This is a genomic window from Microvirga sesbaniae (genome assembly GCF_025460805.1).
Taxonomy (GTDB): Bacteria; Pseudomonadota; Alphaproteobacteria; order Rhizobiales; family Beijerinckiaceae; genus Microvirga; species Microvirga sesbaniae.
Window position 1 is genome coordinate 1 of sequence record NZ_JAMXFJ010000025.1, and the last position, 56,638, is coordinate 56,638.

At 66.3% G+C, this 56,638-nt stretch carries 51 protein-coding genes and 1 tRNA gene (1 of these 52 cut by a window edge); 17 read left to right on the forward strand and 35 right to left on the reverse strand.

What is annotated here, in order from left to right:
- Positions 1–36: 36 nt before the first annotated feature.
- Together OCW50_RS24425 and OCW50_RS24430 are read left to right on the forward strand one after the other, a co-directional pair.
- Positions 37–113: transfer RNA gene (locus tag OCW50_RS24425), tRNA-Met, on the forward strand.
- 324 nt (positions 114–437) lie between these two features.
- Positions 438–1,193: a calcium-binding protein gene (locus OCW50_RS24430; protein WP_262299306.1), complete on the forward strand. Its 756-nt coding sequence runs from the start codon at positions 438–440 to the stop codon at positions 1,191–1,193.
- A 77-nt stretch (positions 1,194–1,270) separates the two neighbouring features.
- On the opposite strand, the gene OCW50_RS24435 is transcribed toward OCW50_RS24430, so the two are convergent.
- The 4 genes from OCW50_RS24435 to OCW50_RS24450 form a co-directional block, all read right to left on the reverse strand.
- Positions 1,271–1,921, reverse strand: a complete 651-nt coding sequence (locus OCW50_RS24435) for a hypothetical protein (RefSeq protein WP_262299307.1) — start codon at positions 1,919–1,921, stop codon at positions 1,271–1,273.
- Between the two features lie 235 nt (positions 1,922–2,156).
- On the reverse strand, positions 2,157–2,981 hold the full coding sequence (locus tag OCW50_RS24440) for a carbohydrate ABC transporter permease (RefSeq protein ID WP_262271191.1): 825 nt from the start codon (positions 2,979–2,981) through the stop codon (positions 2,157–2,159).
- A 2-nt stretch (positions 2,982–2,983) separates the two neighbouring features.
- Entirely contained in the window at positions 2,984–3,916 is a 933-nt protein-coding gene (locus tag OCW50_RS24445) for a carbohydrate ABC transporter permease (protein ID WP_262271186.1), read from the reverse strand.
- Between the two features lie 42 nt (positions 3,917–3,958).
- Positions 3,959–5,296, reverse strand: a complete 1,338-nt coding sequence (locus OCW50_RS24450) for an ABC transporter substrate-binding protein (RefSeq protein WP_262299308.1) — start codon at positions 5,294–5,296, stop codon at positions 3,959–3,961.
- A gap of 79 nt (positions 5,297–5,375) precedes the next feature.
- On the opposite strand from OCW50_RS24450, the gene OCW50_RS24455 reads away from it, so the two are divergent.
- From OCW50_RS24455 to OCW50_RS24465, 3 genes are read left to right on the forward strand one after another with little or no spacing between them, the layout of a single operon-like run.
- Positions 5,376–6,323 carry a dihydrodipicolinate synthase family protein gene (locus OCW50_RS24455; protein WP_262299309.1) on the forward strand — a complete coding sequence of 316 codons (948 nt, stop codon included), beginning with the start codon at positions 5,376–5,378 and terminating at the stop codon, positions 6,321–6,323.
- Positions 6,320–6,994: a GntR family transcriptional regulator gene (locus tag OCW50_RS24460; RefSeq protein ID WP_262271183.1), complete on the forward strand. Its 675-nt coding sequence runs from the start codon at positions 6,320–6,322 to the stop codon at positions 6,992–6,994. The genes OCW50_RS24455 and OCW50_RS24460 overlap by 4 nt, the downstream gene beginning before the upstream one ends.
- Before the next feature lie 3 nt (positions 6,995–6,997).
- Positions 6,998–7,918, forward strand: a complete 921-nt coding sequence (locus OCW50_RS24465) for a PfkB family carbohydrate kinase (RefSeq protein ID WP_262299310.1) — start codon at positions 6,998–7,000, stop codon at positions 7,916–7,918.
- On the opposite strand, the gene OCW50_RS24470 is transcribed toward OCW50_RS24465, so the two are convergent.
- The 5 genes from OCW50_RS24470 to OCW50_RS24490 form a co-directional block, all read right to left on the reverse strand.
- Positions 7,885–8,817 (reverse strand): NAD(P)-dependent oxidoreductase, encoded by a 933-nt coding sequence (locus OCW50_RS24470; protein ID WP_262299311.1) that lies wholly within the window; start codon positions 8,815–8,817, stop codon positions 7,885–7,887. The genes OCW50_RS24465 and OCW50_RS24470 overlap by 34 nt on opposite strands.
- A 56-nt stretch (positions 8,818–8,873) precedes the next feature.
- Complete coding sequence (locus tag OCW50_RS24475; protein ID WP_262271180.1) at positions 8,874–10,388, reverse strand: tripartite tricarboxylate transporter permease; 1,515 nt, start codon at positions 10,386–10,388, stop codon at positions 8,874–8,876.
- Between the two features lie 24 nt (positions 10,389–10,412).
- On the reverse strand, positions 10,413–10,892 hold the full coding sequence (locus tag OCW50_RS24480; protein ID WP_262271179.1) for a tripartite tricarboxylate transporter TctB family protein: 480 nt from the start codon (positions 10,890–10,892) through the stop codon (positions 10,413–10,415).
- Positions 10,893–10,973: 81 nt separating this feature from the next.
- Entirely contained in the window at positions 10,974–11,969 is a 996-nt protein-coding gene (locus tag OCW50_RS24485; RefSeq protein ID WP_262299312.1) for a Bug family tripartite tricarboxylate transporter substrate binding protein, read from the reverse strand.
- 58 nt (positions 11,970–12,027) lie between these two features.
- Positions 12,028–13,047 (reverse strand): 4-hydroxythreonine-4-phosphate dehydrogenase PdxA, encoded by a 1,020-nt coding sequence (locus tag OCW50_RS24490; protein WP_262299349.1) that lies wholly within the window; start codon positions 13,045–13,047, stop codon positions 12,028–12,030.
- A 217-nt stretch (positions 13,048–13,264) separates the two neighbouring features.
- Between OCW50_RS24490 and OCW50_RS24495 the strand changes: the two genes are divergently transcribed.
- From OCW50_RS24495 to OCW50_RS24520, 6 genes are all read left to right on the forward strand, one after another.
- Positions 13,265–13,954, forward strand: a complete 690-nt coding sequence (locus OCW50_RS24495) for a GntR family transcriptional regulator (RefSeq protein ID WP_262271177.1) — start codon at positions 13,265–13,267, stop codon at positions 13,952–13,954.
- A 43-nt stretch (positions 13,955–13,997) separates the two neighbouring features.
- The gene (gene otnC / locus OCW50_RS24500; RefSeq protein WP_262271176.1) at positions 13,998–14,717 is read left to right on the forward strand and encodes a 3-oxo-tetronate 4-phosphate decarboxylase; all 720 of its coding nucleotides are present in this window, start codon (positions 13,998–14,000) and stop codon (positions 14,715–14,717) included.
- Between the two features lie 4 nt (positions 14,718–14,721).
- Positions 14,722–15,534, forward strand: a complete 813-nt coding sequence (locus OCW50_RS24505; RefSeq protein ID WP_262299313.1) for a hydroxypyruvate isomerase family protein — start codon at positions 14,722–14,724, stop codon at positions 15,532–15,534.
- A complete protein-coding gene (gene otnK, locus OCW50_RS24510) occupies positions 15,531–16,793 on the forward strand; it encodes a 3-oxo-tetronate kinase (RefSeq protein WP_262299314.1) in 1,263 nt (420 codons plus the stop codon). Before OCW50_RS24505 ends, otnK begins: the two co-directional genes overlap by 4 nt.
- Positions 16,794–16,873: 80 nt before the next feature.
- On the forward strand, positions 16,874–18,268 hold the full coding sequence (locus OCW50_RS24515; protein ID WP_262299315.1) for an NAD(P)H-dependent oxidoreductase: 1,395 nt from the start codon (positions 16,874–16,876) through the stop codon (positions 18,266–18,268).
- A 78-nt stretch (positions 18,269–18,346) separates the two neighbouring features.
- A complete protein-coding gene (locus tag OCW50_RS24520) occupies positions 18,347–19,330 on the forward strand; it encodes a bile acid:sodium symporter family protein (RefSeq protein ID WP_262299316.1) in 984 nt (327 codons plus the stop codon).
- 24 nt (positions 19,331–19,354) lie between these two features.
- Here OCW50_RS24520 and OCW50_RS24525 read toward each other — a convergent pair whose 3' ends face one another.
- From OCW50_RS24525 to OCW50_RS24550, 6 genes are all read right to left on the reverse strand, one after another.
- Positions 19,355–20,215, reverse strand: a complete 861-nt coding sequence (locus OCW50_RS24525; RefSeq protein ID WP_262299317.1) for a PCC domain-containing protein — start codon at positions 20,213–20,215, stop codon at positions 19,355–19,357.
- Positions 20,216–20,236: 21 nt separating this feature from the next.
- Positions 20,237–21,040, reverse strand: a complete 804-nt coding sequence (locus OCW50_RS24530; RefSeq protein WP_262299318.1) for an SDR family NAD(P)-dependent oxidoreductase — start codon at positions 21,038–21,040, stop codon at positions 20,237–20,239.
- Between the two features lie 7 nt (positions 21,041–21,047).
- Complete coding sequence (locus tag OCW50_RS24535; RefSeq protein WP_262299319.1) at positions 21,048–21,842, reverse strand: SDR family NAD(P)-dependent oxidoreductase; 795 nt, start codon at positions 21,840–21,842, stop codon at positions 21,048–21,050.
- A gap of 42 nt (positions 21,843–21,884) precedes the next feature.
- The gene (locus OCW50_RS24540) at positions 21,885–23,522 is read right to left on the reverse strand and encodes an acyl-CoA synthetase (RefSeq protein WP_262299320.1); all 1,638 of its coding nucleotides are present in this window, start codon (positions 23,520–23,522) and stop codon (positions 21,885–21,887) included.
- 101 nt (positions 23,523–23,623) lie between these two features.
- On the reverse strand, positions 23,624–25,498 hold the full coding sequence (locus OCW50_RS24545; protein WP_262299321.1) for a TRAP transporter large permease: 1,875 nt from the start codon (positions 25,496–25,498) through the stop codon (positions 23,624–23,626).
- A 111-nt stretch (positions 25,499–25,609) separates the two neighbouring features.
- Positions 25,610–26,629, reverse strand: a complete 1,020-nt coding sequence (locus tag OCW50_RS24550) for a TRAP transporter substrate-binding protein (protein ID WP_262299322.1) — start codon at positions 26,627–26,629, stop codon at positions 25,610–25,612.
- Between the two features lie 198 nt (positions 26,630–26,827).
- Between OCW50_RS24550 and OCW50_RS24555 the strand changes: the two genes are divergently transcribed.
- Positions 26,828–27,694: an IclR family transcriptional regulator gene (locus tag OCW50_RS24555; RefSeq protein WP_373371502.1), complete on the forward strand. Its 867-nt coding sequence runs from the start codon at positions 26,828–26,830 to the stop codon at positions 27,692–27,694.
- Positions 27,695–28,097: 403 nt separating this feature from the next.
- On the opposite strand, the gene OCW50_RS24560 is transcribed toward OCW50_RS24555, so the two are convergent.
- The 10 genes from OCW50_RS24560 to OCW50_RS24605 form a co-directional block, all read right to left on the reverse strand.
- On the reverse strand, positions 28,098–30,872 hold the full coding sequence (locus OCW50_RS24560) for a PAS domain S-box protein (RefSeq protein ID WP_262299323.1): 2,775 nt from the start codon (positions 30,870–30,872) through the stop codon (positions 28,098–28,100).
- Positions 30,873–30,913: 41 nt separating this feature from the next.
- Positions 30,914–31,552 carry a chemotaxis protein CheX gene (locus OCW50_RS24565; protein ID WP_373371500.1) on the reverse strand — a complete coding sequence of 213 codons (639 nt, stop codon included), beginning with the start codon at positions 31,550–31,552 and terminating at the stop codon, positions 30,914–30,916.
- Positions 31,549–31,938, reverse strand: coding sequence for a response regulator transcription factor (locus OCW50_RS24570; RefSeq protein ID WP_262271163.1), 390 nt, complete (start codon positions 31,936–31,938; stop codon positions 31,549–31,551). Before OCW50_RS24570 ends, OCW50_RS24565 begins: the two co-directional genes overlap by 4 nt.
- Before the next feature lie 105 nt (positions 31,939–32,043).
- Positions 32,044–32,313, reverse strand: coding sequence for a hypothetical protein (locus tag OCW50_RS24575; RefSeq protein ID WP_262271162.1), 270 nt, complete (start codon positions 32,311–32,313; stop codon positions 32,044–32,046).
- Positions 32,310–34,301, reverse strand: a complete 1,992-nt coding sequence (locus tag OCW50_RS24580; protein ID WP_262299324.1) for a chemotaxis protein CheA — start codon at positions 34,299–34,301, stop codon at positions 32,310–32,312. The genes OCW50_RS24575 and OCW50_RS24580 overlap by 4 nt, the downstream gene beginning before the upstream one ends.
- A complete protein-coding gene (locus OCW50_RS24585) occupies positions 34,294–35,181 on the reverse strand; it encodes a CheR family methyltransferase (protein ID WP_262299325.1) in 888 nt (295 codons plus the stop codon). The genes OCW50_RS24580 and OCW50_RS24585 overlap by 8 nt, the downstream gene beginning before the upstream one ends.
- Entirely contained in the window at positions 35,178–36,281 is a 1,104-nt protein-coding gene (gene cheB, locus OCW50_RS24590; protein WP_262299326.1) for a chemotaxis-specific protein-glutamate methyltransferase CheB, read from the reverse strand. The genes OCW50_RS24585 and cheB overlap by 4 nt, the downstream gene beginning before the upstream one ends.
- On the reverse strand, positions 36,278–37,735 hold the full coding sequence (locus OCW50_RS24595; protein ID WP_262299327.1) for a chemotaxis protein CheW: 1,458 nt from the start codon (positions 37,733–37,735) through the stop codon (positions 36,278–36,280). The genes cheB and OCW50_RS24595 overlap by 4 nt, the downstream gene beginning before the upstream one ends.
- 4 nt (positions 37,736–37,739) lie before the next feature.
- Complete coding sequence (locus OCW50_RS24600; RefSeq protein ID WP_262299328.1) at positions 37,740–39,584, reverse strand: methyl-accepting chemotaxis protein; 1,845 nt, start codon at positions 39,582–39,584, stop codon at positions 37,740–37,742.
- A gap of 413 nt (positions 39,585–39,997) precedes the next feature.
- Complete coding sequence (locus tag OCW50_RS24605) at positions 39,998–43,153, reverse strand: tetratricopeptide repeat protein (protein WP_262299329.1); 3,156 nt, start codon at positions 43,151–43,153, stop codon at positions 39,998–40,000.
- Between the two features lie 185 nt (positions 43,154–43,338).
- Here OCW50_RS24605 and OCW50_RS24610 point away from each other — a divergent pair, with 185 nt between their 5' ends.
- Positions 43,339–45,189, forward strand: coding sequence for a glycosyltransferase family 2 protein (locus tag OCW50_RS24610; protein WP_262299330.1), 1,851 nt, complete (start codon positions 43,339–43,341; stop codon positions 45,187–45,189).
- Positions 45,190–45,477: 288 nt separating this feature from the next.
- Here the strand turns inward: OCW50_RS24610 and OCW50_RS24615 are convergent, their stop codons facing one another.
- The 3 genes from OCW50_RS24615 to OCW50_RS33445 are packed head-to-tail and all read right to left on the reverse strand — an operon-like array spanning position 45,478 to position 46,803.
- Complete coding sequence (locus tag OCW50_RS24615; protein ID WP_262299331.1) at positions 45,478–45,795, reverse strand: STAS domain-containing protein; 318 nt, start codon at positions 45,793–45,795, stop codon at positions 45,478–45,480.
- Complete coding sequence (locus tag OCW50_RS24620; RefSeq protein WP_262299332.1) at positions 45,792–46,586, reverse strand: PIG-L deacetylase family protein; 795 nt, start codon at positions 46,584–46,586, stop codon at positions 45,792–45,794. Before OCW50_RS24620 ends, OCW50_RS24615 begins: the two co-directional genes overlap by 4 nt.
- 46 nt (positions 46,587–46,632) lie before the next feature.
- A complete protein-coding gene (locus OCW50_RS33445) occupies positions 46,633–46,803 on the reverse strand; it encodes a hypothetical protein (RefSeq protein WP_373371501.1) in 171 nt (56 codons plus the stop codon).
- Between the two features lie 123 nt (positions 46,804–46,926).
- On the opposite strand from OCW50_RS33445, the gene OCW50_RS24625 reads away from it, so the two are divergent.
- Positions 46,927–47,397, forward strand: coding sequence for a hypothetical protein (locus OCW50_RS24625; protein WP_262299333.1), 471 nt, complete (start codon positions 46,927–46,929; stop codon positions 47,395–47,397).
- Positions 47,398–47,399: 2 nt separating this feature from the next.
- On the opposite strand, the gene OCW50_RS24630 is transcribed toward OCW50_RS24625, so the two are convergent.
- The 3 genes from OCW50_RS24630 to OCW50_RS24640 are packed head-to-tail and all read right to left on the reverse strand — an operon-like array spanning position 47,400 to position 50,193.
- Complete coding sequence (locus OCW50_RS24630; RefSeq protein WP_262268739.1) at positions 47,400–47,843, reverse strand: ATP-binding protein; 444 nt, start codon at positions 47,841–47,843, stop codon at positions 47,400–47,402.
- A 33-nt stretch (positions 47,844–47,876) separates the two neighbouring features.
- Positions 47,877–48,212, reverse strand: coding sequence for an STAS domain-containing protein (locus tag OCW50_RS24635; protein ID WP_262299334.1), 336 nt, complete (start codon positions 48,210–48,212; stop codon positions 47,877–47,879).
- Positions 48,199–50,193 (reverse strand): PP2C family protein-serine/threonine phosphatase, encoded by a 1,995-nt coding sequence (locus OCW50_RS24640; RefSeq protein ID WP_262299335.1) that lies wholly within the window; start codon positions 50,191–50,193, stop codon positions 48,199–48,201. The genes OCW50_RS24635 and OCW50_RS24640 overlap by 14 nt, the downstream gene beginning before the upstream one ends.
- Before the next feature lie 71 nt (positions 50,194–50,264).
- On the opposite strand from OCW50_RS24640, the gene OCW50_RS24645 reads away from it, so the two are divergent.
- The 3 genes from OCW50_RS24645 (at position 50,265) to rimO (ending at position 53,578) form a co-directional block, all read left to right on the forward strand.
- Positions 50,265–51,305, forward strand: a complete 1,041-nt coding sequence (locus OCW50_RS24645; RefSeq protein ID WP_262299336.1) for an endo-1,4-beta-xylanase — start codon at positions 50,265–50,267, stop codon at positions 51,303–51,305.
- A 169-nt stretch (positions 51,306–51,474) separates the two neighbouring features.
- The gene (locus OCW50_RS24650; protein WP_262299337.1) at positions 51,475–51,981 is read left to right on the forward strand and encodes a GAF domain-containing protein; all 507 of its coding nucleotides are present in this window, start codon (positions 51,475–51,477) and stop codon (positions 51,979–51,981) included.
- Between the two features lie 280 nt (positions 51,982–52,261).
- Positions 52,262–53,578 (forward strand): 30S ribosomal protein S12 methylthiotransferase RimO, encoded by a 1,317-nt coding sequence (gene rimO, locus OCW50_RS24655; protein ID WP_262299338.1) that lies wholly within the window; start codon positions 52,262–52,264, stop codon positions 53,576–53,578.
- Between the two features lie 138 nt (positions 53,579–53,716).
- On the opposite strand, the gene pncA is transcribed toward rimO, so the two are convergent.
- The 4 genes from pncA to OCW50_RS24675 all read right to left on the reverse strand — a co-directional run.
- Positions 53,717–54,367: a bifunctional nicotinamidase/pyrazinamidase gene (gene pncA / locus OCW50_RS24660; RefSeq protein WP_262299339.1), complete on the reverse strand. Its 651-nt coding sequence runs from the start codon at positions 54,365–54,367 to the stop codon at positions 53,717–53,719.
- A gap of 98 nt (positions 54,368–54,465) precedes the next feature.
- Positions 54,466–55,548: a BMP family ABC transporter substrate-binding protein gene (locus OCW50_RS24665; protein ID WP_262299340.1), complete on the reverse strand. Its 1,083-nt coding sequence runs from the start codon at positions 55,546–55,548 to the stop codon at positions 54,466–54,468.
- Between the two features lie 103 nt (positions 55,549–55,651).
- On the reverse strand, positions 55,652–56,569 hold the full coding sequence (locus OCW50_RS24670) for an ABC transporter permease (protein WP_262299341.1): 918 nt from the start codon (positions 56,567–56,569) through the stop codon (positions 55,652–55,654).
- Positions 56,566–56,638 carry the 3' end of an ABC transporter permease gene (locus OCW50_RS24675; protein ID WP_262268730.1) on the reverse strand. Its footprint extends 1,004 nt past the window's final position, so 73 of the gene's 1,077 nt are visible here — the last part of the coding sequence; the start codon falls outside the window, past its right edge; the stop codon is at positions 56,566–56,568. The genes OCW50_RS24670 and OCW50_RS24675 overlap by 4 nt, the downstream gene beginning before the upstream one ends.

Here is a 56,638-nt window from a genome sequence, read left to right on the forward strand (position 1 = left end):
TCCCCTTCGACGCCGGCGTCGAAGGCCCGACATTGCCGCGGGGTGGAGCAGCCCGGTAGCTCGTCAGGCTCATAACCTGAAGGTCACAGGTTCAAATCCTGTCCCCGCAACCAAAACTCAAAAGCCCCTGACGGCAAAAGCCGCAGGGGCTTTGTCGTATCCAGCGCAAAGCAGACCAACCCGAATTCCACTGAAAAGCTGCAGCGGGTCCAGCCGGTGTGGCTCTCCGCTCATCGACCCACCTGCCCTCTTGAACCCATCCCGCGCCCGGACGCGGCGGCGCCCGTTCGCGTCATAGTGCAAAATATCCAGCGGCCGCCTCGGCATTTTCGGGCACGCCGACGGGGGAAGGCGTATAATGGCCGCCTGAGAAATCGATCTCCGACAAACGGCCCGGATCGTTTGCAGAATCCCGAGGGGCACCTTCGGAGGAAGTCATGACGACCATCTTTGGCGACGACTGGCCCAATCTTCTCGACGGCACGTCTCGACGCGACGTGATCTACGGCTTCGGCAGCGACGATGATCTTTACGGCTTCGGCGGGAACGACGACATCTACGGCAGCTGGGGCTACGACATTCTGGTGGGTGGCAACGGCAACGACTACCTGAACGGGGGCGATGGTCCCGACGACCTCCACGGCGGGTCGGGCAACGACAGTCTCACCGGAGGCTACGGGTTCGACTTCCTGTTCGGGGACAGCGGCAACGACCGCCTGTCCGGCGGGGCGGATTACGACAACCTTTACGGCGGTTCGGGCCGGGATTCCCTCTCGGGCGGATCGAGCGACGATCTTCTCGACGGCGGCTCGGGGCAGGACAGGCTGACCGGTGGAACTGGCGACGACGCCTTCCAGTTCACGCGTAACTCGTCAGGCATCACCAGCACAACCGCGGACACGATCACCGACTGGGCTCCGGCAACCGACTGGATCGCCATGAGGATCGCCGGAACCTCTGCCAATTACCGCGAGGCCGCCACGGGCGCGGCGTCCATCGAACAGGCGGCATCCCAAGCGGAGGCGACATTCACGAGCGCCAGCATCGCTCATGTGTTCCTCTACAATGCCCAGACGGATACGGGCTATCTGCTGTCCGATCTCAACAACGACAACCGGTTCGACACCGGCGTCATCCTGACGGGAGCCGGCAGTGCCGCGGACATGAACTATCGCTACATCATCAATCTTTAGCGCATCGCGAGAAAGCGCATCGGTCTTTGGCCCGATGCGCTTTCGAGGAATGGAGCGCCGAAGCGCCGCGGCCGGGCTCAGTAGTTGCAGACCTGCTGACGGCGGATGACGACCCGTCCATAAGGCCCGACGATGCGGCGGCGGACCCAGTAGCAATCTTCCCCATCGGCGACGGCGGCCGGGTAATATCCGTAGTACGGATAATCGTACCCATACCCATAGCCGTAATACGGATAGCTCAGCGCCCCGAGCGCCAGCCCTGCGGCCAAGACCCCTCCGTAATACGGGTAGCCGCGATAATAGTTGCGGTAATACGGATAGCCGCCGTAATAGCGCCCGTAATAACCCCGGTAATAGGGCCTGTACGCGCCGGCCACACCGCCATAATAGGGAGCACGGAAGCCATAGCCCGGCCGGCCGATGGCACCCACCCGGAAGTCCCCGCGGCCGAGGCCGGGGCCGGCAATCGCTCCGCCTCTGAAGCCGCCCATCCCTCCCCGCGGGATGAACATTCTCGAACCGCCGAAGCCGCCGCCGAAGCCGCCGCCCCGGAAAGCGCCCCCTCCTCCAAACCCGCCGCCCCGGAAAGCGCCGCCTCCACCAAATCCGCCGCCGCCGAAGCCGCCTCCCCGGAACCCGCCTCCGCCGAAGCGCTGGGCATAGGCATCGGCTGGAACGAGAAGTGCGCTCGCCGCGAGCGCCCCGATCGCCAAGAGAATCCTGTTCATCGCCATCCTCCCGTGTGCCGGCTCGTATGCTCGAGGCATGAGGCAGGAACCATCAGGGCGACGATCGTACATCCTTCCCGCAAGGCCGCTTGATCGTTCGGGACAAAAAACGAGAATTTTCGACCAGGGAGCATACCCATTCCGGCGATGTGTTGCGGCCCGAAACCCTTGACCGCCGCTGCGTCCGGCAGGGGCTGGACTCCCGACAGGGTGCCCGTCGCCTCTCCGCCCCGCTTCACCCGCCCTTCACGGCTCCGGCCGTGAGGCCGGCTACGATCTGGCGCTGGGCCACGATGGTGAGGACCAGGACCGGCAGGGTCACGATCAGGGCCGCGGCCGCCAGCGGTCCCCAGCTCAGCTGCTCGAAAGACAGCATGTTGTAGACGGCGACCGGCAGGGTCCTGGTCTCCCGGCCCGCCAGGACGACGCCGAACACGAAGTTGTTCCAGGAGAAGATCACCGCCAGGATGAACGCCACCGTGATCCCCGGCTTGGCAATGGGAAGGGCGATATGGCGGAACACGTCCCACCGGTTGGCGCCGTCGATGACGGCGGCCTCTTCAAGCTCGAGCGGCGTCGTTTCGAAATAGCCGATCATGATCCAGATGACGATGGGCACCGTGATCACGAGGTGGGCGATGATCTGTGGGAGAAGCGTGCCCATCAGCCCCAGCCACTGGAAGAGCAGGAACAGGGGGATGAGGTACGAAAGCCCCGGGGTCATGCGGGCGATGAGCACGACCACGGCAGCCTTGGTCGCCTTCATTCTGGCGATGCCATAGCCGGCCGGCACGCCGATCAGCAGGGCGAGCCCGGTGGCGGCGCCAGTCACGATCACGCTGTTGAGGAAGAAGAGCCCGAAGCGGTTCGATTCGAACACGCCCGTATAGTTCTTCCAGGCGAAGCGCTCCGGGATCAGGATCGGCGGATAGGCGGCGTTGTCGACCTCGAACTTGAGCGAGAGCGAAATCATCCAAAGGAAGAACAGGATTGCAGGCGATACCAGCACGATCCCGACGAACAGCAGGCCGAGCGAACGGGCGACTTTGCGAAGGTTCATGCTCATGCCTGAACGTCCATCCATTTCGTGCGCTGCCGAAGATGGAGCATGAGGAGAGACAATGCGATCACGATGGCGAAGAAGACGACCGCGATCGCCGATCCGTAGCCGACATCGTAATAGGCGAATGCCACGCTGTAGAGATAGAGGTTGATGGTTTCCGAGGCCGTGCCGGGTCCGCCCTGGGTGATCGCGTAGATGATGTCGAAGCTCTTCAGGGCGTCGATGGTCCGGATGATCACCGCCACCATGAGGAACGGGGCGATCATCGGCAGCGTGATGTAGCGGAACTGCTGAAGGATCGTCGCTCCGTCGATGGAGGCGCTCTCGTAGGGTTCCGTCGGGATGGCCGCGAGACCGCCCAGGACGATCAGCATGACGAGGGGCGTCCATTGCCAGGTCTCGACGAGAACCAGCGACGGGATCACCGTGGACGGGTTGAACACCCAGGCCTGGGGCCCGATGCCCACGAGGGACAGAAGATAGTTCAGCACCCCCAGCTGCGGATGGAACATCATCGTCCAGACGAGCGCGACGGCTACGGGCGTCGCCATCATGGGCATGACGAACACGCCGCGCAGAACTCCACGGAAGGGCAGACGGGAGTTGAAGATGAGTGCAGCCAGCGTCCCGAAGATCAGCGGCAGCACGACGGCCAGGATCGTGTAGACAAGGGTGTGGCCGACCGACGTGAGAAAGCGCTCGTCCGAGGCGAGACGCAGATAGTTGGACAGGCCGGCGAAGCGCCTCGCTCCGCCGACCGTCCACTCATGCAGGCTCATCCAGACCGTGAAGACCCACGGGAAGACGATCACCGACCCCACCACGGCCACGGCGGGCACGACGAAGGGCCAGTAGAGGCTCTTCGGGCTCGCGTCCGGGGCGGGTGCCGGCTCCGTCGCCGGCGTGACCTGGCGTTCAGCGATGGTGGCCATGGATATGCTCCGCCATCGTGATCATCTCCCGTCGGGCGCGCATCAGGCCTTCTCGCTGCGCTCAAGGATCGGCTTGAACTGTTCCGTCGCCTTCTTCATCTCGGCGGCCGGATCGCCGCCTCCCAGAAGATTGGTCAGGCCGATGCCGACGATGTCTCGGAACTCGGTGACCGGCTGGATGACGGGAAGGCCCAGCTTGCTGATCTTGCCCGATTCCACCACCGCGTCGATCCAGGCCGGGGGCATCTTCACGCCCTTGCGGGTCTCGGGATCGTTGAGGATCGACTGGCGGAACGGTACGCCGCCGCCCGCCTGCAGCAGGCGAGCGCCCATCAGCTTCGAGACCGCCCACTGGCAGTAGAGATAGGCCGCCTCCTTGTTCTTGCTGGCGGCCGTGACCCCGATGCCGTCGCCGAATGTCGCCGAAGCCTGCGCCTTGGGGCCCCGCGGCATGACCCCGTAGCCGACCTTGCCGACGACCCGTGACTTTTCCGGATCCTCCAGCGGCGGCGCGAAGCCGACGCCGTCGAGCCACATGCCGATCTTGCCCTGCAGGAAGGCCGACTGACATTCCGACCAGTTGAAGCCGGCCACGCCCTGCGGGGCGGATTTGGTGAGAAGGCGCTGATAGAGTTTGGCGGCTTCGATGCCCTCGGGCGAATCCGTCATCAGGTTGCCGTTGGCATCGACGGGATCGACACCGTGGCCCAGGAGGAAGCTCGTCCAGACGGGGACATTGGCGTTCTTGAGGCCACGGGCAACGAAGCCGTAGGTCCCCTCCTTCGAATCCGTCAGGGCTTCCGCAGCCTTCACCATCTCCTCGAAGGTCTGCGGATAGGCGAGCCCCTTCTTGGCGAACAGGTCCTTGTTCCAGTACACCATCCAGTAATCGACCGAGAACGGCAGCGACAGCATCTGGCCCTGCGGGTTTTTGGCATAGAGCAGGCCGGCCTGGGAGAAGTCGCTCTCGGTGAGGCTCGGATCCGTCAGTTCAGGATTCTTCATGAAGCCGCTGATGTCGGCGAGCCACTTGGCCTTCTCGAACTGGCGCTTCTGCACATGGTAGCTGATATGCACCACATCGAAGCTCGGGCTGCCCGAGTTCAGCTCGATCACGGCCTTCTGCCGCTGCTGCTGTTCGGGCGTCTGCTCCGACGAGACCTCGATCCCGGTCAGGTCGATGAATTCCTTCTCGAACTTCTGCAGAACCTCGCCGCGCGGGCTCTTGACCAGGTTCACGCCGATCTTCGTGCCGGCGTATTTCTTCCAGTTCACGTCCGCAAAGGCAGGCGCGACGCCGCCCAGGCCGTATGCGGCGGTCGCGGCCGCCGTGCTTGCGAGAAATGTACGACGCGTAAACGATCCGCCCGTGGCAGCCATGATCACTTCCTCCGTGTTTGAGCGTAACGGTCCGTTCGGACTCATTTCCGTGCTTGCAACCGATTAAGCACCATGTAACATGTTAGTGTCAACACAGCAGTTGCCCGGCTTCGCATCGAAGCTGTTCCTGGAGGCGCCCGTGTCGCTCAGCTTCGGCATCAGTCCTGCCCTCGTTACCCCCTTTCTGGACGGAAAGGTGGACGTTCATCGCCTGGCTTCCCATGCCAAGGATTGCCTTGCCCGGGGCTGCCGGACGGCGACCCTGTTCGGGACGACCGGTGAGGGTCCCTCCGTCGGCGCGACGGAGCGCGAGCGCGTCGCCCACGAAATGGTGGGACATGGGATCCCGGCCGAGAAGCTCGTGGAGGGCGTGATCGCCTGCTCGCCGGAGGAGGCCGCGTCCAGCACCAGCCAGGCGCTGCGTCGCGGAGCCCATGCGGTGCTGCTGGCACCGCCCTTCTACTTCCGCCCTGCCCCGGACGATGCCGTGCTCGATTGGTATTCGGCCGTGTTCGACGCCGTCGGCGGCGATCTTCGGGACATCATTCTCTACCACATTCCCGGCATGACCGGCGTTCCCCTGTCACACACGGTCATCGCACACCTGCGGGATCGCTATCCCGGGGCCATCCGGGGCGTCAAAGACAGCGCCGGCAACCCCGAGGCCACATTCGCTCTCATCGAGGCCTTTCCCGAGCTCGACATCCTGGTCGGCGACGAAACCTATCTCGGGCGCGCCTGCGCGGCGGGCGCGGCGGGATCCATCTGCGGCGTGGCCAACGTTCTGCCGGAGGCTGTCATCGAGCTGGCGGAGAACGGACGGGACGACCCACGCATCGTCGCGCTGGTTCAGGAGATCTGCCGCCACCCCATCGTTCCGATGGTGAAGGCGCTCACGGCCCACGTGCGCAAAGACCCGGTCTGGGCGGTCGCCAGGCCCCCGCTTCCGACGCTGGACGAACGGACGACCGCGCGAGCGGTCTCGCTGCTCGAGCCGTTCGGGCCCGTGATCAAGGCCGTTGCATGAGCATCGCCCGCCCGGTCCCCCGCACGGAGATCAAGCTGCGCGAGCGGGCCTATGACGTCTTTACCGAACAGCTTCTGCGGAGCCAGATCAAGCCCGGTCAGTTCGTGACCCAGAGGGAGCTGGTCGCCCTTACCGGACAGCCTCTGGGCGCTATCCGCGAGCTGATCCCCCGGCTGGAAGCGGAAGGCTTGATCGTCACCGTCCCGCAACGCGGGCTGCAGGTTCTGCCGCTCGACATCACGCTGATCCGCAACGCCTTCCAGTTCCGGCTGATCCTGGAACGGGAGGCGATCGCCGTTTTCACCCAGACCGCCAGCGATGCCGCGATCGCACGGATCGAAGCCGCCCACCAGTCGATCGTCGACGCCGCCCGGGACGGCCTGACCCACCATCTGATCGCCACAGCCCAGCAGGTCGACCGGGAGTTTCACGAGACGGTGATCGACGACCTGAACAACGAGATCATTTCAAGAGCCTACCGGGTGAACTGGATCAAGGTTCGGCTCATCCGTCAGAGCGAGACGAGCCTCGACGAGGATCTCGTGATCCCGGTGATGCGGGAGCACCTCGCCATCATCGCGGCCATGAAGCGGCGCGACACCGCGGCGGCCGTGGAGGCCGCCATCGCTCACGTCATGAACGCGCGCGCGCGGGCGCTCAGGCTCGAATAGGCGATGAAGCGGAAACCGGTGATCTGTCTCGGATGCGCGTTCTGGGACACCATCTTCAAGATCGAGCGCATTCCCGGGCACGGAGCCAAGGTTCTGCCCGAGAAAGCCGTGCAGGTCGCGTCCGGAATGGCGACGGCCGCCGCGGTCACCATCGCCCGCCTCGGCGGCCATGTCGAGCTCTGGGCGCGGGTCGGAGACGATCCCACGGGTGAGAGCTTCCTGCGCGACCTGTCGCATGAAGCCGTGCGCATCGATCGGATCCGCAGGGTTGAGGGTGCCCGGACGGCCTTTTCCACGATTCTCGTCGACCGTGAGGGCGAACGACTGGTGGTGCCCTACACCGACCCGTCGCTCGATCCGGATCCGAGCTGGCTGCCGCTCCAGGCAGTCGCCGATGCCGCGGCCGTCCTGGTCGACATGCGCTGGCCCGAAGGCGCACGGGCGCTCCTCGCCGAAGCGCGCCGTTGCGGGGTCCCGACCGTGCTCGACGCCGATGTCTCGCCTCCCGAGGCGCTGCGCGAGATGATGACGCTGGCAGACCACGTGCTGTTCTCCGAACCCGCCCTGCTCTCCCTGTCCGACCGTGGCACACCCGGCGAGGCGCTGCGGGATGTTGCGGCCGGGATCGAAGCGAATGTGGTCGGCGTGACGCTCGGCGCCGCCGGTGCCCTGATATGGCAGCGGGGCGGCTCGGGCGGCGACATCGCCACGGTCCCGTCGATCCCCGTCCGCGCCGTGGACACCTTGAACGCGGGCGATGTCTGGCACGGCACCTATGTCTATGGGCTGGTCAACGATTGGAATCTGGAGCCGAGGGTACGGATGGCCAATATGGCCGCCGCCATGAAATGCGAGCATTTCGGGGGGCGTCTCGGCTCTCCGACCCTCGATCAGCTTCTGGAGCGAAGTCGCGCCTCACCCTGAGAACCGGCCGAGGCTCCGGTCGGGTTTCGGCGCTCGAGTTCGACGAGGAGCCCGCTGTGGTCGAGATCGCCCGCATGCTCGAGCAGTCCGCGGAACAGGTCCGCAGTCAGGGCGGTATACGGCAGGGCGTCGAGGTCGATCCTGTCCGCCGCGTCGAGAGCGTTGTCGAGATCCTTGAGATGGGTGACCGAACGGCCCCTGGTGACGAAATCGCGCTCGACCATGCGCTGGCCGTGCAGTTCAAGGATGCGGCTTTCCGCGAAGCCCCCGCGAAGAGCCTCGCGGACCTTAGCCGGATCGGCGCCTCCGCGCTCGGCCAGCAGAAGGGCCTCCGCGACCGCCCCGATCGTCACTCCGACGATGATCTGGTTGGCGAGCTTCGCGAGCTGCCCTGCCCCGTGCGGTCCCACATGAACGGGGCGCCCCATGATCCCGAGGATCGGCTCGACCTTGCCGAAGATCTCGGCCTCGCCGCCGGCCATGATGGCCAGGGTGCCCTGCTCCGCTCCGGTGGTCCCACCGGAGACAGGGGCATCGACGTGATGGACGCCGCGCTCCTGAAGGCGCCGTGCGTGCTCCTGAGCCTCTGCCGGCTTGATGGAGCTCATGTCGACCAGGATGGCTCCGGGCTGCAGGGCTTCCGCAACGCCTTGAGAAAAGAGCACGTCCGTGACGATCCTGCCGTTCTCGAGCATGAGGATGACGATGTCGGCGTTGCTCACCGCATCGGACGCCGTCTCGGCCACGCGTGCACCGAAGGCGGCAAGCGCCTCCGCCTTGTCGCGCGAGCGGTTCCAGACCGTCAACGTATAGCCTGCGTCGAGCAGACGTCTCGCCTGGCGCGATCCCATGAGACCGATGCCAAGGAACGCCACGTCGGCGGAGGGTGATGGCGTCATCGGAAACTCCTTCAGGGCGGTCCGCGCAGGTCTGAGCGGACCTCTCGAGATCGGTCTCAAGCGACTGCCGACGAGGCCTTGGGCTTCACCAGGCGCCCGAGAGCGGTGCTCAGCAAGGGCCCGAACGCAAGCGCCAGTCCGATCAGCATCAGCGTGGCGACGAGGCCATTCGACCAGAAGATCGAGAGCGAACCCCGCGACATGATCATGGATTGCCGGAAGGCGTCCTCCGCCTTGTCGCCGAGCACCATGGCCAGGACGAGCGGGGCGATCGGATAATCCAGCTTCTTGAACAGGTATCCCACCACGCCGAAGGCGAGCGCCAGCCACAGATCGAAGGGCCGCCCCGCGACCGTGTAGGCGCCGATGAAGCACACGACGACGATCACGGGACCGATGATGGCGAAGGGAATGCGCAGGATCGAGGCGAAGAGCGGGATCGTGGCGAGCACCATGAGCACGGCCACGATGTTGCCGAGATACATGCTGGCGATCAGGCCCCAGACGAAATCCGGCCGCTCGACGAACAGCATCGGTCCGGGATTCAGGCCCCAGATCATGAGTCCGCCCATCATGACGGCCGCCGTTGCAGAACCGGGAACGCCGAGAGCCAGCATCGGCAGGATGGCGCTGCTGCCGGCGGCGTGGTCCGCCGTCTCGGGCGCCACGACGCCCTCGGGCTCGCCCTGGCCGAAACCTTCCTTGCGGCGCGACAGGCGCTTGGCCAGACCATAGCTCATGAAGGAGGCGGCGGTCGGTCCGCCCGGAGTGATGCCCATCCAGCACCCGATGATGCTGCTGCGCAGGAGCGTCACCCAGTAGCGGGGCAGGGTCGCGATGGTCCTGAACACGTCGCCGATCCTGACGCGGGCGCGGATGCCGTCGAAGCGCAGCCCCTCCTCCATGGTGAGCATGAGTTCTCCGATGCCGAACAATCCGATCACCGCGATGAGGAAGCTGATCCCGGAGAGTAGCTCGTTGAACCCGTAAGTGAGGCGCAGGCCGCCCGACACCGTGTCCATGCCGACCGAGGCGAAAGCGAACCCGAGGCCCATGGACACGATGGTCTTGAACGGAGATGCGGCGCCCAGCCCGATGAAGCTGGCGAAGGCCAGGAAGTAGACGGCGAAGTACTCGGGCGAGCTGAAGCGAAGCGCGAACTTGGCCACCCAGGTCGACAGCACGGTGATGAGGATCACGCCGACGAGAGCACCGAAGCCCGCGGACAGGAAGGCGAGCGTCAGCGCCTGCGTCGCCTGCCCCTGTCGGGCCATGGGATAACCGTCGAATGTGGTTGCGACGGATGAAGGCTCGCCGGGAATGTTGAAGAGGATCGACGTCGTCGATCCGCCGAACAGCGCTCCCCAGTACATGCTGGTGAGCAGGATGATCGCCGCAACCGGGTCCATGGTGAAGGTCAGCGGGAGCAGCAGCGACACGCCGTTGGGCGCACCGAGACCCGGCAGGACGCCGACCAGGATGCCCAGCAGAACGCCGACCATCATGAGCATGACATGGTAAGTCGTCAGGGCGACGCCGAATCCATGAAGGAGTGATGCGAAATTTTCCACGACCTGTCTCCGTCCGGATGGGGGCTAGTAGAGGCCCAGGGCGGCCTCGAGCGGGCCCTTCATGAGAGGTACCTGGAAGGCCACCTCGAGCACGAAGTAGAAGATCACGGCGGCGGCGATGCCCGACGCGATGGAGATCGCGAGCCGGTACTGTCCCTGCACCCGCATGACGAAGGCGAGGTACAGCGCCGTCGCGACGTAAAGACCGAGCAGACGGGCCACCACCACGAAGGCGAGCATGGGCACGAAGAACGACGCCACGCGCTTGGCCTCCTCCTTGTGCAGGAAGACCGATTGCAGCCCGCGGCGTCCGGCCGTCGCCTGGACGAGATTGCCGATGCTGGCGGCCACGACCAGCAGGCCGATATAGAACGGGAAGGCTCCGGGCTCAGGCCCGGCATCTCCCCAGCCGATCCCGAATTCCAGAGCGCCGACGACCGCCGCGAGCCCGAGGCCTGCGGTCAGCGTCGCGGTTCCGATCTCAGCGTTGAAACGAGAAATCATCGCGTCCGTCCCGGTTCGATCCATGCCACATGAAAGAGGAGCCGGCGGAGCCTTCCTCCGCCGGCCGTGCGGTCGCCGGCGTCAGCGGACGACCCAGCCTTCTTCCTCGAAGACCTTGCGGTTCTTCGCGTCGTCGGCGGCGATGAAGGTCTTCAGGTCCTGGCCGGCCAGGAACTTGTCGGTCTGGGAGGTGCGCTCGATGTATTCCTTCCACTCCGGCGTCTCGCTCACCTTCTTGAGGACGTCGGCATAGAACGCAACCGCCTCGGCGGGAACGCCGCCCGGCAGCCATACGGTGCGCGGCATCTGGAACTGGTCGATCGGAATGCCCGCTTCCTTGCAGGTCGGAATGTCCGACCAGCCCATCGTGGCCGTGACCTTGGCGCTGCCCTGGAGGCGGGTCGGGCTGAAGACGCAGAGCGGGGTGACTGCCCCGGCCTTCCACTGGCCGGCATTCTCGTTCGGGTTGTTGGTGTTGGAGTCGATATGTCCGCCGGCAAGCTGCACGCCGGCTGCGCCACCGCCCTGGAACGGGACGTAGATGAACTTGGCGCCCGTCGCATCCTGGATCAGGCTGGTGAGCGTCTGGTCCGTGTCCTTGGACTGGCTGCCGCCCATCTTGAACGTGTCGGGCTTCGCCTTCACGGCCTCGATATAGCTCTTGGCGTCCTTGTAGGGCGCATCGGCCTTGACCCAGAGCAGGAACTCGTCGAGGGCCATGGCCGCCACCGGGGTCAGCTCGTCGGGCTTGTAGGCGAGCTTTGCCACGTACGGCAGGAGATAGGCGTTGTTCGTGCCGAAGGTCAGCTTGTGGCTGTCGCCCGTCGCGACCTTCGTGTAGATGAAGCCTTCCGCGCCGCTGCCGCCGCCCTTGTTGGTGACGACGATGGACTGCTCCATCAGCTTGTGCTTGGCGATGATCGACTGCACGACGCGGGCGAAGTTGTCGGTGCCGCCGCCGGGTGCCGATGTCACGACGAATTCGACCGGCTTCGTGGGCTTCCAGTCCGCCTGCGCGAGGCCACTGAATGTCACCGCGACGGCGGTGGCCACCAACCATGAAGTCTTCTTGAGCATCGTTCTTCCTCCCTGTGATGTTTCCAACCGATGGCGTCGGCTCTTGGAACCGGCTGTTTTAGGAATTGACCGCTGACAATCTGGGCTGCTCCGCCTCCGACCGGCGGGCGCGCACCTCGGCGCCCATGCGGATGGCGAGAGAGAGCGCCTCGCGGCTCGCGCCGAGATTCGCGATGCCGCGGCCGGCGATCTCATAGGCGGTGCCGTGAGCCGGCGTGCAGATCGGGAACTCGAAGCCGCCGATCAGCGTCACGCCGCGATCGAAGCCCATCAGCTTCATCGCGATCTGGCCCTGGTCGTGGTACATGGTGAGAACGGCGTCGAAATCGCCGTTCTTGGCGCGCAGGAAGACGGTGTCCGACGGGAAGGGTCCTTCGACCGTGAAGCCCTTCGCCTGCGCCTGCCGGATCGCCGGCTCGATGATGTCGATTTCCTCGGTGCCGAAGTTGCCGCCGTCCCCCGCATGGGGATTGAGGCCAGCGACGGCGATGCGCGGCGGATTGAAGCCTGCGGCCCGCATGCATTGATCGGCCAGCGTCAGAGACCGCAGGATCGCCTTCTCGGAGATCGCGGCCGCGACCTGCGACAGCGGGATGTGCGATGTCACGCGGGCGTTCCAGGTCTGCCCCAGAACGTTGAACTCGCTCGCGGCCACCGACGTCTTGAGAACGTCGCGCACGAAGCGGATCTCGTCGTCGTAACCGTCATAGGCCAGACGCATGGCCTTCTTGTTGAACGGCGTGAAGAACACCGCATCGGCGCGGCCGGATTGGGCGAGCAACAGGGCACGCCGGAAGTTCTCGGTCGCGAAGACGCCGCCCTCGAGCGTGGCCGTGGCGGGCACGACCTGATCCGGACTGAGATTCTTGAGATCGACGAAGACGGGACGGGCGGCGCGATTCGGAAGCGCCTGCTCGGACGCGACGACATCCACATCCACGGCGACGCCCGCCACCTGGGCTCCACGTTCGAGAATGCGAAGATCCCCGAAGATCACGAGATCGGCGCCGGAGCGGAACTCTTCGGAGGCGATGAGCTTGGCCGCCAACTCGGGGCTGATTCCGGCCGGATCGCCCATGGCGAATGCGACGGTCGGCTTTTCGGACGGGGTCGGCAAGGATTGAGCGCTCACGGCAACCTCTTCTCGGGATGACGAACGAACGTTAACAGCCGTAAATTTCGTACGCAAGTATTCTGCATACAGAATTTTGTTTGCGGCGGTTCAGGAAAAAGTTGTATAGAGAAGTCTATCCCCGTCAGGATCTGTGGAAACACGGCAAAGTATGGAACGAACCATGGCATCTGAGGCCGCCCCCTTGCTGATCGACGAGATCGATTCGCGCGGTCCCATCGTCCGCCCTACCCTTCACGACGCCATCGTGGCGCGGGTGCGCGACATGATCATCGAAGGCGAGCTCGCTCCGGGGACCCGCCTCCACGAGGGCAACCTCGGCAAGATGCTGGGGGTCTCGCGGACACCGTTGCGGGAAGCACTCAAGTTCCTGGTCAGCGAGGGCTTGCTGGAACTCTCACCCGGTCGCGGCGCGGTGGTGCGCCAGTTCACCGCGAAGGACGTGCACGACAGCCTGATCGTGCTGGGCAATCTCGAGGGCCTTGCCGGGCGGCTGGCCTGCGAGCACGCCACCGAGTCCGAAATCCGCGAGGTCCGGCAGCTGCATGACCGCATGATGGACATGTACGAGAAGCGCGACCGCCTCCCCTACTTCAAGCTCAACCAGAACATCCACTCGGCCATCCTCCGGCTCTCCAAGAACGAGGCTCTGGTGTCGGTTCACAACGTTCTGCAGGCCCGGCTGAAGCGCATCCGCTACATCGGCAACGAGGGGCCTGAGAAATGGGCCGGCGCGGTGGCCGACCATGTCGAAATGGTCGAGGCGCTCGAGGCGCGCGATGCCGAGCGGCTGTCGACGATCCTGAACGCCCACATGCTGAAAACCTGGGAGCGCGTCAGGCACGCGATCTGATCGGTGGCGTCGTTCAGTCACCATCCACTGCGAGGAACCGGACATGAGCCATGAGAGCCAGCTTCGCGAGTTGATCTGCCGGTTCGGGCGGTCGTTGTTCGAACGCGGCCTGACCGCCGGATCCTCGGGCAACATCTCGGTCCGTTTGAGCGACGGGGGCTGGCTAACGACGCCGACCAACAGCTCCCTGGGCTTTCTCGACCCGGCGCGCTTGAGCAAGCTCGATGGGGACGGCCGCCTCGTGGACGGCGATGCGCCGACCAAGGAACTGCCTCTCCATTCGGCGCTCTACGCGACCCGCCCGGATTCGGGGGCGATCGTTCACCTGCACTCCACGCATTCCGTCGCCGTTTCGATGCTGCCGGACGTGGACCCCGCCAATGCCCTGCCGCCCATGACGGCCTATTACGTCATGCGGGTTGGGCGGACAGCCCTCGTCCCGTACTACCGGCCGGGCGATGCGGCCGTCGCCGACGCGATCCGAGGCCTTGCCGGACGCTACAGCGCCGTTCTTCTGGCCAATCACGGCCCGGTCGTGGCGGGCAAGGATCTGGAAGCCGCCGTCTATGCGACCGAGGAACTGGAAGAGACCGCGAAGCTGCGCCTCCTTCTCCACGGACTCAACCCGCGCCTTCTGACCCGCGCCCAGGTTCGGGACCTGGTGTCTCATTTCAAGCTGGACGAGGCGATCGCGGACGATCCTTCGGACGCTTCTCAGGATTGCTGTTCTGCGCCTCACCACCCCTCCCACCCGTGCGGATGAACCGATGCCCCGCTTCTCGGCCAATCTAGGTTTCCTTTTCACCGAGCTTCCCGAAATCGACCGGGTCGCGGCCGCAGCCGCGGCGGGCTTCAAGGCCGTCGAGATGCACTGGCCATACCAGGTGCCTGCGGAGGAGATGCGACGTGCCCTGGCCAGCAATCATGTGACCATGCTCGGTCTGAACACCCCGGTGGGGAACGCCGCGGCGGGGGATTTCGGGCTCGGAGCCCTGCCGGGCCGCGAGAGCGAGTTCCAGCAGGCCGTGGAACAGTCCGTTTCCTACGGGCATGCGATCGGCGCGACCGCCGTCCACTGCATGTCCGGGCTGGTCGCCCCGGATGCCGCCTCAGCAGCCGAGAGCACCTTCGTGGCGAACCTGAAGCTCGCTGCCGACAGGGCCGCCCAGGCCGGCATGACCGTGCTCATCGAACCGATCAACCATCGCGACAAGCCGGGATACTTCCTGCACACCGTCGAGCAGGCCGCGTCGATCATCGATCAGGTCGGACGGCGCAACGTGAAGATCATGTTCGACTGCTACCATACCCAGATCATGCAGGGCGATCTCACACGCCGGCTCAAAGACTTCCTCGACGTGATCGGCCATGTTCAGATCGCCGCGGTGCCGAGCCGTGCGGAACCGGACGAGGGCGAGGTCGACTACCGCACCATCTGCCGGACCCTGGATGATGTGGGATACGGCGGCTGGGTCGGCGCCGAGTACAAGCCCCGCGGCCGCACGGAAGACGGCCTCGGCTGGCTGTCCGCCTGGAGCCGGGATCCATCCTCCTCCAGCACTCAGGGAGCCGTGGCATGAAGCTCGGATGCATCGCCGACGATCTGACCGGAGCCACCGACCTCGCCCTGATGCTCGCCCGGGAGGGATTGCGCACCATCCAGACCATCGGGGCGCCGCGCGCGGAGCTCGACCTGTCGGGCGCGGATGCCGTCGTGGCGGCGTTGAAATCCAGGACCATCCCGGCCAAGGAGGCCATCGATCAATCTCTTGCTGCCGCGGAGACCCTGCGGAAGGCCGGCGCCGAGCACCTGTTCTTCAAATACTGCTCCACCTTCGACTCCACCGACGAGGGCAATATCGGGCCGGTTACCGACGCCCTCCTGGCCTTCACGGGAAGCGACTTCACCCTCGCCTGCCCGGCCTTTCCGGCCAATGGCCGCACGGTCTACAAGGGGCATCTCTTCGTGAACGGGGTGCCGCTGCAAGAGAGCAGCATGAAGGACCATCCGCTCACCCCCATGCGGGATTCCAATCTCGTGCGGGTCCTGCAGCGCCAGACCAGGCGGACGGTCGGACTCGTCGCCTATGAAGACGTGGAAGGCGGGGCGGATGCCATCCGGGCCGCCTTCGCACGCGAGAAGGCCGCCGGCCACCAGATCGTGATCGTCGACGCGCTCAGCGACGCGCATCTGAGGGCCATCGGTCTTGCGGCCGCGGACCTTCCCCTCATGACCGGCGGATCGGGCGTCGCCATGGGATTGCCCGCAGCCTACCGGCGCGGCGAGCGCGACGCCGCACCCGCGTCGACGGGCTTCGATGCCCCGGACGGCCGCAGCATCATCCTGGCAGGCTCGTGCTCCAGCGCGACCCGGGGACAGGTCAAGGCCGCGATCGAGGCCGGGATCCCGGCGCTCCGCCTCGACGCGCTCGATCTCGCCTCCGGCGCCACGACCGCCCGCACGGCTCTGGACTGGCTGAACGCGCAGGCGACGACGGGACCCGTCCTGATCTACTCCACGGCGACGCCCGAGGAGGTCCAGGCCGTCCAGAACAGGCTCGGGCGCATGAACGCCGGAGAGATCGTCGAGAAGACCCTCGCGGAGATCGCGCAGGCGCTGCCCGGCCTCGGCTTCACCCGCCTCATCGTGGCCGGGGGCGAAACGTCTGGGGCCGTCGTGAACGCCCTCGGGGTCGACGCCCTGGCGATCGGTCCCGAGATCGACCCTGGCGTGCCCTGGACCCGGTCCCTCGCCGGGATCGACCTCGCCCTCGCCCTCAAATCCGGCAATTTCGGCGCCCCGGACTTCTTCCTGAAGGCCTGGACCATGCTTCGGTAGGGCGACGACCCACGAGGACGACCCATTCGGCGGCACATGAGACCGGTGGCGACCGCTTACCGGAACGGGAGAGATGCGCGATGAACTACCATGATTTCTATGCGAAGGCCGGCCGCCCCGTGGAGACCTGCGTGGTCGGAACGGGCGGCTTCGGCCAGAGCTTCCTGGGGCAGGCCCAGCGTGTTCCCCTGTTGAACGCCCGCATCGCAGTCGATCTCACGGCGGAGAGTGCGGCTTCGGGCTTGAAGGCCGCCGGCATCGATCCGCGCCGGATTCACATCTGCGAGGCGGCTCATGCCGCACGGGCCGCCTGGGAGCGCGGCGACTACATCGCCACGAAGGACCTCGCGCTCGTCTCCGATCTCCCCTTCGACGTGGTCGTCGAGGCGACCGGACAGCCTCGGGCGGCCGCCCGTCATGCCCTGCTCTCGGTCGAGAGCGAGAAGCACCTCGCGCTCGTCACGAAGGAACTCGACAGCGTGGTCGGACCCGGCCTCAAGGCTCTGGCGGCCGAGCGCGGCCGCGTCGTCACGACGGTCGACGGCGATCAGCCGAGCCTGCTCATCGGCCTCGCCACCTGGGCCGAGATCATGGGCTTCCATATCGTGGCCGCCGGCAAGTCCAGCGAATACGACTTCGTCTTCGATCCGTCCTCCGGTCATCTCGCCAGCAACGAACGCTCCGCCGAGAACGTGGACCTGAATGCCCATTGGACCCTCGGCGGACGGGACATCGAGGAGATTCTCGCGGCCCGGCACCAGGCCATCGCGGGCTTCCCGCAGCGCGCCGTGCCGGATCTCTGCGAACTCATGGTCGTCGCGAACGCTACCGGCCTCCGGCCCGACCGTTTCGATCTCCACGCGCCGCTCGCGCGCATCGGCGAGGTTCCAACCATCTTCTCGCGCCGGGACGACGGCGGCATTCTCGCGGGCGACGGGCGCCTCGACGTGTTCCACTGCCTGCGCAAGCCCGACGAGATCAGCTTCGCGGGCGGCGTTTTCGTGGTCGTCCGCTGCGATGACGCGAAGAGTTGGGACATGCTGGCCCAGAAGGGCCACGTTGTCAGCCGGACGGGGGCGAACGCCATGGTGTTCCTGCCGCGGCACCTGCTCGGCCTCGAGGCCGCCAGCAGCATTCTCGATGCGGCGATCCACGGGATGTCGGGCTACGGGTCCGACTACCAGCCGCGATACGACCTGATCGCCGTCGCCACCGAGGACCTGCCGGCCGGCACGGAGCTGGCGATGGGCGGGCACCACCATACGATCTCCGGCGTCACCGCCGAGTTCCGGCCCGCCGGGCCTTTGGCCGCGAGCGCTCCTGCCCCGTTCTACCTCGCCGCCGATTGCCGGCTGGCGAACCCGGTCTCGAAGGGTCAGGAAATCCGCATGAGCGATCTCGAATGGCCCGAGGCATCGCCCCTGATGAGGCTTCGCCGGGAGCAGGATGCGCGCTTCTTCGGACAGCGGTCTTAGAGCATCGGATGGATCCCGAAAGTGCAAGTCCACTTTTCACGTCCGATGCTTTAGAGACCAACCCGGAGCGCACGCCCGATGGCCTTCCTGTCCCTCCTGCGGCCCGACCGCTTCACCATCGCGCTCGTGGCGACGGCCGTCGCCGCGACGATCCTTCCCGCGACCGGTGCGGCGGCGCCCATTCTCAAGATGGTCATCGTCGGGTCGATCGCGCTTCTGTTCTTTCTCCAGGGTGCGCGCCTGTCGCGTCAGGCCATCGTTCAGGGCGCCATCCACTGGCGTCTGCACCTGATGGTGTTCGCCGCGACCTTCATCCTGTTCCCGATCCTCGGACTGCTCGCGAAGACGTACCTCCAGTCGTATCTCGCGCCAGGTATCGCGCTCGGCATCCTCTACCTGTGCCTTCTCCCGTCCACGATCCAGTCGTCCATTACCTTCACGTCCATCGCCGGCGGGAACGTCGCGGCGGCCGTCTGCAGCGCTTCGGCTTCGAACGTTCTGGGTGTCCTTCTCACTCCGCTGCTGATGGGATTGTTCATGCAGACGCAGGCAGGGGTGTCGTTCGGGGCCATCGGCGAGATCGTGCTGCAGATCCTCGTCCCGTTCCTGCTCGGGCATCTGCTGCGTCCCTGGTTCGGATCATGGGTGGAGAAGCGCCGGAGGCTCACGGGCCTCGTCGACCGCGGGGCGATCCTGCTCGTCGTCTACTACGCCTTCGGCGAGGCGGCCGTGGAAGGCCTGTGGCACCAGCTGGCAGCGGGGGACATGATCGTCCTCGTCCTCATCAGCTGCGTCCTGCTTGGCCTCGTCCTCGCGACGACCACGATGGCGAGCCGGCTGTTCGGGTTCTCGATCCGGGATGAGGTCGCGATCGTGTTCTGCGGCTCGAAGAAGAGCCTCGGCAGCGGCGTCCCCATCGCCAGCATCCTCTTCCCGGCCAGCATGATCGGCGCGATCATCCTGCCCCTGATGCTGTTCCATCAGATCCAGCTCCTGGTCTGCGCGGTGCTTGCACGGGCCTATGCGGAGCGGACAGGCCGGGAGCCGGTGCCGGGCGAGTAGGCTGGAGACCGATCCCTGAGGGAATCAATCCGCCAGCGGTTCGATGACCAGCTCGAAGGTGACGCAGACCGGGTTGTCGCCGCGAACGAGCTCACCTTCGAAGACCCTGCCCTGGATGTCGACGACGTCGATGTCGAGATGGGCCCGCGGCGCGCCGTCCAGGTCGGTCACCCTGCCCCGGCGGATGAGAACCTCCGTGGCGTGGGAGTCGACCCGGGCTCCGTCCGAAAACCGAACCTCGTTCAGACTGCCGATGCCATGGACCTTCGCCGTCCTGATCGCGTTCTGCGCGCAGATCGCCTCGATCGCCAGGCTGATATCCTCGTTGGGCCTGACCTTCGCCAGCAGCGCACGATGATCCCCGGCCGCATCTCCTCCATCGAAGGTCGCCGGCTCGAACAGGGTGAAGTTGGTCTCCTGGTCGGGCAGAGCCTCGAAGGTCGCCGACCGCGATCCGATCCCGGTCACGGTGATCGGCTCCGCGACGATCGATGCCGGGCCGAGCATGTGGCCCATCTGCCGGCCGTCTCGTGAGTTCCAGATCCCATGGCAATGGATGAACGGCTTTCCGTCACGCCACCCGACGATCACGCCGGCGCGCTCGATCTCGACCACGCCCTCCGGGGCGAAGGTCTGGCTGTACCACGCCGCATGGAGGTCATCCGGAGAGGCGGCCGGCATGACGAACTGGAACGGCTCGCACCGGCCGCCCCTGAACTCGACGAAGCCGCCGCCGCACCCTGCCTCGGCGAACCCCTTCGCGATGGCGGCATCCACGGCCTGGCCCGGCTCGAGGGTGAAACGCAGCGGAACCGCGGAACCGGGGACGGCGGACACGCGCGCCGGCGCGACCGGGCCAGGGTGATGAATGAGTCTGGGGGCCATCCTCAACCTCGGGATCAAGCGTCAGCGCAATTCGGATACGGCGCAGCTCTGGCCGCCGTCGACCGGCAGGCAGACGCCCGTGATGAACCGGGCCTCGTCGGAGGCCAGGAAGACGGCCGCATTCGCGATGTCCCAGGCCGTACCCATCGTCCCGAGCGGCACGGCCGCGTTGCGCGCGGCCACCATCTCGTCGACGGAGGCATATTGCCCGGAGATCTGCTTGTAGATCAGCGGCGTGTCGATGAGCCCGGGCATAATGCAGTTCGCCCGGATGCCCTGGCGGGCATATTGCATGGCCAGGGCGACGGTCGCCTGATTGACGGCCGCCTTGGTGGCGGAATAGGCGAAATACGGATAGCCGGTCCAGCGGATCGCCGCGAGCGACGAGATGTTGACGATCGCGCCGCCGCCGTTCCGAAGCATATGCGGGATGACGGCCTTGGAGGTCCGGTAGACCGGGCCGATATTGAGGTTCAAGGCCGCCGCGAACTGCTCCTCGCTCAACTCGACCGGCCCGCCCATGTGCGTCACGCCGACATTGTTGTGCAGGATGTCGATCCTCCCGAACTCGGCAACCGTGCGCTCCACCGCCCTGCCGATGGAGCTCAGGTCGGTGACGTCCGCGGCAACAGCCAGGGCGACGCCGCCCTCCTGGCCGACGATGCTGGCCGTCTCCTCGGCGGCGTCCTGGACGAGATCGACGCAGGCCACCTTCGCGCCCTCGCGTGCATAGGCGACGGCGGCGGCCTTTCCGTTGCCCCAACCGGGTCCCGAGGATCCCGCGCCGAACACGATGGCGATCCTGTCCTTCAGACGCGTGCCCATCGTGCGCTCACTCCTGTCCGGTGCGGGCGGCTGCATCCGATTTGGGAGCCAGAATGCCCGCGATGGAGAACCCGCCGTCCACGCAGATGGTCTGCCCGGTGATGTAGCTCGATTTTCGCGGATCGAGGAGGAACGCGGCGGCGCCGGCGATCTCGTCCGGCGAGCCGTAGCGGCGCTGGGGGACGGTCGTCATCCAGGCCGCGCGCACGTCGGGCGTATGGACCTCCTGGACGAGCGGTGTCTCGATCGGTCCGGGCGCGATGGCATTCACGCGGATCCCGAGGGGAGCGAGTTCGACCGCCATGACCTTCGTCATGGTGATGACGCCGCCCTTCGAGGCCCCGTATGCGACGCGCCCCTTGTTGCCTACGAGGCCGGACACGGACGCGATGTTGACGATCGAACCGCTCCCGCGGTCCCGCATCCGTTTGGCGGCTTCGCGAGACACGACGAAGCTGCCGATCAGGTTGACCTCGAGCATCCTGCGGAAGAGATCGACGCTCGTGTCGAGGGCGGGCACATCGCGACCGATCCCGGCCGAGTTGACGACGCCCGTGATCGGTCCGAACTCCGCCTCGCAGGCCGCGATCGTGCGGACGACTTCCTCCTCGTCGGCCACGTCCAACCGCTCGAACCGCACCCGGTTGTTGGCCGGCGAGAGTGCCTCCCTGCAGCGATCCAGGCTGTTCTGTTCGAGATCCGCCACGATGGCGCGCCACCCCTCGGCGAGAATGGCTTCGACGACCGCAAGCCCGATCCCCGACGCCCCTCCGGTCACGAGCACTGTCTGCGGCTGCGCCATGGTTCTCTCCTCTCGGGTCTGACGACGATGGTGCGGTTTCTGTCAGGTCGTACCCGGCGCCGACTCGGCCGGCGGCAGGGACCCGCGCTTCTCGAGTTCCGCCCGGATATCCTTCTTCGTGATCTTGCCGTAGGCCGATCGCGGCAGAGCTTCCCAGAAGAAGATCCGTTTCGGAAGCTTGTACCGGGACACCTTGCCGTCCATCCAGGCGAGAAGCTCGCCCTCGCTCACGCTCGCCTGCGGCCGCGGCACGCAGACCGCGACGCCCACCTCGCCCCAGGTTCGATCGGGCACGCCCAGAACCGCCACCTCGGCGATGGCCGGATGCGTGAGGATCTTCTCCTCGATCTCGCGCGGATACACGTTCGAGCCGCCGGAGATGTACATATCCGACGCGCGACCGGTGATGTAGAGGTAGCCTTGCTCATCCACATGCCCCAGATCGCCCGTCCGGAACCAGCCGTCCCGGAACGCCTTCGCGTTGGCCTCCGGGTTGTTGTAGTAGCCCGCGAAGACGGCCGGCCCGCAGACGCAGATCTCGCCCGTCTGTCCGGCCGCCACCTCCCGCCCCTGCTCGTCCTGGATCGAGACCTGCATGCCGGTGCGCTCGTAGCCGCAGGTCCCGACCTTCACGTCGGGACCATCGTCCGGCTCGTGGAGGGCCGGCGGAAGCACGGTGATGTTCCCGGTCACCTCGCCCAGCCCGAAATACTGGACCAGCACCTTGCCGAGCGTCTTGAGCGCATGCTTCTGATCCTCCCGGTACATGGGGGCGCCAGCATAGATCACGTAACGGAGCGAGGAATGGTCGTGCGTTTCCACGGAAGGATGCTCGGTCAGCAGCTTCACGATGGTGGGCACGGTGAAGAGATTGGTGATCCGCCACTGTTCGACGAGCCGCCAGGCCTCGTCGGCATCGAAGCGCTCGCTCGACAGCAGCACGGTCTTGGCCGCGCGCGCCACCTGCGTGAGCTGGTGGACGCCCGCGCCATGGGACAGGGGCGCGACCACCAGGGACGAGTCGCGGTGCGTCGTGCCGGGCATCAGGTCGCAGAGGTGGTTCGTGACCACGAACGCCATCTGACCGTGGGTCAGAACCGCCGCCTTCGGCCGTCCCGTCGTGCCGGACGTGAAGAAGAACCAGCACGGATCGTCGTGCTCCACCGATGCCAGTGGCACGCTCTCGCCGGCGTGCCGTTCCACGAGCGCATCGTAGTCGTCCCCGAAGCCCGAGGCTCCGATGGAGATCGCGAACCGGATGCCGGGCGCGGCCTCGCGGACGACCGCCGCATGGTCCGGAAAATCGCGCTGGCAGATCAGCGCCGAGGCGCCGCTCGACTGGGCGAGATAGGCCACCTCGTCGGGCGTCTGGCGGAAGTTCGCCGGCACCCAGACGGCTCCGACCTGGAAGCAGGCGAACATGGATTCGAACATCTGGTTGCAGTTCTTCGACTGCACCAGGACGCGGTCGCCCTTGCCGATCCCGTTCGCCGCAAGGGCGGCCGCCATGGCGTCGACGCGGCGGGCGAGCTCGGTCCAGGTCCAGCTCTCCTCGCCCCAGACGAAGCCGATATCGGGTCCGTGGCGCCGGGCCGCCTGGTGCAGGAAGTTGGCGAGGTTCATGACCCGCTTCGACACGGGCACGACGCCTCCCGCAGGGTTCGGAAGAGAGGCGGTCATGGGCGGCATTTCCGAAGACCGATCAAGCCATGGCGTGCCATCGGTGAGTTTTTCCTTTGTCGAACGGCTCTGTCCATCATCCTTGCAGGTTGCGGGATGCGTCAGAGGAATGCCGTCGAGATCCACGGGACGGTGGCGATGATCACGAGGCCCGCGATGAGCGCCACGAGATAGGGCCAGATCGCCCCGATCGCTTCGTCGGGCGACACGTTGCCGATCTTGCAGGCGAGATAGAAGCCGATGCCGATCGGCGGCGTCATCAGGCCGATATTCATCGCCGTGACGATGACCATCGCATAGTGGATGTCGTTGATCCCGAGGCTCTTGGCGATGGGGAACATGAGCGGGGCCATCAGGACGATGGCGGGCAGTCCCTCGAGCACGCAGCCCAGGATCATGAAGACCACGATGGTGAGCGCCATGAAGGCGATCCAGCCGCCGGGCAGGCCCGTCATGATGGAGGCGAGACTCTGCGCGACGCCGGCCTGCGTGATCGCCCATGCCATAGCGAGAGCGGTGCCGAGGATGAGCAGGATCGACCCGGTGAGCGCCGCGGTCTCGACCAGCATCCCGGAGAGCTTGCGCCAGCCGATGCCGCCGTAGAGAACCACGCCCACGAACAGGGCATAGACGACCGCGATGGTCGACACCTCGGTGGCGGTGGCGACGCCGCCGGCGACCGTGCTGCGGATGAGGAACGGCAGGACGAGCGCGGGAGCCGCCACCAGCAGCGTGCGGCCGATCAGGGATGCGGGCGCCCGGCGAACGCCCTCCATGCTCTCGTGGCGGGACTTCCAGCGCGCCAGGACTGCCAGGGCCGCGAGCAGCACCATGGCGACCACGAAGCCGCTGGTGAACAGGCCCGCGATCGACACGCCCGCGACGGATCCCAGGACGATGAGGACGATGCTGGGCGGAACGGTGTCGGCCATGGCGGCGCCCGTGGCGAGCAGCGCGATCATCTCCCGCGGGCTGTGACCGCGCCGCTTCATCTCCGGGAACAGGGCCGGCGCCACGGTGGCCATGTCGGACACCTTGGATCCCGAGATGCCCGACACGACGAAGAGAGAGCCGAGCAGCACGTAGGACATTCCGGCCCGCACATGCCCGAGAAGCGACGCCAGGAAATCGACGATCGCCTTGCCCATCCCGGTCGCATCGAGGATGCAGCCCAGGAGGACGAAGATCGGAACCGACAGAAGGATGATGCCCGACATGCCTTCGTCCATCCGTCCGATCATCACGAAGATCGGAACCTGGGTGGCGAAGGCCAGATAGCTCAGCGTGCCGATGCCGAAGCAGAACGCGATCGGCACCCCGGCGGCAAGGCACAGGGCCACGAAGACGACGAGGAACAGGATGATCTTGCCGCTTCCCATTCGGACGAGGGACGGCGAGAAGAACCAGAGCGCGGCAGCGACCGCGGCGATCAGGAGAGCCGCCACGACGAGATCGCGCCACGACGCGTTCTTCAGCGCGTATGCCAGAACGATCCCGAGCATGGCCACCATTCCGAACGGAATGGCCGCGACGCGGAAGGTGCTTGGGATATTCAGCGCGGGAGACGTGATGTACCATTCCTCCAGCGCGTAGTCGAAGGCCGGCACCATCAGGACGAGAAGGAAGGTGGCGATCACCAGGGGCGCGAAGGCCCCCAGGAAGGCCTGGGCACGCTCCGGCATCTTGTGCAGGAACAGGGTCAGCCTGAGATGCTCGTTGCGGTCGAGCGCGATGGCCGAGCCGAGCATCGCGAGCCACAGGAAACAGAGGGACGCGACCTCGTCGATCCAGACGACCGAGAGCGAGAACACGTAGCGCGAGGCTACGCCGGCCAGCAGAAGCACGACGATCGCGACCAGCAGGCCGGACGCGACGATCTCGACCGGCTTCAGGAAGCGCGATCCGGCCCGAACCTCGTCGCTCTCGGCGACGATGAGCGGTTCTGTGGCGGGAAGTGCCTGGGCGGAGGATGTCATGTCCGAACCTTCCCTACGATTCTCCGGCATGCGGAAAGCCGAGGCGCCTTCCGGCCGCACGATTGCCTGATCCCTGCGCCGGCAGGCGCAGGGATCCCGGTCCCAAGTGGGCTAGGCCAGGGACCCGACGGCACGCTCGAGGAGCGCCCAGGCCTCGTCGCCGTACTTGCCCTTCCATTCCGAGTAGAAGCCCGCCTTGCGCAGCTTGTCCCGGAACGGGCCGGGATCGGGCTGATTGAAGACCATGCCTTTCGCGGCGAGCTCCTGCTGCAGGTTGCCGTTCAGCTTGGACACGTCCTCACGCTCCTTCACGCCCGCGGCGTTGATATGCTTGGCGACGATCGCGCGCACATCCTCCGGCAGCCGCTCCCAGGCGCGCCGGTTCGCCAGGAACCAGAAGCCGTCCCACATGTGGTTCGTCAGCGAGCAGTATTTCTGCACTTCATTGAGCTTCGCCGTGGACACGATGGCCAGCGGGTTCTCCTGGCCGTCGACCACCTTGGTCTGCAGCGCCGTATAGACCTCGTTGAAGTTGATCGACGTCGGGGCCGAGTCGAACGCCTTGTACATGGAGGTCCAGAGCGGCGAGACCGGGACCCGGATCTTGAAGCCCTTCAGGTCGTCCGGGGTGCTGATCGGCTTCGTGGACGATGTCGTCTGCCGAAAGCCGTTGTCCCAGATCTTGTCCATGACCACCAGGTTCGCCTTGGTGATCTGCTGGCGCACATAGGCGCCGAGGTCGCCGTCCATCGCCTTCCAGACGGTCGCATAGTCCGGAAACGCGAAGCCGATCCCGTTGATGGACGCGGCCGGGACGAGGGTCGACAGGATCAGGCCCGACAGGGTGAAGAATTCCACGCCGCCCGAGCGCACCTGGCTGAGCGTGTCCGTGTCCGACCCCAGCTGGCTGCTCGGAAAGATCTGCAGATCGAACCGCCCGTTCGTCTCCGCCTTGATCGCGGCGGCCATCTCGCGCGCCCGCGCGTTCATCGGGTGGGAATCCGGCAGGTTGTTCGCGTATTTGTAGGAGAACTCAGCCTGCTGAGCCCGCGCGATGAACGGCGCTCCAACGACTGCACCCGCGACAGCGGTCGAACCGACAGTGAGCAGCCGACGGCGAGACAAGATCATGTAACCCTCCTGGTCGGGTCCCCGGGACCCGTGTGTTTCCTCAAGACCATGGTCCATATAACGGACCTGCGATTATTCAGGCACGCCGCTTGCCGGGCGTTTTCATTGGCCCCCTAGCAGGCACTCTGATAGGATCCCTTGTCAATGAAAAAGTGCCACCTGGGCTGAATCCCGGGAAGGCCGCCATCGAAGGTCCATATATTGGAATACGAGAAGAGCATTTCGGCCAGGATCGCCGTTCAGGGCATCAGCAACCCGTCGTCCCACGGGGCACAGGCGATCGACCGGGCCGCGACTTTGCTGCTGCTCGTGGGCCGCGCCGGGCCCTCCGGCGCCCGGCTGTCCGAAATGGTCGAGCAATGCAGCCTGTCGAAGCCGACCGTGCGACGCATGCTTCTCGCCCTGACGCGCGCGGGTCTGCTCGATCAGGACCTCGAGACCAGGCGGTATTATCTGGGCCCGGAGATCCACGTTCTCGGTACGCTGGCGAGCGCCCGGTTCGGCATCCATTCGATCTCCGTGCGGTCCCTCGTCCGGTTGAGCCAACGGACCGGCGACACCGCCTTTCTCTCGGTGCCTCGCGACGTCTATTCCATCTGTGTCCACAGAGAGGAAGGTCCGTTCCCGATCAGGGTCCACGCCCTTCATGCGGGAGACCGGCATCCGCTCGGGGTCGGCGCAGGTGGCCTCGCCCTGCTGGCCGCCCTGCCCGACGAGGAGGTCGAGGACGTGCTGGCCGCCAACGCGGACGTTCTTGCGGAGAAGTACCCGCCCTTCTCGCCCCCGGTGCTTCGCAGTCTCGTTCGAGATACCCGTGAGAGAGGCTATGCCCTCAACCCCGGAATGCTTCTTCCGGACTCCTGGGCGATCGGGGTTCCCATTCACGGGCCCGACGGCAGACCGGTCGGAGCCCTTTCCATCGCGGCAACCGAAAGTCGCCTGAGCCGGGAGCGGCAACTCGAAATCGCCCCGCTGCTCAGAAAGGAAGCGTCCTCGATAGAGACGCGTCTGGCCGAGGCAGATCCCGGCGAGAAACAGGCGCGGGTCCGCCGCAGCTCGCCGTGACGGAGACCCGCGCAAGGCCTGACGGATGTCACTCGCCGGGCGACCTCGTCCTGGCGGCTTGCCGAACAAAGCGGAGCGCGTCGCGCATTGTGAGGACGAAAGCGGGCCGCGCTCGTGAAGCGAACGATGCGCCGCCTCAACGATGTGAGCCTCGGACATTCGGGATGGCCGTCTCTCCCCTCCACGTCATCACCCGCTCACACCACCTCCCACGTCATCACCGGGCTCGTCCCGGTGATCCCGATCCGGTGGAGCGCCGCGCTTCACCTTATCGGGATGGCCGGCACAAGGCCGGCCATGACGTGGGGGGTGTTCGCACCGGGTCACACACGCCACGTCATCACCGGGCTTGTCGCGGTGAAAGCGGCCGGAACACCGCCGGGCGCATCTTGCGAACGAGGCTCTAGCGCTTGTCCGAGCCCTTCTCGATGATGTGACGGATCCGAACCGCCAGGTCTTCGATCGCGAACGGCTTCGTGATCATCTCCATGCCGGGCGCCAGGAAGCCGGACGCGATGGCGGCCTGCTCGGCATAGCCGGTGATGAAGAGCACCTTCAGGTTGGGACGCATCAGGCGCGCGTGATCGGCGAGCTGGCGGCCATTCAGGCCCGGCAGCCCCACGTCGCTGACGAGCAGGTCGACCCTCTGTTTCGACTCGAGCACTTTGAGTCCGGACGGACCGTCAACCGCCTCCAGGGCATGATACCCAAGATCGGCCAGCACCTCGAGGATGAGCAATCGGACGACGGGCTCGTCCTCGACCACGAGAACGGTCTCACCCTCTTCCGCCCGATGGGCGTCGCTCAGCACGGAGGCGGGCGCTTCCCCTTCCAGCTCGCCCGTGTGATGGGGCAGATAGATCTTGACGGACGTTCCCTTGCCGACCTCGCTGTAGATCCTGACATGTCCCTCGGATTGCTTGGCGAAGCCATAGACCATGGAGAGACCGAGCCCTGTCCCCTCGCCGATCGGCTTGGTCGTGAAGAACGGATCGAAGGCTTGAGCCAGGACGTCGGCGGGCATGCCCGTACCGGTATCGGACACGCTGATCGTCACATACAGCCCCGGAGCCACATCCTGCTGGGAGAGCGGATAGACGCGGTCCAGGTTGGAGACGGAGGTCTCGATCGTGAGTGATCCTCCATCGGGCATCGCATCGCGGGCGTTGATCGCCAGATTGAGAATCGCGCTCTCGAGCTGGTTGGGATCGCAGATCGTGAGCGGCAGGTTCTCGGACGTGGCGATATTGAGCCGGATCGATTCCGACATCGTTCTCCGAAGCAGGTCCTCCATGGACAGGACGAGCCGGTTGGCATCGACAGGCTTCGGATCGAGCGGCTGGCGCCGGGCAAAGGCGAGAAGGCGGTGCGTGAGCGCCGCCGCGCGATTGGCCGACGTCGTCGCGGCGCCGATGTACCGATCGAGTTTTTCGAGGCGTCCCTGCGCCATGCGGGACTGGAGGAGATCGAGCGAGCCGACGATGCCCGTCAGCAGGTTGTTGAAGTCGTGCGCGATGCCGCCGGTCAATTGCCCGACGGCCTCCATTTTCTGACTCTGTCGAAGCTGCTCCTCGAGCTGCTTGCGCTGAGTGACGTCGCGCCCGACGCTGTAGAACACATCCCCGGCCGGAGCGAAGGTCCAGTTGATCCAGCGGTACGATCCGTCCTTCGCATGGACCCGAATGTCGATGTCCTTGACGGCCCGCCCGCTCTGCAATGCCTGGAGCAGGCTGTTCCCGACCGGCTTGTCCTCATCATAGATCCAGGTGTCGATCCGGGTTCCGACGATCTCGTCTTCCCGGTAGCCGAGAAGTTCCGTCCAGGCAGGGTTGACGGCGTTGAGCAATCCGTCGGCGTCGCACACGCTGAACAGATCGCTCGAGAGGCTCCAGAGCCGGTCACGCTCCCGGGTCCGCTCTTCCACGCGGCTCTCGAGACGTTCGTTGAGTTCGCGAAGCCTCGCCTCCGACTGCTTGGCGACCGTGATGTCGTAGACGACGCCGATGAATCGCAGGCCTGTCGTATCCGCATCGCGCACATACTCGCCGCGCCGAGCCAGCCATCGAGGCTCCCGGTCGTCGGCGCGCTTGATTCGAAACTCCACATAGGAGGCGGTTTCGCCGGAACTCGGCTCGACGATCGGACGATCTCCCGGCTCGACCAGAGCATTCACGGTCCGGATGGGAAGAGCACTGCTCGGATGAAGCCCGAGCAATCGGCAGAACTCCTCCGAGACGTTGACGGTCGCGTAGCCCTCCACGTACTCGAACGTTCCAACGCCACCCGCGCTCTGGGCGATCCGGAGACGCTGTTCGACGTGCTTCTGCTCGGTGATGTCGATGACCACCCCGGTGAACCGCACCGGCCGGTCGGTGTGGTCGAAATGGCAGCGCCCTCTCGCAAGGGCCCATTTCACCGAACCGTCCGACCCGAGGAGCCGGTACTCCTTCGAGAAGATCTCCGCTCCATTGAGAATGCCCCCGACGGCGAGGCGGACCCGTCGACGGTCGTCCGGATGGATCGACTTGAAGAAATCCTCGACCGGAAGGCCCTTCTCCGCCGCGGCGGGGTCGAGATCGTGAAGAACCGCGAATCGCGCGTCCGCCGTGAAGCGTCCCTGGGGAATGTCCCAGTCCCAGGAGCCGCCGCTTCCGGCCACCGTCAGGGTCTGGCGCAGCCGCTCGTTCGTCTGATCCAGCTCTCGCTGGCTCGCCTCGAAGGCAGCCTGCATCGTCCGCGACTGATGCGCCTCGGTGACATCGACCTGTGTCGCGAGGAAGAACTGGGGCTCGCCGGTGGAATCGCACACGGGCGTGACGAAGAGATGATTCCAGAACTGAGAACCATCCTTGCGCCGGTTGAGCAGTTCCGCTGAGACCGCCCGGCCGCCGGTGATCGCTTCCCGTATCTGCGCGATCGCCTTCTGGTCCGTGTCGGGAGCCTGGAGGAACCGGCAGTTTCTGCCGACCGCCTCCTCGGGAGCGTAGCCCGTCACTCTGGAGAAGGCATCGTTGACGTAGACGATGGGATTGTCGAAGACCCGCGGATCCGTGGCAACCATGGGCAGCCCGGACTTCTCGAAGGCGGCGAAGACCGGCCCGGCCACGCGCCGCAGCTCATCGGCGGCCCGGTCGATCGCCTGTTTGGCCTCGCGCTGGGACAGGATCGGGGCGGTCATTCTTGGCAGAGTCTCGCGGATGAGATCGTGAATGCCATAGCCTAAGCCTCGTCTCCGATCACCCGATCGATGAAGCTCGCGATGAGCTCCTTCAATGCGGCAAGCGACGGCAGATCCATCAGCATGGCGATATAGCCCCGGATATCACGATTCCGGATCGAGAAGTTGATGTAGAGGAAGAGAACGAGCCCATCGTCCGGCTGATTGTGTTCGAGGGTGAAGAGCCGGGTACCATCGCCGCGGATCACTTCGGGCAGAGAAATGCTGAGGGATCGCTTCAGCATATTGGCCATGGTGGCGAGGCAGCCGTTCAGGATGATGTTGCCCGTTTCGGCAAGAGCCTCCTGCTCCATGGCGGCGACTTCGTCCGGCGGCACGTCGTTCCCGATGATCGCCTTGGTGAGATCGAGGCCGGTGGCCTCGGGAAAGATCAGCAGGGCACGGCCCGAGAACGCACCCTCGAAGCGCTGCTGAATAGCCACGAGATCGTCCGTCTCCCGCTCGCCGATCAGCCGGGCGGCGTGATGAGGTGCCATGATCTCGATGGACGGTACCGAGAGGAGAACCTCCTCGCCGATCATCTTGCGCAGGCTCGAGGCCGCGCGGCTGACCCCGATATTGACGAGCTCCGTCAAAGCATCGTGTTCGAGTTCCGTCAGAGAGATCTGGTCGTTCATCATGACGGCGTGCCGCCCGATCGCATCCGCAGCGCCGCTCCGGAAATGAATCCTCGCAGCCCGTCCTCCGTCAGAGGCTTGCTGACGAAGGTGGCATTGACCTCCCTTGCCCGCGCGATCACCTCGTCCTGGATGTTGGCCGTGATGACGGCAATCGGCATGGTCGGATGAATGGCGCGCAGTTCAGCCGCGAGTTCAAGGCCGTCCTTCTCCGGCATGTTGTAGTCGATCATGGCAAGATCGATCTTCCGCTGGCGGATGATGTCGAGGGCGTCCTGCGCATTGCCGGCCTCGATGCGGTCCCAGTCCGGCTGCAGCGCAGCCAATGCCTTGCCGGCGACGATGCGCGCCAGCTTGCTGTCGTCGACGATCAGAACAGTTGTAGCCACTCACATGCTCCACCAGCGGGTTCGGATTGTCCGGACAGACCAGCTCTTGTTTGAGAGAAAAGGGTTATTTGCTCTTTTAGAGTATCCGAAACGAATGACAACAGGTCAGCCCTCCGTCCTCGCGGCCCCGGGCGCCTGGGCCGCCGACAGGAGCGGGACCATCCAGTCTCGGACGAAGGTATCCTTTCCTTCTCCCCGGATGGTTGGCCTCAGGGCCAGGAGAACCTGAAACACCGCGGTATGGAGGTGTTCGGCATCCGTCAGATCCACGACGCGGCCGGGTTTCTCCTGGAGCCACCGGAGCAGCGGCTCCGCGTCCTCGACACGGCAGGGCCCTTCCAGCACGATGGCATCGCCCGCCAGACGCACGCTCATCCGATCAGCTCCGGGATGTCGAGGATCATCAGGACACTCCCGTCTCCCATCAGGGTCGTGCCGATGACGCCCGGGAGGCTCGCCAGAAGACCAGCCATGGGGCGCATCAGAATGTCGATGCGCCCGGCAAACCCGTCAACCGCAATGCCGACCCTTTCGTCGCCCACCCACATGACCAGAACCTTCGTTCCGCCTTCCCGATCCCGCGCGCGAGGGATCCGCAGCAGATCGGCCAGCCTGACCAGGGGCACGGTCCGGTCGCGCAGGACGAAAGCCTCCGCCCCCTGGATGGGAATGATGTGGGAGGTGGGCAGATAGGCTGTTTCCAGAACGCCCTCGATGGGGATGCCGTAGGTCTCGGATCCAACTCGCACGGTCATCACCTTGGTCATGACCACGGTCAGGGGCAAGGAGAAGCGGATCGTCGTCCCGTGCCCGGGCCTGCTCTGCACGGCGACCTGCCCGCCAAGTCTCTCGATCGCCGAGCGAACGGCATCCATGCCGACCCCGCGGCCGGACAGATCGGTGACATCGGAGGCGGTGGAGAACCCCGGCGCGAAGATCAGGTCCGTGACTTCGGCATCGCTCATGAGGGTGATCCGGTCTGCCGGCGCGAGGCCTCGCTCGCGCGCGGCGCGACGGACCCGCTCGGGGTCGATGCCGCGCCCATCGTCGCTCACTTCGACCACGAGTCGATCGCCCTCCCGGCGGGCCCGGAGGATAATCCTGACTTCGGAGGGCTTTCCTGCCGCGAGGCGGACCTCCTCCGGTTCGGCCCCATGGGCGACGGCGTTGCGCAGGACATGGAGCAGAGGCTCGGCCAGTCCCTCCGTGACGGACTTGTCCGCCTCCACGTCCTCGCCTTCCATGGAAAACTCCACGAGCGTCCCAAGCTGGCCGGCGCTCTCGCGGACGGCGCGCGGGAAGCGCCGAAAGATCTCGCGCATGGGCATCATGCGCACATCCATGACGGCTCTGTGCATATCGGCGACGAGCCGGTCGATGGTCGCCTGGCATGCGGCGACGCTGCGCACGAGATCCTCTCTCGCGGCTGATCCATCGCCCATGGCCGCGATATGCGCCAGCCCGTTCTTGGCGATGACCATCTCGCCGACGAGATCCGCGAGCCGGTCGATTCTTGCAGCATCGACACGCAACGTCCGCGAAGTGCCCGCCGTGGCGGAGCGTCTCTCGCGCGTTGCAGATCCGTCACGTCCGGCCTCAACCCCGGCGGCCGCCTCGTACCCCGTCACATCGTAGATGACCACCTGATCGGGAACGAAGCGGAACACGGCCTTCACCGCCTCGTACCCGGCCGAAGACAGAGCCTCGAGACGGAGATTGCAGGCGAAGGGGTCGATCTCGGCGGCCGGAGGCCAGGGCGCCTGATGGCTCGCCCGAACATGGACGAGATCAGGGACCGATCGCAGCAGCGCCAGCGGATCATCGCCCGCGAAAAAGCAATCGGCTCGTGGCGTGTACCGGATGGCGGTCAGGGTGAGGCTGTTGGGCGTCCGTTCGGCCCGGCGGGAACCGGCTGCCAGAAGGTCCTCGATCCAGCCGCCATCCGCGTCCGCAATCGCCGGACCATCCGGCGCAGCCTCCCCTTCGAGCTGGGAGCGGAGCGCTCGCGCAAGACGGTATCCTTCATCGGCGGCATCCGGTGGCAGAACCCCGGTCTGCTCGATGGCCGAAACCCAGCGCTCCGTCTGCCCGACACAGTCGAGGAGAAGGTCGATCACGTCGGCGTCGATCCTCGCCGGGGCGCCTTTGAGGGCGCCCAGCAGATCCTCGGCAGCGTGGAGCGCGAGACCCATGGGGGCGAAATCGAACAGCCCGACAGAGCCTTTGAGGGTGTGGACCGCCCGGAAGGCGCCGTCCAGGTGCGCGGCGACCGATGGCTCGCGCTCCATGTTCAGGAGATCGTCGCTCGCCTGTTGAACCAGTTCGCGCGCCTCGACCACGAAGTGCTGCAGAAGATCATCCATCACGGCCCTCCGGTCGTTGATAGACGATCGCATCCTCGAAGCGGCGGAGCCTGAAGCGCTTCGAGATGCGGCTCATCGACTCCGTATGACCAAGGCAGAGATAGCCGCCCGGATTCAGCGCGTCGTAGAGACTGTCGGCGGTGAGTTCCCGCGAGGCATCGTCGAAATAGATCAGGACATTGCGACAGAACACGACGTCAAACCGGCCCTGGGCCGCGACCGAGGATTTGTCCACCAGATTGACCGATGTGAACTTGACCGATTCCCGCAGGTCCCGGATCAACCTGCGCTGACCATCGCGAGGCGGTTCGAAATACCGGTCGATGACGTGAGCCGGCAGACGCGACAGGGCGCGCTCCCCGTAGATACCGTCCTGGGCCTTCAGGAGTGCCTCCGTGTCGATATCGGAGCCGACGATCTCGATATGGTAGGCATCCACCATTCGCCAGTTCTCGAGAAGCCAGATGGCGAGGGAGTACGGCTCCTCGCCGGTCGAGCACGGCACCGACCAGATCCGCACGAGATCGCCCGGCTGTCTGTTTCGCACGATGTCGGGCAGGAGCGATCGGCCCAGGCAGTGCAGCTGATGCTCCTCCCGGTAGAAATAAGTCTCGTTGACCGTGAAGATGTTGATCAGCTGCTCGACCTCGACCTCGCTGGTCTGAAGATACGAGAAATAGGCCGGGAACGTGCGCATGTCGGTGGCGGACATCCGGTCGGCGATGCGCCTTTCGATGTAGTACCGCTTGCTCTCGCCGAAGGTCATCCCGGTCCTGCGATAGAGGAACTCGCAGAGGCGACGGATCTCGTCCGGGCTCAGCCGGACCTCCGACGCCTTCCCGGATGCGGCAGACCTGTTCGGCGGCGGGGACTTGCTCATGCGCGCCCGATCATGTCGATGATGCGACGGGGAATCTGCTCCAGGGGCGCCACGATCTCCGCCCCTCCCCGGCGCACGAGTTCGCCGGGCATCCCCCACACGACCGCGCTCTCCTCGGCTTCCGCGATCGTGCGGCCCCCCAGTTCCCGCAGCCGCGTCATGGCATCCGCTCCATCGCTGCCCATGCCGGTCATCAGAACGCCGATCAAGTGAGCCGGCGCGAAATGCTCCATGGCGCTGTCGACCAGGCGGTCCACGCTCGGATGCCAGCGGTGTTCCGGAAGCGACGGCGCGGCCATGACGATCGGCCCGCTCGGGCGAACGCCGATGATGACGTCCGCGTCGCCCTTCCCGATATAGACGTGTCCGGCTTCGAGCGGCATCGGCTGCGTGACCTCGACCACGTCCAAGGCGCAGAGCTTGTCGAGCCGCCGGGCCAGGGGCCCGGTGAAGGATCCGGGCATGTGCTGGGCCACCACCACCGGCACCGGAAAGTCGGACGGGAGGCCCGACAGCACCGCATCCAGGGCAGGTGGACCGCCGGTCGAGGCGCCGACGAGCATGAGTCCACGCGCGGACGGAGTTGCACTCCTGGCCGCCGGAACCTCTCGATACGGACGGAACGACCTCCGGGTGACACCGGCGGGCTTCCTGGTCAGGCCGCTTTTCAATCGCACCCGCTCGGCCAGCCTGAGGCTGCCGGGAAGGCGCGCCCGCGATGCCGCACGGACCTTTTCGATCAGCAGAGGGGCGAGCGTTTCGATCTCCAGCGAAACCGCCCGCTTCGGCTTCGGGATGAAGTCCACAGCGCCCAGGTTCAGGGCCTCGAGGGTGACGCTCGCTCCTTCCTCGGTCAAAGACGATACCATCACGACGGGGCATGGGCGCTCCAGCATGATACGGTCGAGGCAGGTCAGACCGTCCATCTCCGGCATGTGGATGTCGAGCGTCACCACATCGGGCTTGAACTCGCCAAGCTGCTCGAGGGCCTCCACTCCATTACGCGCGAAGGCGATCTCGAAATCGCCTTCGGCGGCGAAGACCGTGCCCAGAAGGCGCCGCATCAGGGGAGAATCGTCGACGATCAGCAGTCGCGTCACGGGTCCGGCCGATCGGGATGAGCGCTGCTCAAGGATGCGATCAGGTCCTTCTCCGCCCGGTCCAGGAGCTCGTGCGGATCGAGCAGGAGGATCATGCGCCCCTCCGCCTCGATGTTGGCAATGCGGTGGACGGTCTGGGTTTCGCCGGCTGCGAGTTCGGGCGTCGGGCGAAGCTGGTCCTGGGGAATCGTGAGCACCTCCGAGACGGCATCGACGACGAAACCGGCCTGCATCTGATCGATCGTGACCACGACGATCCGCTCGCGCCGGCGTTCGCCGCCGCTTTCGATCTTGAAGCGCCGCCGCTGGTCGATCACGGGCACGACACGGCCCCGCAGGTTCATGACGCCTTCGATGAAGGCAGGCGCCCTGGGCAGACGAGACAGGGTCTCGGGAACGCGGACCACTTCGTCGACCGACGCGATCGGCAGCCCGTATTCCTCGTTTCCGAGTTGGAACACGATGACCTGCTCGTCGCGACTGGGAGAAGCGTCGGGGCTGCTCATCTCCGGATCCGTCTCCATCTGAGGCGCGATGAGCTCGGCCAGCGCCTGATCGCGAAAAAGGTTGTCGGTCGAGAGGACCGACACAAGCCGCCGACCGCCATCGAGGCGGCAGATGCGCTGGATTTTGGCCTCCGCCCCGCCGCGGATCAGGATTGCCGGCACAGGCTCCAGGTCTCCTGAAGGACGTCGCAGGACTTCCTTGATGCCGTCGGCCACCAAGCCGACCAATGCGTCGCCGACCCGCGCGACCACGACACGGGATCTGGCATCATCGTGTCGGCCCGAGGGAAGTCCGAGGAGTTCACGAAGCGACACGAGCGGCAGCAGGCGCCCGCGCCGGGCCACGACGCCCAGCATCACGGAATCGGTCTGGGGCACCGCGACACTGCCGGGGGGAACGGCCACGATCTCATGGACGGAAGTCAGCGGCAGCGCAAAGTCCTGGCCGGACACGGCAAAGCAGACCAGAGCCACCTCGTCGGGGGTCGTCGGGTTCGATTCCCGAGGCTCCGGCATCGCGGCTTCACACCTGTGATGCACGCGTCCGCGGTCATGCCCGAAGTCCCGGGACAACAGGGCGTCGAGGTCGATCAGGCGCGCGGGCGCGCTCGTCGCCTCATCGGCCTCGTCCTCGACGCCGCTCGCCCGCCAAGAGGCCACCTTGTCGATCTCCAAGCCGATCGGCGCGCCGCGATCGACCACGACCACACGGGTATGGGCGGAGGAGCCCGGCGGACGTCCCATCAGGCTGCGCAGCGAAACGACCGGAAGGACGGCGCCGCGCAGGTTCGCGATCCCGACCAGGCTCGATGGCGCGAGCGGCACGCGGGACACGGCCGGCCGGCGTATCACCTCGGCGACGTCGGAGGCGGGAAAGGCGAAACGCTCGCCATCCACCTCCACCGTCAGAAGCGCCTGGGCGACCGGCGAAGGGGCCGTCTCGGCCATGCTGTCACGTCTCCGCGATCTGGAGCTCATCCGCCAGGGAGGCGATCTCCTCGATGGCGGCGGCCAAATCCTCTGCGCCGCGCGCCTGCTGCCGGGCCGCGGTGGCGGCTTGCACGGATGCGTTTCCGGCCTGTTCGGCCACCGCCGCGACCTGCTGGGTCCCGAGCCTGACCTCGCGAACGGCACCGAGGATCGTCTCCGCTCCGGACAGAATGGCCGCGCTGCCATGCCGGATCGCGCCGACATCGGCCTCGACCGCCCCCAACCTCTCGGCCATCAGGGTGTTCTTGGCGACCTCGGCCTCCGCAATCGATGCGCTCTGATCGAGATCGCGGCGGACGACGATGATCTGATCCCGGATCTGGCGAACCACGTCCTTGATACGATCGCTGTTCTCAGAGGCATCCCGGGCCAGAACGCGGATATCCCCGGAGACGATCGCGAAACCGCGCCCCGCCTCCCCGGTTCGCGCCGCCTCGATGGAGCCGCTCACGGCCAGCATGTTGGTCTGGACCGCCACGAGAGCGATGCTGTCCACGATCTTCTCGATGCGTCGGCTGGTCTCGTTGAGGCCGCCGATCATATCGATGACGGCCCGCGTCTCCCGCAAGCCCTGTTCGACCCCGTCGGCCATCCGCAGCGTCGCCGAACGGTTCTCCTGGAGGGCTGCCGCCAAAGCCTCGACGCGCTGGACGGACGTGCCGGCGGCATCCAAAGACGCAGCCGTGGCGCGCTCGATCTGTTCCATCGCGGCATTGGTCTGCTGGGTCGCGGCGGACTGCATCTGCGCCCCCCGGCTGATCTGGTCGACGGCGGTCATGATCTCGCCGGCGGCACCGGACAATTGCTGGATCGCGGCCGAGAGCTCCTCGGCCGCCGATGCGACCTGCTGGGCGGTGGCGGATCCTGCGGTGTTCGCCTGAAGATCATCGGCCAGGGCGGCTAGGTCGTGAGCGGTCTGCTGGCTTTGGTCGAGAGATACGCTCTGCTGCTGCACGGAACGCTGAGCCTCCGCGGCCGCCGCGGCCTGCTCCTCGGCGGCGCTTGCCACCTGTTCGGCCCCGCGCTGCGCCTCGCGAATGGCCGTCTCGGCCTCGATGGCGGCGGTCAGGATCGACTGGCTGCCCTCGGCCAAGAGAGCCATGTCGGCGCGAATCCGGTCGAGAGCCGAGACGACGGCGCGGCCCGTGCGGGCTTCGCCCGCTGCCGCTTCAGCCGCGCCCCTGATCCTCGCGGCGACCGACCGGACCTCCGTGGCGATGCCGTCGGCCAGGGTCTGGACGTCCTGGGCGCTTTTTTCTGACGCGCTGGCCAGCGCGCGGACTTCATCGGCAACGACGGCGAAGCCGCGGCCGTTGTCCCCCGCTCGAGCCGCCTCGATGGCGGCATTCAGCGCCAGAAGGTTGGTCTGATCGGAAATGTCGCCCACCGTCCGGGTGATCTCGCCGATTGCGATCGCCTGCTTCTCGAGGAGTTCGATCACATCGACCATCGCCTGCTGACGGGCTGCGTTCGCCGTGACCGCCGCCACCGAGGCGTCGATCTGAGCCCCCGCTTCGATCAGGAGAATCTGGAGACCGGCCGTCTTGGATTGGGTCGCCTCGGCGTGGCGCCTGGACTCCGCGAATGATGCGCCGAGGCTCATGATGGCCGACAGGGATTGCTGCGATGCCCCCGCCGCCTCCTCGGCCCCGGCGGCGATTTGCTCCATCGCCCGGCGCAACTCCTCCGCGGCGGACGACGATTCCGTCACGCCGCTGGCCAATTCCTCGGTGGCCGCGCCGATGCGCTCGGCAGCCTTCTGCTGCCTGGCGCGGACGCGATCATGGGCCCGTCGCGATGCGTTCACCCGTTTTGAAGACCCGGGTCGGTCCACTGCAACCGGAGTATCGCCGTCAATCTGGCGGAGGGTGGTTTTGCCCGGAAGATCGGTCGTCTTAACCAGTGCCATCTATGGCCTTTGAGATTTGTTTTCGGCGGTTACGGGCTTGATTTGACGTGCTGGTCGTCACGGTGCTTTGTCAAATCGGGGCGGAGCGACGTCAGAACGTTTATAGGCTCCCACCGCCCGGGAGCAAGCCATACCTATGACTGTTTCCATAATGAAAACAATGTTATGAACGATTGTACGATCCACATGATTTCATCCGGGCTTTCGGATCCCCGCGATGCCCGCGGACACGATGAAACTTTGCTCACGGGATCTCGGCTGACAGGATCCGAGCCTCATGTCGTCGCTTGGTCTCGACAATCGAAGGGACGTCACCACCGCACTCGCAGCTGGCCGCCGACGGACCAGCGGCTGAACGGCTCGTCGTCCTGTTGCGGATTGAAGCTGCCGTCATCGTCCGACGAGCGGGCATAGGAGATGAGGTAGTTGGCGTAGAGCGCGAAGGAAGCCTGCTGGGTGAAGTCGTAGTTCAGGCGCGCCGACGTATAGGAGACGAAACCCGCCTCGCCCGGCTCGCTGAAGCCGTATCCCGCGGCCGCCTGGATGTCGAACCACCACTTGTCCGCGAGAGGACCGTAGAACTGCAGGGTCGCCTCGAGGGACTGGTAGCGCTTCGGGTTCCAGTATCCGTTGTCGAGCACCTCCTTGAACTCGAAACCCGTGTAGCGGGCGCCGAGCCAGAAATAGGGGTTGGCGGTCAACCGCTTGGCCGCTTCGAACTGGCCCCAGACGCGCTCGTTGCCGTCCGAATACTGGCTGTAGATCCCCTGCGCGCTGAACCGGGTGGCGTTATCCGGCGTGAGATCCACCGAGAACCCGAAATCGTTCGCCAGGATGTCGTTCACGATGGAGCGCGTGTTCTCGTCCGCGTAGCGCCGCCCCAGATCGAGGTCGAACCGCAGGAGATCGGACGGAATCAGGCTCAGGGTCGTCTCGTGGGTGAAGGTCACGTCCTGCTCGTCCTTCGGACTGACCCGGCTCGGGATCTCCTCCTCCAGGTTCAGGAAGAACGAGGTCTTGAACTCCAGATAATCGTTGAACCGGTGGCGGCCCGCCAGGCCGAGGCTGTACATGTCGACGCTGGGGAAATCCGCGCCCCTGTAGCGCATGAAGCGGGTCTGAGGAGCGAACTTGGTCAGGCCGGCATTGAACGTCAGCTCGTGCGAGGCCTGCAGCGACCAAATCGCCAGATCGTCGGAGCGCCTCGCGTACCAGGTCTCGATTTGAGTTAAGGGGCGACGCTCGAGATAGAGCTGATCGAGGAGGCGCTGAGCGCCCTCGTCCCCGGGCTTCGCCGCGAGCACGGCCCGAGCATAGGTCTCGGACAGGTCGGGGCGGCCCATCTCGTTCCGTGCCTGGGCGGCGATGAACAGGGTCGCCGGGTTGCGGTCGCCGGCTGCCAGGAGAGGCTCCAGGCGGGCCAGCGCGGCGCGCGGAAGCCCCATGGATCGCTCCGCCGTCGCGGCGCCGCGGATCGCCTCCACGTTGCGCGGCTGCAGGGTGAGGACCGCCTCGAAATCGACCAGGGCGGCCTGGTGGCGGGTGATGTCGTTGAGCGCGTTGCCGCGCCCGACCAGAGCCTCCACGTCACGGGGATCGGACGCGATGATCTCGCTGAAGACCGGGATGGCGAGTTTCTGCTGGCCGCTCCAGGCGAGCGCGCGGGCCAATCCGAGCTGAGCGTCGCGCTTCTCCTTGCCCGTGAGGTCGGGCCGCTCCAGGATCTCCTGGAACAGCGGAACGGCTCGCAGGGGCTGGCCCGCATAGAGGACCTGCTCGGCATATTCCCGCAGCAGCTCCCGGCGGCGGCCCGGCATCACCGTCAGGGCGCGCTCGAACAGGTTGACCGCCTCGGCGTTGCGGGCCTGGCCGGCGGCCTGACGCGCAGCGCCCACGAGGGCGTCGGCGAAGGCCTTGCGGGCCTCCGCGTCGCGCGGGCTCTCCCGCAGGATGCTCTGCCACGCGGAGATCGCTTCCCGGAACTGGCTGCTCCAGAGCAGGGCGAAGGCCAGCCCGCGCCGGACGCGCCGGCGCTCGGCCTCCGGGCGCTGCCCGTCGCGAAGGGCCTCCCGGTACAGCGGCACGGCCCGCGCCGGATCGCCCGAATAGGCCACCTGGTCGGCGTATTCGGGCAGCAATTCCTGACGCCGCTGCGGAGCGGCCTCGATGGCCTGCCGGAAGAACGTGGCGGCATCGGCGTTTCGCGTTTTCTGGGCGGATTGGCGGGCGGCCCCGACATACGCGTCCGAGAGAGCCTTGCGGGCCTCCGCGTCGCCCCGGTCCGCGCTCAGGATCGTGTCCCAGGCCACGATGGCCTGCGGGAACTGGCTGCTCCACAACAGGGCGAAGGCCAGCGACCTCTCGACCGGCCGGCGCTCGGCCGGGGCGAGATCCCGGCGCGCGAGAACCTCGCGATAGACCGGCACCGCCCGGCCCGGCTCGCCCGAATAGGCGAGCTGGTCCGCATATTCCCGTCCGATCTGGCCGCGCTTCGACGGGTCGAGCGCGATCGCGCGTTCGAAGAGTGCCGCGGCCTCCTTGTTCGCCCCACGACCCGCGGCCTCCCGGGCCGCGGCGATCGCCGCATCGGCCGGAGCGGCCGCCGGCGCGGGCGGTGCCGCCGGCGCGGCTGGCGCAGCCTGGACGGTCGGCGCGGCCGGACGGCTGGCCCCGGCGCGCGCATCGGCCAGCCCCTGGCGCAGCTGGGCGTCCTCGGGCGCCTCCCGAAGGGCCTCCTCGAGGGCCCCCACGGCGGCCGGGAACTGACCGCTCCAGAGCAGCGCGAAGGCAAGGCCGCGCCTCAGGCGTCGCTGCTGGTCCGCCGGGCGGCCGCCATCGCGCAAGGCTTCCCGGTAGAGAGGAACGGCCTGAGCCGGCTGGCCGGCATAGGCGGTCTGGTCGGCCCATTCCGGCAGCAGTTCCTGACGCCGCCCGGGTGCCGCTTCGATCGCCCGGGCGAAGAGCGGGACGGCATTGGCGTTCTCATTGCGCTCGGCGGCCTGCCGGGCAGCGCCCACGAGAGCGTCGGACAGGGCTTTTCGGGCCTCGTCGCTGGTCGGATCGGCGCGCAGGCGCGCCTCCCAGGCGGCCACCGCTTCCTGGAAGCGGCTGCCCCACAAGAGGGCGAAAGCGAGCCCCCGCTCGGCGCGTTGCCGGATGTCGGCCACGAGGCCGGAATGGGAGAGAAACTCCCGGTAGAGCGGCACCGCGTCGGCGGGACGGCCGGAATAGGCGACCTGATCGGCATATTCGAGGAGCAGGTCGCGACGGCGCTCAGGCGCCAGGACGATCGCCTGTTCGAAGAGACGCGCGGCCTCCCGGTTGTCGTTCGCGCCGGCGGCCTGGCGGGCCTGCTCCACCACCTCGTCGGCCGACTGGGCCCAGGCCCGCGACGGGCCGAGACCCGCCCCGAACAGGACCAGCAGGCTTGCGAAACACACGTGAAGGGCAAGCCTGCGTGGAAACATCGTCTCGGAATCTCGAATCGTGAACTATGGTCGGGAGGATCAATATCTGGAATTCGGCCTTATAGCAGGTAAAGATCATCTTTCACGGGGTCGCAACGCCTGCATGGGTTTCTTTCCTCAAAAATAGCCTAAGTTCCTTCCTCGGCCAGAGGTTATCGCCTCCAACTTTTTGGGAGTTGCCGTTCTTGTCCCGCCCTGCCTCGCGTTTCCAAACTCAGAAGCCCTGGACACCGCTGCCCTATTCTCCCCTGCACGAAACGATCTGGCAGTTCCTCTGCACGGCGAGCCTCGTGTTCGGCACGTGGTATCTGGGATGGCGCTGGCTGAAATCGATCAACTACGACGCCCTCTGGTTCTCGATCCCGCTGCTGATCGCCGAGACGGGATCCTTCATCGGGCTCGTGTTCTTCACGGTCAATCTCTGGTCGGCGAAGTCTCCGGTCCGCGGTGCGCTCCCCGCGACGGCCCGCGACTGCTCGGACGATCCCGACATGCCGGACCGCCCCGTCTCGGTCGACGTCTTCGTCGCCACCTACAGCGAGGATCCCGAACTGGTCCGGGTGGGCCTGCAGCATTCCAAGAAGCTCACCTATCCCTACCCCATCAGCCTCCAGATCAACGTGCTCGACGACGGCAAGCGGCCGGCCATGGAGGCGGTCGCCCGCGAGGAAGGGGTCAACTACATCACCCGGTCCGACAATGTCGGGTTCAAGGCCGGGAATCTCCGCAATGCCATGTCGGCCACGTCGGGCGATTTCATCCTGATCTGCGATGCCGACATGCACCCCTTCCCGACCTTTCTCGAGGAGACGCTCGGCTATTTCCGCGATCCCAAGGTGGCGTGGGTCCAGACCCCCCACTGGTTCTACGACATCCCGCCGGGCGTGCCCCTGCCGGCTGCGCTCGAACGGCGCCTGGGCGCTTTCGGCCGCGGTCTCGGCCGCGCCTTCGAACGGATCTTCGGCGCGGTTCAGATCGGCGAGGATCCGTTCGCCAACGACCCCCAGCTCTTCTTCGACGTGATCCAGCGCCGGCGGAATTGGGCCAATGCGAGCTTCTGCTGCGGGGCCGGCTCGATCCATCGCCGCGAGGCCGTCATGGAGGCGGCGCTGCGGCAATGGTCGGATCAGGTTGCGGCCGCCGCGGGCCGCAACGAGAAGGCCGCCCGCGAGCTGACCGGCGAGGCCGCCATCACGGACTCGATCAGCGACGCCATGCGCTGGCAGAGCGCCCTCGACGAGGAGTTCCAGCCCTACAAGTTCCACGTGTCGGAGGACATCTACACGTCGATCGTGCTCCACAGCGACCGGGAGCGCGGATGGAAATCCGTCCTCCACCCCGTGGTCCAGTCCAAGATGCTGTCCCCCAACGACCTCCTCAGCTGGACCATCCAGCGCTTCAAGTACGCGGGCGGCACCCTGGACATCCTGGCCCATGACAACCCGCTCGTCCGCCGTGGCCTGACGCTGCCGCAGAAGCTCATGTACGGCTCCACCTTCTATTCGTACCTGTCGCCGCTCTGGAACGTGATCTTCCTGGTCTCGCCCATCGTGTTCCTGTTCTCGGGCATCGCTCCGGTGTCCGGCTACTCGCTCGACTTCTTCCTCCACATCGCGCCGTTCCTGCTTCTCAACGAGCTGTCGCAGCTCGTCGCGATGTGGGGCAATTCGAACGCCAAGGGGCGGGCCTGGTACCTCGCCATGTTCCCGCTGAACCTCCAGGCCCTCTGGGCCGTGGTGAGAGGCCAGAAGATTTCGTTCCCGGTCACGCCGAAGGACCGCCAGGTGGGCACTTATGGCCGCCTCGTCCGGTGGCAGATCGGGCTCGTGATCGTCACCCTGGCGGGTCTGATCTGGGGCTGGTACTCGTTCGGGACCGGCCGCGAGGGCTACACGCTCGGGGCGATGATCGCCAACACGCTCTGGGGGTTGAGCAATGCCCTGTCCATGCTCCCGGTGATCCGGGCGGCGTACTGGCAGCCGGATCCCGAGTACGAGGCGGCCATCACCGAAGGCGCGCTGCCGACGGGACTCTAAAGCGTCGGACCCGAAAGCGGGCTCCGCTTTCGGGATCGGCTCCGACGCTGCACTCTTGGCTGGCGCATCGTTCGGGCCGCGACCGTGGCCCGCTTTCGTCCGCACGATGGGCTAGCGCATCGGACGGACCCGGAGGGCCGCGTCAGCGAAAAGTGGACCCGGCATTCACTGGCGTGGCCCTTCGGGTCGCTTGCGCGGCCCGCTGGGTCCGTCTCATCCGATGCGCCGGTCAAGAGAATGAGCCTCGGATGAATCCCAAAAGTGGTGTCCACTTTTGGGTCCGAGGCTCTAGACGGTCTCCAGAATGGTGAAGACCCGGTCCAGGGCCGTGAGGCGCATGAGCCTGCGCACCTGAGGACCGGGCGCGACGAGACGCAGGTTGCCGTCGGCCCTGCGCGCGGCCTTGAGGCCGGACACCAGCACGCCGAGGCCCGTGCTGTCGATGAACGGCACCTCGGACAGATCGACGAGGACCTGCGTCGCCCCACCGGCGAGAGCGCCGTCCAGGCGGGCCCTGAGCCCGGGCGCGGCGGCGGCATCCAGCCTGCCCTGGAGGCGCAGGTGGGCCACGGCCCCGGCCAGGCGCTCCACGTGGACGACCATCATGGGGAACCGTGCGGACGAACGGGCCAGAACCGCTCGGCCGGACCCGACGCGCCGCCGGTCCGGATGGCGAACTCCGCGACGGCGCTCCGGAAATCGGCCGTGAAGCGGAAGATCACCGGCACCTGCGACCGGTAGCACGCAATGGCGTCGAGACGCTTGTCGAGGGCGTCGCCGATCGGGACGAGGACGGGCTCGCCGACGGCGCCACCCAGCGCGGCGAGGCGCGCCGTTACGCCGGCCGGCGTATGGATCGCATAGGGGCAATCCTCGTAGGCGTAGACCTGCGCCCCCTGCCCGGCCAGGCTGCGGCCCGCCTCGAACACGAGCTGGTGGTCCACATGGGACCCGACGCCTAGCGGAACGAAGACACGGATCCCCTCGCGCCATTCCGGCAGGTGGCGGATCTCCTCGGCCAAGTGTATCGCAAGCTCGATCTCCTCGCCGATCAGAGGGCCGAACAGCTCCTGATCGGACTTGTAGCGGTCGCCGCGATAGATGGCGTCCGGCATGCCCAGCCAGCGGACCGGGGCGCCGAGCGTGCGGGCGGCGTCGGCATCCTCGGCGCGCCGGACGGCGAGCACCTGCTCGGCATCCGTGACCTTCCAGCGCTCGTGCTTCCAGGCGGCGAAGGGGCCGACCATTTCGTCGACCAGCTCGCCCGCGAAGACGGTCACCATGCGCGGCTCGTGCCCATGCTCGGCCAGAAGCGCGACGGTTCCGCCGCAGGACAGGGGAACATCGTCATAATGCGGCTGAATGAAAAGCGCCGGTCCTGACGCCAGAGAGTTCATCGAATTCTGCTTCTTCTACCTGACGCCGGAACGGTCGAGCGAGCCTTTAGCGGAGATGGCTATGGCAGGGAAGCCGGAGCCTTGCCGCAAAAGGTTTCGATCGAATGAATTCCGATCTGGACGTCGCGGTGGGAGACGCCAACCGCCGCTGATCGGAATGCGATCGAACAAGAATGTTCCAACGTGTCAGCGAGTCAAGAAGCCGCCGTTGCTCCACATGGACCTCTGCCTGCTCGCTTGCCAGGGACCGGGACGAACTTCTAATGTCGGCACCTCGTCCCCGCTATGGGGACGGCAACCCGTTTCAGTATCGCGTTCCAAGCTTACCGGAGGCTCAACGGTGACTTTCAGGGATGGCCTCCTCAAGGCCCGGGGGCAGCTGACCTTCATCGCCGCGCTGGCGATCTCGACCGGGATCATCATCTATCTCGAAGCGCTCGACACCGAGGCGCATATCCAGGGCCGGGTCGCGACGGAACTGTCCCGGCAGAGGAACGCGCCGGCGACGGTCTCGCCCGCCATCGAGGCTGCCGTGCGCACGAATCTCCAGCGCTCCGAAGCGGCTTACGGCGCCGATCCCGACAGCCCGACCACCCGGGCGGCCCTTCTGTCCACCCTCTCGTCGGCCGTGCAGCTCGGCATCCTGAGGCCCGAAGACGGCCTGACGCGGGCGCAACGGGTCGTCGCCGACATGGAACGCCGCCGCGGCGAGCCCAGCACGGTGGTGGACGCCGCGCTCGGCTCGGCCGCCGTCGCGTTCCCGTCGCTCCAGGACAGGATCGCAGGGCTCAACGCGTCGCCGAGGAGCTGACGTCAGGACCCGGGGCGGGCGATCCGCTTGACCATCCGCAGGCGGTTCTCCGATTCGTTCGACACGTACTCGACCTCGTCCATGTTCATATGGATGAGGGCCAAGCCCATGCCGCCCTCCGGGATCTCGGCCAGATCGGTCTCGTCGAAGGTGAACGGATCGTCGGATGCCTGTTCCAGGACCCCGGCCGCCATTGGAAGCGCGTGATCGATCACGTCGATCACGATCCGGTCGGCCTGGAGCCCGACGGCGACCTGGACGTCCTTGCCCTTCTCTCCGTGATAGCCGTGCTTGATGACGTTGTTGATGGCCTCGACGAGGCTGAGTTCCACGGCGTCGAGGTCGTCAGGGCCGAGGAAGTCCTCGCACAGGGCCCGCACGGCGCGTGCCAGGAGGGAGACCTTGTCGAGGTCGCTGTCGATGGAAAGGCTGATGGAGGCGACCATTCCTGTTTCTTCCTGCTCTCTCGCGGCGACCGATCAGGCAGAAAGCTGGTCGACGGCGGAATCCACGTTCGGATGAAGGGTGAAGACCTTGTCCATCCGGGTCAGGGTGAACAGTCGGCTGACCGCCCCCGTGGCGCCCGCCACCGCAAGGCTCCCCCGCGGACCAAGGCGCTTGAGGCACGAAACAAGGGCGCCGAGACCCGAACTGTCGATGAACTCGACGCCGCTCAGATCGAGGACGATCTGGTTCTGGCCGGCCTCGATGCACTTCGTGATCTCGTCCTTGAAGGCTGGCGCCCGGCTCGCGTCGATCCGCCTTTCCGACACCCGGACGACCAGGACATTGTTACGAAGATCAGTGGACAGCATCGACAGGGATCCTTTCAGGCAAGCGCTCCAGCATGAGAACGCTCAAATCGTCGTCCAGGGTTTCAGAGCCGCGCCACGTCCGCACCGCAACATCGAGCCGGTCGAGGAGCGCGCGGGTGGAATCCGTGGCATTTTCGCCGACGATGCGGCGCAGGCGTTCCTCCGAGAACTGCTCTCCGTCCTTGTCTTCGGCTTCCACCAACCCGTCCGAGTAGATCAGGAGCCGGTCGTGCGGCGCGAACTCGAAATCCAGGCGCTCATAGGCGGCCGCCGGGAACATGCCGATGGGGAACCCGCCCTCGCCGAGCATCTCGACGAGCCCGTCCGACCGGATCACCACCGGCGAGGGATGCCCCGCCTGCACGATGCTGGCCTGGTGGGTCCGGGGATGGATCTCGCCGAGGATCATGGTGAAGTACGGAAGATCCTCGGGCCAGTCGTTGTTGATCTGGGCGGCGATCTCTTCCAGGCGCATCCCCTGGGTCCGCGTCAGGATCGCCTGGGACAGGGTATGGTGACAGGCGACGGACACGAGAGCCGCCGCCGCCCCATGGCCGGCCACATCCACCTGGAAGAATCCGATCCCGCCGTCATTGCGGCGCAGCACGTTGTAGGTATCGCCGGCGATCAGGCTCGAGGGGCGGTAGAGCCCCCGGTAGCTCACGTTGCCCATGGCGGCCGCCGGAGGCAGCATGGCGCCCTGGATGACGGCGGCAGCCTCGAGATCCTTGCGAAGCTGCCGGTAGGTCTCCCTCAGGCGGGCGTGGAGAACCTGCTTCTCGTTCTGCGCCCGCTCCCGCTGGATCGCGTTGGCCTTGAAGACGCGCAGCGCGTCGTTCATCTCGCCGATCTCGTCGGCGCGCATCAGCCGCGGGAGCGGTGTGGAGAGGTCGTTGTCGGCGAGCCTCAGCATGGTCTGGCTCAGCGCCTCGAGGGGCTGCACCACCCGTCGGCGGACCACCAGGACGCTGCCGATCACCGCCGCGATCCCGAGGAGCAGAAGCCCGGACCATTGCAGGACCGACAGGCGGGCCCGGCGAAGCGTGGCCTCGAGGCGGTTGCGAGAGCTCCCGAGCAGTTCCTGCTGCAAGTGGGCGATGTTGCGCAGGGAATGGTCCGTGGCGTCGTACCATTGGGCCGCGTCGATCCCGATCGGCACCTTGCTCAGCAGGGAATTCAGAAGCGATTGCTGGAGCGGCGCGAAGGTCGAGGTGTAATCCTCCCGCGTGGCTGCGATCGCCGCGGTGACCGATGGGCTCAGAGGAGAGCCCAGTTGCCCGTCGATCAGCTCCCAGGCGAGACCGGCCCGGCCGGCATTGCGGCTGATGGCGTCGAATTCCAGCCCCTCGACGGTTCCGGGCTCCATCAGCGCGCGACTCATGAGCGCCTGGTTGCGTGCGATGCTCTCGCTCAGGATCCCGGCCTGGGTCCTCAGGTTCGCCTCCGCGCGCAGGGTTGGCTCCAGCGGTCGCTCCTGCTGGAGCAGCGTCAGGCGCGAGGATTGCAGGTCCCCGATGAGACGGGTCGCTTCCTGGAACCAGCGCGGCGCGAATTCACCGCCCCGCTGCGGCCGATCGGACGCGAGGGAGGTATCGGCCTGCCTGCGCAGCCCCCCGATATCCTCGCGGATCCGGGCCAAAGCCGCCAGGCCCGCATCGGTACTGCTGATGAAACCGGCCGTGCCCTTCAGCTCCCGTTCCGCGGCTCCGAGAAATGTGTCGACCCGGCGCCGAGCCTCTTCCAGGCTCCCGGGCCTCCCGATCCGGCGGCCTGGATCGAGCAGCGCCACGAAGGTCTGGCTTCGTTCGTTGGCGAGGGCCTCGGTTCCGAGAAGAAGCTGTTCGCGAACCGCGTTCGACGCCGCCAGGCGTTGCGCGGTCTGGTAATCGAGAAGCTCGGCGCGAATCTGGATCGAAACCGCGACCAGCAGGGCGATTCCCAGGAAAGCCGTCAATATCAGGAGGGTGTGGCGGATCTTCATGAGGCGGGATCTGCAATCGCTGCAATCGGTTTACATCACGATGGACGATTTTCTTCGCGGACTAGGAATTGATGGCCCAGCATGGCCTTAGTCGGGATGGCTTGTCGAGCGTTGCCGTTCGCCGAGACCTGCTTTTCGGCACCGCTCTTTGCACCTCTGACCTGTCCTTGCAACCGCTCCGGCGCGCAATTCTCAAGAATTGCAACCTGGTTACGGCCGAATACGAGATGAAGTGGGACGTGATCGGCGCCGATCCTCACAGGCCCGATTATTCGGCCTCCGACAGGCTCGTCGCCTTTGCGGCGGATAACGGCCTCGCCGTCCACGGCCATACGCTCTGGTGGCACGAGGCCGTCCCGGCCGCCTGGCGCGAAGGGTCGGACCGCCGGTTCGAGGAAGCGGCCCTGCGGCATCTCGAGACGACCGTGGCGCGCTATGCCGGCCGCCTGCATTCCTGGGACGTGATCAATGAACCCCTCGAACCCTCCCAGGGACGAGAGGACGGGCTGCGCCGCTCGCGGTTTCTCCATGCCCTGGGCCCCGACTATCTCGCGACGGCGTTCCGCCGGGCGGCCGATCTCGACCCGGCGGCCCTTCTGGTCCTCAACGAAATGGGCCTGGAACACGCCCATCCCGAAGCGGAGACGAAGCGGCGGATGATGCTGCGTCTCCTCGAACGGGAGCTCGCCAGAGGCACGCCGATCGGATGCCTCGGGATCCAGTCGCACCTGACAGCCCTCGAACAGCCCCGGGAGCATCCGCAGCTCCGCGCCTTCCTGCGGGAGATCGAGCGCATGGGCCTCGCCGTGATGATCACCGAGCTGGACGTCTCCGACCATCTCTGCCCCCGGGACCGGACGCGGCGCGATGCCATCGTGGCCGAGACCTACCGGGCGTATCTCGATCTCGTCCTCGCGGAGAGCGCCGTCCGCGCCGTGAGCACCTGGGGGCTGAGCGACGGCTCCACCTGGCTCAACGGGTTCAGGCCGCGGGCCGACGGAGCTCCTCAGAGGCCGCTTCTCCACGACCGCGCCTTCCGGCGCAAGCCCGCCTGGCACGCGGTCAAGGATGCCTTCGGTCATGCTCCCGCCCGCCCGGTTTCCAGTGCCTGACGCTGCCCGACCGGGGGGCGTCGCAAGGATGCGGCCATGTTATTGCATCATCCGGGCTTACCTCTCCGGTGAAGCTGGACTATGCAGGATTGCCATTGAGTGTGCGCCCGGTTGAGCCGAGCTTTGCGGAGCCGCACCCGGCCTGAGAGTTTGCGTAGAAAGGAGTTCCATGCCGTTTCCGACAGGTCCTCATGAAGAAGAGCGCCTGCGAGCTCTCCTTGAAACCGGCGCCCTCACATCCCGGGCCGATCCGGCCCTGGACGGGATCTGCGACGAGGTCCGCGCTCATTTCCACGTGCCGATGTGCACCATCACCCTGATCGACCGCGCCCGTCAGCTCATCAAGGCGGCCCGGGGCCTCGAGACCGGGGAGACCCGGCGGGAGGCGGCCTTCTGCAATTACACGATCCTGCGCGACGACGTCTTCGTGGTCGAGGACGCCTTGGCGGACGAGCGGTTCAGGTCCAACCCCTTCGTGACGGGAGCGCCCCATATCCGAAGCTATGCCGGCGCTCCGTTGATCTTCCTGAAGGATATCCGCCTCGGGGCCCTGTGCCTGCTCGATACCAAGCCCCGCGCCTTCTCCCGCGGCGACAAGGCCGAGCTTCGGCTGTTCGCCGACAGGGTCGTGCGGGAGATCGCCCGGAAGGAACTGGAATGGACCGAGCCGGCCTGATCGGACCCGCGTCAAAGCCGGATGTTGTAAAGGCGGACCCGGTGCTGTAAAGGCACACGCGCGTCTTCGGTCGCGCGCTTCCTCCTATCGGGGAACGCCTGCGCGAGGCGCTGGATCGATCCAGGCGGCAGATCGGGCCGGTCCGGGCGCGGTTGCGCCGGATGGGCCGGGTGTTCCTGCCCTCGATCGACAGGTCCTTCCGCCGTGACTTCGCATTGATGCGGCCTGGGCGGGGCACCGCACGGATGTCAGTTTCGATTAAAACAAGTGGATGTGGCGGATGAATGCTCCCGCGCCGAAAGTCTCGTTCGTTTCCTTAGGGTGCCCCAAGGCCCTGGTGGATTCCGAACGCATCATCACCCAGCTCCGGGCCCAGGGCTACCAGCTCACCAAGGAGCACGACGGGGCCGACGTGGTGATCGTCAACACCTGCGGTTTCCTCGACAGCGCCAAGGCCGAGTCGCTGGAAGCCATCGGCGATGCCATGGCGGAGAACGGCAAGGTCATCGTGACCGGCTGCATGGGCGCCGAGCCGGAGCAGATCCGCGACCAGTTCCCGAACGTCCTGGCGATCACCGGACCGCAGGCCTACGAATCCGTCGTCTCGGCCGTGCATCAGGCCGTGCCGCCGGCGCACGACCCCTTCGTCGATCTCGTGCCGCCCCAGGGCGTGAAGCTCACCCCGCGCCACTACGCCTATCTGAAGATCTCGGAGGGCTGCAACAACCGCTGCTCCTTCTGCATCATCCCCAAGCTGCGCGGCGACCTGGTCAGCCGCCCCATCGCCGACGTGCTGCGCGAGGCGGAGCGGCTCGCCCGCGCGGGCGTGAAGGAGCTTCTGGTGATCTCGCAGGACACCAGCGCCTACGGGCTCGACATCAAGTACCAGCCGAGCCTGTGGAAGGACCGGGAGGTCCGCACCCGGTTCTTCGAGCTTGCCCGGGAGCTTGGCGATCTCGGCATGTGGGTGCGCATGCACTACGTCTACCCTTACCCGCATGTGGACGAGGTCATCCCGCTGATGGCCGAGGGCAAGATCCTCCCCTATCTCGACATCCCGTTCCAGCACGCCTCCCCGCGGGTCCTGAAGTCCATGCGCCGCCCGGGCAACCAGGAGAAGACCCTGGAGCGCATCCGCAAATGGCGCGAGATCTGCCCGGACCTCGCCATCCGGTCGACCTTCATCGTCGGCTTCCCCGGCGAGACCGAGGAGGACGTGGACTTCCTGATGCAGTGGCTGAAGGACGCCAGGATCGACCGGGCCGGCTGCTTCCAGTACGAGCCGGTCCAGGGGGCGCCCGCCAACGACATCGACGGCGCCGTGCCGCCGGAGGTGAAGGAGGAGCGCTGGCACCGCTTCATGCAGACCCAGCAGACGGTCAGCGCCGGGATCCTGAAGGCGAAGGTCGGCAGGACCCTGCCGGTCATCATCGACGATCCGGGGTCCACGGTGGCGACCGGCCGCACGAAGTACGACGCCCCCGAGATCGACGGCGTCGTCTATGTGGCGTCCAAGACCCCGCTCAAGCCGGGCGAGATTGTCAACGTGCGGATCGAGGCTTCCGACGAGTACGATCTGCACGGGACCGTGGCTTAAGGCGGGCCGGTTCAGCACAACTTGACGTCATCACCGGGCTTGTCCCGGTGATCCTGCTTCTGAGAGGCGCCGCGCTTCGCCGGTTCGGGATGGCCGGCAAGATGCCGGTGATGACCGGCCAGCCATGACGCGAACGCTTCAAGCGCCCCCGATATGCGTGCTGTCGACCATCCGGACGCCCGCGGCCTCCAGATCCGCCCTCGCCTTCTCCAGCGACCCGTTCGTGTCGATCGCCCGCGAGGCGTCCTCGATCAGGAACGTCTCGAACCCGGCCTCGGCGGCGTCGAGCGCCGTCCAGGCGACGCAGAAATCGAGCGCGAGCCCGGCGCAGAAGACCCGGCGGAAGCCCCGCTCCCTCAGATAGCCCGCCAGGCCCGTCGGGGTCCGCCGGTCGGCCTCCTTGAAGCCCGAATAGCTGTCGATGCCCGCGTTGTGGCCTTTGCGGATGACGAGCTGCGCATGCGGGATGTGGAGGTCGGGGGAGATCTCGGCCCCCGGGGTGCCCTGCACGCAATGGTCCGGCCACAGCACCTGCGGGCCGTAAGGCAGGTCAGCCGTGTCGAAGGGCGCCTTGACCGGATGGCTCGACGCGAAGGAGGCGTGGCCCGCCGGATGCCAGTCCTGGGTCAGCACCACGTGGCGGAAGGCGTTCGCGAGCCGGTTGATCGGCGCGATCACGGCGTCGCCGCCGGGCACCGCGAGCGCGCCGCCGGGCAGGAAGTCGTTCTGGATATCCACCACGATGAGAACGTCGCCCTCGCCCGGCCGGATCGTCGCCTGCTCGTCCATTCGTCATCCTCCCTCGCACTGTCGACGGATAGGGGGACCGCACGAAAAAGGGCAGCCGGCTCCCGGCTGCCCCCGCGTCGTTCCGAACCCGCGACCGTTTATTGCGGGATCTTGTCCTCGATGCCCTTCACGTAGAAGTTCATGCCGAGCACCTGCTCGTCCGAGAGGGAGCCGTTGCCCTTGCACTCGATTTCCTTGCCGTCCTGGCCGAGGACCGGGCACTTGAAGGGGTTCAGCTGGCCGGACTTGATGGCCGCCTCGGTGTCCTGGGCCATCTTCTTCACGTCGTCGGGCATGTTCTTGTAGGGAGTCATCACGACCATATGGGCGTTGATGCCGCCCCAGGTGTCCTCGGACTTCCAGGTGCCGTCGAGAACCGCCTTGGTGCGGGCCACGTAGTAGTCCGACCAGTTGTCCGTGATGGCCGTGAGCTGCGCCTTCGGGGCGAAGCGCTCCATGTCGGAGGCCTGGCCGAAGCCGAACTTGCCGCGGGCCTCGGCGGCCTGGATCGGAGCCGGGCTGTCCGTATGCTGGGCGAGCACGTCCACGCCCTGGTCGAGGAGCGCCTTGGCGGCGTCGCCTTCCTTCGCCGGGTCGAACCACGTGTTGGCGAACACGATCTTGATCTTGACGTTCGGGTTCACCGACTGGGCGCCGAGATAATAGGCGTTGATGCCGGCGATCACTTCCGGGATCGGGAAGGCGCCCACATAGCCGATCACGTTGGACTTGGTCATCTTGCCGGCGATCACACCGGTGATGTAGCGGCCCTCGTGGAACTTGGCCGCATAGGTCGACAGGTTCGGGGCGCGCTTGAAGCCGGTGGCGTGCTCGAACTTGATGTTCGGGTACTTCTTGGCGACCTTCAGGGTCGGCTCCATGAAGCCGAACGAGGTCGTGAAGATCAGGTCGTGGCCCGTGCGGGCGAGCTGCTCGATGGCGCGCTCGGAGTCAGCCTCCGGCACGCTCTCCACGAAGGTCGTCGTCACCTTGCCCGGAAAGGCCTTCTCGATCGCCTGGCGGCCCTGGTCGTGCTGGTGGCTCCAGCCGAAGTCGCCCACGGGGCCCACGTAGATGAAGCCGACCTTGACCTTGTCCTTCGCCTGCGCGAAGGCGCCGGTCGCGGACAGAGCCAGGACCGCCGCCCCCGCAACGGCTCCGAAGACTTTCCCTGAAAACATGCTCGTTCCCTCGAGTTTGGATTTCCATCCTTCCGTCGCAGGTCTGAGGCGTTCTGGCAAGAATTCCTCTGCCTACACTTTGGTCAGATTAACACCAGTTTGCTCACCGGTCAGGCACGAACGGCACCCCCAGGGAGCCGGGCGCCCCGACGGCCCGGCCGCGCCGCAGGGAGAGCAGCAGCAGGGCGAGGATCGTCGCCAGGTAAGGCACCGCCGACAGGACCTGGGGCGGCACGCCGAACTGGGCCGCCTGGGCGTGGAGCTGGAGCACGGTCGCCGCGCCGAAGATGTAGGCCCCGACCAGGAGCCAGCCCGGCCGCCAGGCCGCGAACACCACGAGGGCCAGGGCGATCCAGCCGCGCCCCGCCGTCATGCCGGGCGACCAGAAGCGGGTATAGACGAGGGCGAGATAGGCTCCGGCCAATCCCGAGCAGGCGCCCCCGAACAGGATGGCCCAGAAGCGCACCCGCCAGACCGGCAGGCCGAGCGCATTGGCCGAGGTATGGTTCTCCCCGATGGAGCGCAGGGTCAGGCCGGACCGGGTCCGGGTGAGGTAGAGGGCGATCAGGATCGTCAGCGCCATCGACCCGTAGACGAAAAGGTCCTGCTCAAAAAACAGGCGGCCGATCACCGGGATGTCGCTCAGGACCGGAATGTCGATATGCGCGATCGGATCGCGCCTCGCCCCCACGAAGGGAGCCCCGACCAGGCCGGACAGGCCGAGGCCGAAGATGGTCAGCGCCAGGCCGGAGCCGACCTGGTTCGCGGCAAAGCCCAGCACCACGAGGGCGAAGAGCGCGGCCATCAGGACCCCGGCCAGCATGCCGGCCGCGACGCCGAGCAGGGTCGAGTCGAAGGTGACGGCGGCCGCGAAGCTGCAGGCCGCCCCCATGGCCATCATGCCTTCGACCCCGAGGTTGAGGACGCCGGAGCGCTCCGTGACCAGCTCGCCGAGCGCCGCGATCAGGAGCGGCGTGGATGCCGTGACGATGGTGAGAAGGATGGCCTCGAAAGTGGTCATTTGCCCCCTCCCCGGGTCACGAAGCGAATGCGGTAGCTCACCAGGGCGTCGGCCGCGAGCACGCAGAGC

Excerpts from the sequence above, each read along its gene's own strand:
- OCW50_RS24430 (WP_262299306.1), top strand. The coding sequence starts at position 438 with ATGACGACCATCTTTGGCGACGACTGGCCCAATCTTCTCGACGGCACG.
- OCW50_RS24435 (WP_262299307.1), bottom strand. The coding sequence starts at position 1,921 with ATGAACAGGATTCTCTTGGCGATCGGGGCGCTCGCGGCGAGCGCACTT.
- OCW50_RS24440 (WP_262271191.1), bottom strand. The coding sequence starts at position 2,981 with ATGAACCTTCGCAAAGTCGCCCGTTCGCTCGGCCTGCTGTTCGTCGGG.
- OCW50_RS24445 (WP_262271186.1), bottom strand. The coding sequence starts at position 3,916 with ATGGCCACCATCGCTGAACGCCAGGTCACGCCGGCGACGGAGCCGGCA.
- OCW50_RS24450 (WP_262299308.1), bottom strand. The coding sequence starts at position 5,296 with ATGGCTGCCACGGGCGGATCGTTTACGCGTCGTACATTTCTCGCAAGC.
- OCW50_RS24455 (WP_262299309.1), top strand. The coding sequence starts at position 5,376 with ATGTTAGTGTCAACACAGCAGTTGCCCGGCTTCGCATCGAAGCTGTTC.
- OCW50_RS24460 (WP_262271183.1), top strand. The coding sequence starts at position 6,320 with ATGAGCATCGCCCGCCCGGTCCCCCGCACGGAGATCAAGCTGCGCGAG.
- OCW50_RS24465 (WP_262299310.1), top strand. The coding sequence starts at position 6,998 with ATGAAGCGGAAACCGGTGATCTGTCTCGGATGCGCGTTCTGGGACACC.
- OCW50_RS24470 (WP_262299311.1), bottom strand. The coding sequence starts at position 8,817 with ATGACGCCATCACCCTCCGCCGACGTGGCGTTCCTTGGCATCGGTCTC.
- OCW50_RS24480 (WP_262271179.1), bottom strand. The coding sequence starts at position 10,892 with ATGATTTCTCGTTTCAACGCTGAGATCGGAACCGCGACGCTGACCGCA.
- OCW50_RS24485 (WP_262299312.1), bottom strand. The coding sequence starts at position 11,969 with ATGCTCAAGAAGACTTCATGGTTGGTGGCCACCGCCGTCGCGGTGACA.
- OCW50_RS24490 (WP_262299349.1), bottom strand. The coding sequence starts at position 13,047 with ATGGGCGATCCGGCCGGAATCAGCCCCGAGTTGGCGGCCAAGCTCATC.
- OCW50_RS24495 (WP_262271177.1), top strand. The coding sequence starts at position 13,265 with ATGGCATCTGAGGCCGCCCCCTTGCTGATCGACGAGATCGATTCGCGC.
- otnC (WP_262271176.1), top strand. The coding sequence starts at position 13,998 with ATGAGCCATGAGAGCCAGCTTCGCGAGTTGATCTGCCGGTTCGGGCGG.
- OCW50_RS24505 (WP_262299313.1), top strand. The coding sequence starts at position 14,722 with ATGCCCCGCTTCTCGGCCAATCTAGGTTTCCTTTTCACCGAGCTTCCC.
- otnK (WP_262299314.1), top strand. The coding sequence starts at position 15,531 with ATGAAGCTCGGATGCATCGCCGACGATCTGACCGGAGCCACCGACCTC.
- OCW50_RS24515 (WP_262299315.1), top strand. The coding sequence starts at position 16,874 with ATGAACTACCATGATTTCTATGCGAAGGCCGGCCGCCCCGTGGAGACC.
- OCW50_RS24520 (WP_262299316.1), top strand. The coding sequence starts at position 18,347 with ATGGCCTTCCTGTCCCTCCTGCGGCCCGACCGCTTCACCATCGCGCTC.
- OCW50_RS24525 (WP_262299317.1), bottom strand. The coding sequence starts at position 20,215 with ATGGCCCCCAGACTCATTCATCACCCTGGCCCGGTCGCGCCGGCGCGC.
- OCW50_RS24530 (WP_262299318.1), bottom strand. The coding sequence starts at position 21,040 with ATGGGCACGCGTCTGAAGGACAGGATCGCCATCGTGTTCGGCGCGGGA.
- OCW50_RS24535 (WP_262299319.1), bottom strand. The coding sequence starts at position 21,842 with ATGGCGCAGCCGCAGACAGTGCTCGTGACCGGAGGGGCGTCGGGGATC.
- OCW50_RS24540 (WP_262299320.1), bottom strand. The coding sequence starts at position 23,522 with ATGACCGCCTCTCTTCCGAACCCTGCGGGAGGCGTCGTGCCCGTGTCG.
- OCW50_RS24545 (WP_262299321.1), bottom strand. The coding sequence starts at position 25,498 with ATGACATCCTCCGCCCAGGCACTTCCCGCCACAGAACCGCTCATCGTC.
- OCW50_RS24550 (WP_262299322.1), bottom strand. The coding sequence starts at position 26,629 with ATGATCTTGTCTCGCCGTCGGCTGCTCACTGTCGGTTCGACCGCTGTC.
- OCW50_RS24560 (WP_262299323.1), bottom strand. The coding sequence starts at position 30,872 with ATGACCGCCCCGATCCTGTCCCAGCGCGAGGCCAAACAGGCGATCGAC.
- OCW50_RS24565 (WP_373371500.1), bottom strand. The coding sequence starts at position 31,552 with ATGATGAACGACCAGATCTCTCTGACGGAACTCGAACACGATGCTTTG.
- OCW50_RS24575 (WP_262271162.1), bottom strand. The coding sequence starts at position 32,313 with ATGAGCGTGCGTCTGGCGGGCGATGCCATCGTGCTGGAAGGGCCCTGC.
- OCW50_RS24580 (WP_262299324.1), bottom strand. The coding sequence starts at position 34,301 with ATGGATGATCTTCTGCAGCACTTCGTGGTCGAGGCGCGCGAACTGGTT.
- OCW50_RS24585 (WP_262299325.1), bottom strand. The coding sequence starts at position 35,181 with ATGAGCAAGTCCCCGCCGCCGAACAGGTCTGCCGCATCCGGGAAGGCG.
- OCW50_RS24595 (WP_262299327.1), bottom strand. The coding sequence starts at position 37,735 with ATGGCCGAGACGGCCCCTTCGCCGGTCGCCCAGGCGCTTCTGACGGTG.
- OCW50_RS24605 (WP_262299329.1), bottom strand. The coding sequence starts at position 43,153 with ATGTTTCCACGCAGGCTTGCCCTTCACGTGTGTTTCGCAAGCCTGCTG.
- OCW50_RS24615 (WP_262299331.1), bottom strand. The coding sequence starts at position 45,795 with ATGATGGTCGTCCACGTGGAGCGCCTGGCCGGGGCCGTGGCCCACCTG.
- OCW50_RS24620 (WP_262299332.1), bottom strand. The coding sequence starts at position 46,586 with ATGAACTCTCTGGCGTCAGGACCGGCGCTTTTCATTCAGCCGCATTAT.
- OCW50_RS24630 (WP_262268739.1), bottom strand. The coding sequence starts at position 47,843 with ATGGTCGCCTCCATCAGCCTTTCCATCGACAGCGACCTCGACAAGGTC.
- OCW50_RS24635 (WP_262299334.1), bottom strand. The coding sequence starts at position 48,212 with ATGCTGTCCACTGATCTTCGTAACAATGTCCTGGTCGTCCGGGTGTCG.
- OCW50_RS24640 (WP_262299335.1), bottom strand. The coding sequence starts at position 50,193 with ATGAAGATCCGCCACACCCTCCTGATATTGACGGCTTTCCTGGGAATC.
- OCW50_RS24645 (WP_262299336.1), top strand. The coding sequence starts at position 50,265 with ATGGCCCAGCATGGCCTTAGTCGGGATGGCTTGTCGAGCGTTGCCGTT.
- OCW50_RS24650 (WP_262299337.1), top strand. The coding sequence starts at position 51,475 with ATGCCGTTTCCGACAGGTCCTCATGAAGAAGAGCGCCTGCGAGCTCTC.
- rimO (WP_262299338.1), top strand. The coding sequence starts at position 52,262 with ATGAATGCTCCCGCGCCGAAAGTCTCGTTCGTTTCCTTAGGGTGCCCC.
- pncA (WP_262299339.1), bottom strand. The coding sequence starts at position 54,367 with ATGGACGAGCAGGCGACGATCCGGCCGGGCGAGGGCGACGTTCTCATC.
- OCW50_RS24665 (WP_262299340.1), bottom strand. The coding sequence starts at position 55,548 with ATGTTTTCAGGGAAAGTCTTCGGAGCCGTTGCGGGGGCGGCGGTCCTG.
- OCW50_RS24670 (WP_262299341.1), bottom strand. The coding sequence starts at position 56,569 with ATGACCACTTTCGAGGCCATCCTTCTCACCATCGTCACGGCATCCACG.